The organism is Streptomyces sp. NPDC021562 (assembly GCF_040640875.1).
Taxonomy (GTDB): Bacteria; Actinomycetota; Actinomycetes; order Streptomycetales; family Streptomycetaceae; genus Streptomyces.
On the sequence record NZ_JBFACN010000037.1, the window covers coordinates 1 to 57,671 of the forward strand.

General features: G+C 70.4%; 44 protein-coding genes, 1 tRNA gene and 3 pseudogenes (1 of these 48 running past the window's edge). 23 read left to right on the plus strand and 25 right to left on the minus strand.

Annotated features, from left to right (window positions below; all coding sequences use genetic code 11):
• A partial coding sequence (locus AB0G52_RS36650) for a hypothetical protein (RefSeq protein WP_361342881.1) occupies positions 1-218 on the minus strand: 218 nt, incomplete at its 3' end.
• Between the two features lie 261 nt (positions 219-479).
• Between AB0G52_RS36650 and AB0G52_RS36655 the strand changes: the two genes are divergently transcribed.
• Together AB0G52_RS36655 and AB0G52_RS36660 are read left to right on the plus strand one after the other, a co-directional pair.
• The gene (locus AB0G52_RS36655) at positions 480-1,955 is read left to right on the plus strand and encodes a cellulase family glycosylhydrolase (protein WP_361342883.1); all 1,476 of its coding nucleotides are present in this window, start codon (positions 480-482) and stop codon (positions 1,953-1,955) included.
• Between the two features lie 51 nt (positions 1,956-2,006).
• The gene (locus AB0G52_RS36660) at positions 2,007-3,737 is read left to right on the plus strand and encodes a glycoside hydrolase family 6 protein (protein ID WP_132893706.1); all 1,731 of its coding nucleotides are present in this window, start codon (positions 2,007-2,009) and stop codon (positions 3,735-3,737) included.
• Positions 3,738-3,756: 19 nt separating this feature from the next.
• Here AB0G52_RS36660 and AB0G52_RS36665 read toward each other — a convergent pair whose 3' ends face one another.
• Entirely contained in the window at positions 3,757-4,527 is a 771-nt protein-coding gene (locus tag AB0G52_RS36665; protein ID WP_361342988.1) for a phytanoyl-CoA dioxygenase family protein, read from the minus strand.
• A gap of 138 nt (positions 4,528-4,665) precedes the next feature.
• On the opposite strand from AB0G52_RS36665, the gene AB0G52_RS36670 reads away from it, so the two are divergent.
• A complete protein-coding gene (locus AB0G52_RS36670) occupies positions 4,666-5,559 on the plus strand; it encodes a class I SAM-dependent methyltransferase (RefSeq protein ID WP_361342886.1) in 894 nt (297 codons plus the stop codon).
• A gap of 69 nt (positions 5,560-5,628) precedes the next feature.
• On the opposite strand, the gene AB0G52_RS36675 is transcribed toward AB0G52_RS36670, so the two are convergent.
• On the minus strand, positions 5,629-6,321 hold the full coding sequence (locus AB0G52_RS36675; protein ID WP_132893700.1) for a glycoside hydrolase family 75 protein: 693 nt from the start codon (positions 6,319-6,321) through the stop codon (positions 5,629-5,631).
• A gap of 226 nt (positions 6,322-6,547) precedes the next feature.
• Between AB0G52_RS36675 and AB0G52_RS36680 the strand changes: the two genes are divergently transcribed.
• Entirely contained in the window at positions 6,548-7,159 is a 612-nt protein-coding gene (locus tag AB0G52_RS36680) for a hypothetical protein (RefSeq protein ID WP_132893698.1), read from the plus strand.
• 83 nt (positions 7,160-7,242) lie between these two features.
• On the opposite strand, the gene AB0G52_RS36685 is transcribed toward AB0G52_RS36680, so the two are convergent.
• The gene (locus AB0G52_RS36685) at positions 7,243-8,079 is read right to left on the minus strand and encodes an aldo/keto reductase (RefSeq protein ID WP_132893696.1); all 837 of its coding nucleotides are present in this window, start codon (positions 8,077-8,079) and stop codon (positions 7,243-7,245) included.
• Positions 8,080-8,570: 491 nt separating this feature from the next.
• On the opposite strand from AB0G52_RS36685, the gene AB0G52_RS36690 reads away from it, so the two are divergent.
• Genes AB0G52_RS36690 through AB0G52_RS36710 form a run of 5 tightly spaced genes read left to right on the plus strand, consistent with a single transcriptional unit; the run spans position 8,571 to position 18,101 of the window.
• Positions 8,571-9,782 (plus strand): glycoside hydrolase family 88 protein, encoded by a 1,212-nt coding sequence (locus tag AB0G52_RS36690; protein ID WP_361342890.1) that lies wholly within the window; start codon positions 8,571-8,573, stop codon positions 9,780-9,782.
• Positions 9,779-10,567, plus strand: coding sequence for a heparin lyase I family protein (locus AB0G52_RS36695; RefSeq protein WP_361342892.1), 789 nt, complete (start codon positions 9,779-9,781; stop codon positions 10,565-10,567). Before AB0G52_RS36690 ends, AB0G52_RS36695 begins: the two co-directional genes overlap by 4 nt.
• Before the next feature lie 12 nt (positions 10,568-10,579).
• Positions 10,580-13,813, plus strand: a complete 3,234-nt coding sequence (locus AB0G52_RS36700; RefSeq protein ID WP_361342895.1) for a glycosyl hydrolase family 28 protein — start codon at positions 10,580-10,582, stop codon at positions 13,811-13,813.
• A complete protein-coding gene (locus AB0G52_RS36705) occupies positions 13,810-16,059 on the plus strand; it encodes an alpha-galactosidase (protein WP_361342898.1) in 2,250 nt (749 codons plus the stop codon). The genes AB0G52_RS36700 and AB0G52_RS36705 overlap by 4 nt, the downstream gene beginning before the upstream one ends.
• A gap of 11 nt (positions 16,060-16,070) precedes the next feature.
• Positions 16,071-18,101, plus strand: coding sequence for a PQQ-dependent sugar dehydrogenase (locus tag AB0G52_RS36710; protein ID WP_361342901.1), 2,031 nt, complete (start codon positions 16,071-16,073; stop codon positions 18,099-18,101).
• A gap of 7 nt (positions 18,102-18,108) precedes the next feature.
• Here AB0G52_RS36710 and AB0G52_RS36715 read toward each other — a convergent pair whose 3' ends face one another.
• The gene (locus AB0G52_RS36715) at positions 18,109-19,935 is read right to left on the minus strand and encodes a long-chain fatty acid--CoA ligase (protein WP_361342904.1); all 1,827 of its coding nucleotides are present in this window, start codon (positions 19,933-19,935) and stop codon (positions 18,109-18,111) included.
• A gap of 337 nt (positions 19,936-20,272) precedes the next feature.
• Positions 20,273-21,136: a LysR substrate-binding domain-containing protein gene (locus AB0G52_RS36720; RefSeq protein WP_361342907.1), complete on the minus strand. Its 864-nt coding sequence runs from the start codon at positions 21,134-21,136 to the stop codon at positions 20,273-20,275.
• Positions 21,137-21,321: 185 nt separating this feature from the next.
• Here AB0G52_RS36720 and AB0G52_RS36725 point away from each other — a divergent pair, with 185 nt between their 5' ends.
• Positions 21,322-22,344, plus strand: coding sequence for a bile acid:sodium symporter family protein (locus AB0G52_RS36725; RefSeq protein ID WP_207921912.1), 1,023 nt, complete (start codon positions 21,322-21,324; stop codon positions 22,342-22,344).
• A gap of 110 nt (positions 22,345-22,454) precedes the next feature.
• Complete coding sequence (locus AB0G52_RS36730) at positions 22,455-22,982, plus strand: isochorismatase family protein (RefSeq protein WP_132893680.1); 528 nt, start codon at positions 22,455-22,457, stop codon at positions 22,980-22,982.
• Positions 22,983-23,109: 127 nt separating this feature from the next.
• Here AB0G52_RS36730 and fdhD read toward each other — a convergent pair whose 3' ends face one another.
• The gene (gene fdhD, locus AB0G52_RS36735) at positions 23,110-23,958 is read right to left on the minus strand and encodes a formate dehydrogenase accessory sulfurtransferase FdhD (RefSeq protein WP_361342911.1); all 849 of its coding nucleotides are present in this window, start codon (positions 23,956-23,958) and stop codon (positions 23,110-23,112) included.
• A 182-nt stretch (positions 23,959-24,140) separates the two neighbouring features.
• Between fdhD and AB0G52_RS36740 the strand changes: the two genes are divergently transcribed.
• The 4 genes from AB0G52_RS36740 to AB0G52_RS36755 all read left to right on the plus strand — a co-directional run bounded on the left by AB0G52_RS36740 (position 24,141) and on the right by AB0G52_RS36755 (position 26,969).
• Positions 24,141-25,469 (plus strand): OFA family MFS transporter, encoded by a 1,329-nt coding sequence (locus AB0G52_RS36740; protein WP_361342914.1) that lies wholly within the window; start codon positions 24,141-24,143, stop codon positions 25,467-25,469.
• Positions 25,444-25,578, plus strand: coding sequence for a hypothetical protein (locus AB0G52_RS36745; RefSeq protein ID WP_361342917.1), 135 nt, complete (start codon positions 25,444-25,446; stop codon positions 25,576-25,578). The genes AB0G52_RS36740 and AB0G52_RS36745 overlap by 26 nt, the downstream gene beginning before the upstream one ends.
• Positions 25,579-25,741: 163 nt before the next feature.
• Positions 25,742-26,689 (plus strand): beta-ketoacyl-ACP synthase III, encoded by a 948-nt coding sequence (locus AB0G52_RS36750; protein ID WP_132893675.1) that lies wholly within the window; start codon positions 25,742-25,744, stop codon positions 26,687-26,689.
• A 195-nt stretch (positions 26,690-26,884) separates the two neighbouring features.
• Positions 26,885-26,969: transfer RNA gene (locus tag AB0G52_RS36755), tRNA-Leu, on the plus strand.
• Positions 26,970-27,246: 277 nt separating this feature from the next.
• Here the strand turns inward: AB0G52_RS36755 and AB0G52_RS36760 are convergent.
• The 6 genes and pseudogenes from AB0G52_RS36760 to AB0G52_RS36785 form a co-directional block, all read right to left on the minus strand.
• Complete coding sequence (locus AB0G52_RS36760; protein WP_132893673.1) at positions 27,247-27,906, minus strand: DUF5825 family protein; 660 nt, start codon at positions 27,904-27,906, stop codon at positions 27,247-27,249.
• A gap of 27 nt (positions 27,907-27,933) precedes the next feature.
• Complete coding sequence (locus AB0G52_RS36765) at positions 27,934-29,898, minus strand: RiPP maturation radical SAM C-methyltransferase (RefSeq protein ID WP_361342922.1); 1,965 nt, start codon at positions 29,896-29,898, stop codon at positions 27,934-27,936.
• 82 nt (positions 29,899-29,980) lie between these two features.
• On the minus strand, positions 29,981-30,103 hold the full coding sequence (locus AB0G52_RS36770; protein WP_358981307.1) for a hypothetical protein: 123 nt from the start codon (positions 30,101-30,103) through the stop codon (positions 29,981-29,983).
• A 67-nt stretch (positions 30,104-30,170) separates the two neighbouring features.
• The gene (locus AB0G52_RS36775) at positions 30,171-32,048 is read right to left on the minus strand and encodes an alpha/beta fold hydrolase (protein WP_361342925.1); all 1,878 of its coding nucleotides are present in this window, start codon (positions 32,046-32,048) and stop codon (positions 30,171-30,173) included.
• Positions 32,045-33,292, minus strand: coding sequence for an MFS transporter (locus tag AB0G52_RS36780; RefSeq protein ID WP_361342928.1), 1,248 nt, complete (start codon positions 33,290-33,292; stop codon positions 32,045-32,047). Before AB0G52_RS36780 ends, AB0G52_RS36775 begins: the two co-directional genes overlap by 4 nt.
• 1,260 nt (positions 33,293-34,552) lie before the next feature.
• Positions 34,553-34,654, minus strand: a pseudogene (locus tag AB0G52_RS36785) (NAD(P)-dependent oxidoreductase); the annotation flags it as partial.
• A gap of 5 nt (positions 34,655-34,659) precedes the next feature.
• Between AB0G52_RS36785 and AB0G52_RS36790 the strand changes: the two are divergent.
• Positions 34,660-34,833 (plus strand): annotated as a pseudogene (locus AB0G52_RS36790) (IS5/IS1182 family transposase); the annotation flags it as partial.
• A gap of 165 nt (positions 34,834-34,998) precedes the next feature.
• On the opposite strand, the gene AB0G52_RS36795 reads toward AB0G52_RS36790, so the two are convergent.
• Positions 34,999-35,568 carry a DUF4232 domain-containing protein gene (locus AB0G52_RS36795; protein ID WP_132893668.1) on the minus strand — a complete coding sequence of 190 codons (570 nt, stop codon included), beginning with the start codon at positions 35,566-35,568 and terminating at the stop codon, positions 34,999-35,001.
• Between the two features lie 401 nt (positions 35,569-35,969).
• Positions 35,970-38,141 carry a PIG-L family deacetylase gene (locus AB0G52_RS36800; RefSeq protein WP_361342932.1) on the minus strand — a complete coding sequence of 724 codons (2,172 nt, stop codon included), beginning with the start codon at positions 38,139-38,141 and terminating at the stop codon, positions 35,970-35,972.
• A 418-nt stretch (positions 38,142-38,559) separates the two neighbouring features.
• Between AB0G52_RS36800 and AB0G52_RS36805 the strand changes: the two genes are divergently transcribed.
• A complete protein-coding gene (locus AB0G52_RS36805; protein ID WP_361342935.1) occupies positions 38,560-38,949 on the plus strand; it encodes a hypothetical protein in 390 nt (129 codons plus the stop codon).
• Positions 38,950-39,383: 434 nt separating this feature from the next.
• On the opposite strand, the gene AB0G52_RS36810 is transcribed toward AB0G52_RS36805, so the two are convergent.
• Positions 39,384-39,923: an NAD(P)-dependent oxidoreductase gene (locus AB0G52_RS36810; RefSeq protein ID WP_361342938.1), complete on the minus strand. Its 540-nt coding sequence runs from the start codon at positions 39,921-39,923 to the stop codon at positions 39,384-39,386.
• Between the two features lie 306 nt (positions 39,924-40,229).
• On the minus strand, positions 40,230-41,135 hold the full coding sequence (locus AB0G52_RS36815; protein WP_361342941.1) for a LysR family transcriptional regulator: 906 nt from the start codon (positions 41,133-41,135) through the stop codon (positions 40,230-40,232).
• Positions 41,136-41,316: 181 nt separating this feature from the next.
• On the opposite strand from AB0G52_RS36815, the gene AB0G52_RS36820 reads away from it, so the two are divergent.
• Positions 41,317-41,931: a DUF6817 domain-containing protein gene (locus AB0G52_RS36820; RefSeq protein WP_132887078.1), complete on the plus strand. Its 615-nt coding sequence runs from the start codon at positions 41,317-41,319 to the stop codon at positions 41,929-41,931.
• 648 nt (positions 41,932-42,579) lie between these two features.
• Here AB0G52_RS36820 and AB0G52_RS36825 read toward each other — a convergent pair.
• Positions 42,580-42,900, minus strand: coding sequence for a peptidase inhibitor family I36 protein (locus AB0G52_RS36825; protein WP_361342944.1), 321 nt, complete (start codon positions 42,898-42,900; stop codon positions 42,580-42,582).
• Between the two features lie 598 nt (positions 42,901-43,498).
• Entirely contained in the window at positions 43,499-43,639 is a 141-nt protein-coding gene (locus AB0G52_RS36830) for a hypothetical protein (RefSeq protein WP_165939255.1), read from the minus strand.
• 586 nt (positions 43,640-44,225) lie between these two features.
• Here AB0G52_RS36830 and AB0G52_RS36835 point away from each other — a divergent pair.
• Positions 44,226-48,266, plus strand: a complete 4,041-nt coding sequence (locus AB0G52_RS36835) for an NB-ARC domain-containing protein (RefSeq protein ID WP_361342947.1) — start codon at positions 44,226-44,228, stop codon at positions 48,264-48,266.
• Positions 48,267-48,347: 81 nt separating this feature from the next.
• Here AB0G52_RS36835 and AB0G52_RS36840 read toward each other — a convergent pair whose 3' ends face one another.
• From AB0G52_RS36840 to AB0G52_RS36860, 5 genes and pseudogenes are all read right to left on the minus strand, one after another.
• The gene (locus AB0G52_RS36840) at positions 48,348-48,608 is read right to left on the minus strand and encodes a hypothetical protein (RefSeq protein WP_361342950.1); all 261 of its coding nucleotides are present in this window, start codon (positions 48,606-48,608) and stop codon (positions 48,348-48,350) included.
• A 130-nt stretch (positions 48,609-48,738) separates the two neighbouring features.
• Positions 48,739-48,783, minus strand: a pseudogene (locus tag AB0G52_RS36845) (hypothetical protein); the annotation flags it as partial.
• Positions 48,784-48,930: 147 nt separating this feature from the next.
• Entirely contained in the window at positions 48,931-51,432 is a 2,502-nt protein-coding gene (locus AB0G52_RS36850; protein ID WP_361342991.1) for an FtsX-like permease family protein, read from the minus strand.
• A gap of 60 nt (positions 51,433-51,492) precedes the next feature.
• The gene (locus tag AB0G52_RS36855; RefSeq protein WP_361342952.1) at positions 51,493-52,242 is read right to left on the minus strand and encodes an ABC transporter ATP-binding protein; all 750 of its coding nucleotides are present in this window, start codon (positions 52,240-52,242) and stop codon (positions 51,493-51,495) included.
• A complete protein-coding gene (locus AB0G52_RS36860) occupies positions 52,239-52,472 on the minus strand; it encodes a hypothetical protein (RefSeq protein ID WP_361342955.1) in 234 nt (77 codons plus the stop codon). Before AB0G52_RS36860 ends, AB0G52_RS36855 begins: the two co-directional genes overlap by 4 nt.
• Positions 52,473-52,659: 187 nt before the next feature.
• Between AB0G52_RS36860 and AB0G52_RS36865 the strand changes: the two genes are divergently transcribed.
• The 3 genes from AB0G52_RS36865 (at position 52,660) to AB0G52_RS36875 (ending at position 55,320) form a co-directional block, all read left to right on the plus strand.
• Positions 52,660-53,949, plus strand: a complete 1,290-nt coding sequence (locus tag AB0G52_RS36865) for a sensor histidine kinase (protein WP_132887083.1) — start codon at positions 52,660-52,662, stop codon at positions 53,947-53,949.
• Between the two features lie 65 nt (positions 53,950-54,014).
• On the plus strand, positions 54,015-54,683 hold the full coding sequence (locus tag AB0G52_RS36870) for a response regulator transcription factor (RefSeq protein ID WP_132887084.1): 669 nt from the start codon (positions 54,015-54,017) through the stop codon (positions 54,681-54,683).
• Positions 54,684-54,888: 205 nt separating this feature from the next.
• A complete protein-coding gene (locus AB0G52_RS36875; RefSeq protein ID WP_132887085.1) occupies positions 54,889-55,320 on the plus strand; it encodes a PPOX class F420-dependent oxidoreductase in 432 nt (143 codons plus the stop codon).
• A 226-nt stretch (positions 55,321-55,546) separates the two neighbouring features.
• On the opposite strand, the gene AB0G52_RS36880 is transcribed toward AB0G52_RS36875, so the two are convergent.
• Entirely contained in the window at positions 55,547-57,328 is a 1,782-nt protein-coding gene (locus AB0G52_RS36880) for a hypothetical protein (RefSeq protein ID WP_361342960.1), read from the minus strand.
• A gap of 230 nt (positions 57,329-57,558) precedes the next feature.
• Between AB0G52_RS36880 and AB0G52_RS36885 the strand changes: the two genes are divergently transcribed.
• A protein-coding gene (locus AB0G52_RS36885) for a class I SAM-dependent methyltransferase (protein WP_132887087.1) crosses the window boundary here: on the plus strand, positions 57,559-57,671 show its 5' portion. Its footprint extends 493 nt past the window's final position; 113 of the gene's 606 nt are visible here — the first part of the coding sequence; its start codon is at positions 57,559-57,561; the stop codon falls past the right edge of the window.

Consider the following 57,671-nt stretch of genomic DNA (forward strand, 5'->3'; position numbering starts at 1 on the left):
CCGCGGTTGGTGATCGTGAGGTCCGCGGTGAAGCCGGAACCCCAGTCGTTGGTCTTGTAGTCGACGCTGCACTGGACGGCCGCCGCGTGGGCGGGAACCGTCCCGACGGCCAGCATGGACAGCGGCAGGGCGAGGGCCGCGACGACGGCGGTCCACAACCGCCGTACGGCTCTGCGCCTCCTCCCGGAACCGGGAGTCGGCGGGGATGCGGGATGCATGTGCTGGTTCCTCCTTGCGCTTGCGGCTCGGGGAGAAGTCAAGGCTTGAACCAGTGGGAGCGCTCCCATAGTGGCGACGTGGCATGGTGCGGTCAAGGCCGTCGAAGAGTCGAAAAGATTCGACTGACCCGGCTGGAGAAAAGTCAGGCGACTCCTCTGTTCTTTGCAGTCGCCCGGCGCTACCTTCCTTCGCACCAGTGGGAGCGATTCCGTTCAGTCGGCGCGTCCGTCACGACGTGCCCGAGCTGTGAGGAGTCGCTCATGCGACACCCCCCGCGTTCGGTTCTTTTAGCCGTCACCGGTGCGGTCGCCCTCGTCGGCGCCGCACTGGTGCCGGTGGTGTCGGCGTCCGGCGCCACACCCGCCTGCACGGTGCAGTACACGGTCACGAGTCAGTGGGACACCGGCTTCCAGGGCTCCGTGACCATCACCAACAACATGGCAGCCGTGAGCAGTTGGAGCCTGAGTTTCGACTTCGCGAGCGGCCAGAAGGTCACCCAGGGCTGGAACGGCACGTGGTCCCAGGCCGGTACGACGGTCACCGCCGTGAACGAGAGCTGGAACGGCTCCCTCGGCACCGGCGCGAGCGTCAGCGCCGGGTTCCTCGGGTCCTGGTCGGGGAGCAACGCCGTACCGACGACCTTCAAGCTGAACGGCACGACCTGCAACGTGGATGCGGAACCGACGCCGACTCCGACGCCGACCGGCCCGCCCGCCACCGGGTCGGCCCCGGCCCTGCACGTCTCCGGCACCAAGCTCGTGGATGCCGGCGGCGCGCCCCACCGCCTGCTCGGCGTGAACCGCTCCGGCGGCGAGTTCATGTGCGTGCAGGGCTACGGCATCTGGGACGGTCCGGTCGACGACGCCGCCGTCAAGGCGATCGCCGACTGGAAGGCCAACGCGGTCCGCATCCCGCTCAACGAGGAGTGCTGGCTTGGCCTGTCCAATATCAAGCCCGAGTACGCGGGCGCCAACTACATCAGCGCGGTCAAGGACCTGGTGGCCCGCGTCGAGTCGTACGGCATGACCCCGATCCTTGATCTCCACTGGTCCCACGGTCAGTACACCGGCAACTCGGCGGGCTGCTCCGACGTGCACGCCACCTGCCAGAAGCCGATGCCGGACGCCCAGTACGCCCCGTCCTTCTGGTCCTCGGTGGCCGGCACCTTCAAGGACGACCCGGCGGCCGTGTTCGACCTGTTCAACGAGCCCTACCCGGACCGGGCGACCTCGACGACCACCCAGGCCTGGGAGTGCTGGCGGGACGGCGGCACCTGCCCCGGGATCGGCTACCCGGTCGCCGGCATGCAGGACCTGGTGAACAGCGTCCGCGGCGCCGGTGCCAGGAACGTCATCATGATCGGCGGACTGGCGTACAGCAACGACCTCAGCCAGTGGCTGACGTACGAGCCCACCGATCCGGCGAACAATCTCGTCGCCGCCTACCACGTCTACAACTTCAACACCTGCTCCACCGAGAGCTGCTGGAACTCCACCCTCGCCCCGGTCGCGGCCAAGGTGCCGCTGGTGGCCGGGGAGATCGGTGAGAACACCTGCGCGCACGCGTTCGTGGACCAGGTCATGAAGTGGTTCGACGACCGCGGCCTCTCCTACCTGGGCTGGACCTGGAACACCTGGGACTGCTCCGCCGGCCCGTCCCTGATCTCCGCCTACGACGGCACGCCGACCGCGTACGGCGCCGGCCTGCACGACCACCTCAAGGCCCTCAACCCGTAACACACCCACCCCACCGGAGAAGTCCGACCCGAGAAGAAGGAACCCGCACTCATGAGCCGTACCAGAACAGCGTTACTCGCCGCCCTGGCGCTCGTCGCCGGGGTCTCGGGGCCGGCGGTCGCCGCGGCCCCCGCCGCGCACGCGGCGATCTCCGCCATCCCCTGCACCGTCGACTACAAGATCCAGAACGACTGGGGCTCCGGCTTCACCGCCGCCGTCACCGTCACCAACAACTCCGCCGCCAAATCGAGTTGGGCGGTGAAGTGGTCGTACGCCGGCAACCAGTCGGTGAGCAGCTCCTGGAACGCCAAGGTCAGCCAGAGCGGCACCGCGGTCACCGCGAGCAACGAGACGTACAACGGCACCCTGGCGACCGGCGGTTCGGTCAGCTTCGGGTTCAACGGGACCTACAGCGGCACGAACGCGGTCCCGACCGCCTTCACGCTCGACGGCGTCACCTGCAACGTCGACGACGGCACCGGCAGTGGCGGCGGCGGAGGCGGCGGGGGCAACGGCGGCGGCTCCGGCTCCCGCGTCGACAACCCGTACTCCGGAGCCAAGGTGTACGTGAACCCGGAGTGGTCGGCGAAGGCCGCGGCCGAACCGGGCGGCACCCGTGTCTCCAACCAGCCCACCGGTGTCTGGATCGACCGCATCGCCGCGATCAACGGCGTGAACGGCGGCATGAGCCTGCGCGACCACCTCGACGCGGCCCTGGCCCAGAAGGGCAGCGGCCAGGAGGTCGTCCAGCTGGTCATCTACGACCTGCCCGGACGCGACTGCGCCGCCCTCGCCTCGAACGGCGAACTCGGCCCGACGGAGATCGACAAGTACAAGACGCAGTTCATCGACCCGATCGCGGCGATCCTCTCCGACAGCAAGTACGCCTCGCTGCGGATCGTCACCACGATCGAGCTCGACTCGCTGCCCAACCTGGTCACCAACACCGGCAGCCGGGCCACCGCCACGGCCAACTGCAACACCATGCTCGCCAACGGCAACTACGTGAAGGGCGTCGGCTACGCGCTCGCCAAGCTCGGCGCGATCCCCAACGTCTACAACTACCTGGACGCCGGCCACCACGGCTGGCTCGGCTGGGACGACAACTTCGCCCCGGCGGCCAACGTGTTCAAGCAGGCGGCCACCAGCGAGGGCGCGACCGTCGACGACGTCCAGGGCTTCATCACCAACACGGCCAACTACAGCGCCCTGAAGGAGAACAACTTCACCGTCAACGACTCGGTGAACGGCACCTCCGTCCGCCAGTCCAAGTGGGTCGACTGGAACCGCTACGTCGACGAGCTGTCCTTCGCCCAGGCCTTCCGCACCGAACTGGTCTCGGTCGGCTTCAACTCGAACATCGGCATGCTGATCGACACCTCCCGCAACGGCTGGGGCGGCAGCGCACGGCCGGCCGGCCCCGGCCCGACGACCAGCGTGGACGCGTACGTCGACGGCGGCCGCTACGACCGCCGGATCAACATCGGCAACTGGTGCAACCAGGCCGGAGCGGGCCTCGGCGAGCGCCCGCAGGCCAGCCCGGCGGCCGGGATCGACGCCTACGTCTGGATGAAGCCTCCGGGTGAGTCGGACGGCTCCAGCTCCGCCATCCCGAACGACGAGGGCAAGGGTTTCGACCAGATGTGCGACCCGACGTACACGGGCAACCCCCGCAACAACAACAACATGTCCGGCGCCCTGCCGAACGCGCCGCTGTCCGGGCACTGGTTCTCGGCCGAGTTCCAGCAGCTGATGGCGAACGCCTACCCGCCGCTGTCCTGACGGCGGCCTCCGCCGGGGCTCAGCCCTCCCGGGCCAGACCCCGGCGGATGGCGGTCTCCACCGCCGAGTAGTCACCGTCCGGCCGCTCCAGCTCGTAGGGAGCGGCCGGCATCAGTGGCGGCTGGGCCATGAAACGGGGGCGGGAGCCGTGGTGCGGCTGGGCCGCGTGCACCAGGAAGGGGTGACAGAGGAAGACGTCGCCGGGACGGCCGGTGGCGTGGGCGAGGGGGCGGTGCGCTGAGGCATCGACCAGTCGCGGCGCGATCTCCAGACCGGACACGCCCTCCTCCCCGTACGGTTCGAGCAGCGGCGGCACGTCGAGATGCGAGCCGACCCGGATCCGGGTCGGGGCGTCCTGCCGCGTCACCTCGCTGAACAGGAAGAGCATCAGCAGCGCCCGGTCCCGTGACCGCAGGTTGGTGAAGTGCCAGTCCGCGCCCTCGGGAAGGTAGCTGCCTTCGATGTGCCAGCCCGCGTCGTCCGGTTCCTCGGGGTGCGGGAACCGCAGCGGGAAACTCCCCAGCGAGTACCTGGGCACCCATCGGCCCTCTCCCACCAGCAGGTCGAACGCCCGGTGCAGCGCCGGCGAGTTGGCCGCCGCCGCGAACGGGCCCTGGGCCATGCCCCCCACCCACACCACCGGGTCCCGCCAGGTGCCGGGGTCCTCCGGGTCGTACCCCGTCTCCCGCCACAGCAGGCGGGCGCAGTCCTCGGCGACCCGCGGCGGGAACGCGCCCTCGATCTTCACGAAGCCGTCGGTCAGGAAACGTTCCACGAGCTCGTCGTCCATCGGGTCGTCGTCCACCGGGTCATCGTGCCCCGCCCGGCTTGCCGTCCGCATCGGGTTTTTTGCCGCATCGGCAACAGGACTGGCCCCCGGACGTGGCGTCGGCGCACCCTTGCGCCATCCGGACGAGAGGCTTATCCCATGGCGCACGACCACAACCACGACCACCGGCACACCCACACCCACGCGGGCACCGACATCGACTGGGCCGAGATGGCCGACCACCTGGAATCGCAGGCCGAGCTCTTCAGGCCCCTCTACGAGAACGCGCTGAGCTGGCTCGGCAAGGAGGTCACCGAGCCCGGACTGATCGTGGACGCGGGCAGCGGGCCCGGCGTGGTGTCGTGTCTGTTCGCCGAGACCTTCCCGGGCGCCCGGGTACTGGCCGTGGACGGCAGCGCGCCGCTCCTGGACCGGGCCCTGGCCCGCGCCGAGCGACTGGGCGTCGGCGATCGCTTCGGCGTGCTCGCGGGCGAACTCCCTGGGGTACTTGACGAGTTGGACTACCCGGCGGATCTGCTGTGGGCCGGGAACGCCCTGCACCACCTCGGTGACCAGCGGGCCGCGCTGACCGCCTTCGGCGAGCGGCTGGCCCCCGGAGGCACCCTGGCCGTCCTGGAGGGCGGCCTGCCCAGCCGCTTCCTGCCCCGGGACATCGGCATCGGGCGGCCCGGTCTCCAGGCGCGGCTGGACGCGTTGCAGGAGGAGTGGTTCGAGCAGATGCGCACGGACCTGCCCGGCTCGGTGGCGGAGACCGAGGACTGGCCCACGCTGCTGAACTCGGCCGGCCTCAAGCACACCCGCAGCCGCAGCTTCCTGATCGACCTGCCCGCCCCGGCCTCCGACCGGGCCCGCGCCTACGCGGCCGAGCAGCTCTCCCGCTTCCGGGACACCGTCAACGAGGGTCTCACCACCGACGACCGCGCCACCCTGGACCGCCTCCTCGACCCGGCCGACCCGGCGAGCGTCCACCGCAGGCCGGACGTCTTCGTCCTGGGCGCCCGCACGGTGCACACGGCGGTACGGCCGGCCTAGACCGGACGGCCCGGTACCGCTCGGTACCGGGCCGCTCACCCACCCCGGGTCGATGGTGCACCTACTCGGTCAGTTGTTGGCGAGGAACTGCTTCGCCAGCTGGTCACCGAGGGACACCGCCGCGCTGTGGCTCTCGATGGGGGACACCTTCGAGTTCTTGAAGAGGATGTAGGTCACCCCGGAGTCGGCACCGCCGGTCGCCGGGTCGGGGTCTATGCCGAGCGCCTTGGCGGTGGCGTACGACGCCTCACCGATGATCTTCGTGGGGCCGGTGTCGCCGACCACCGCGTACTCGACCTTGTTGTTGTAGATCACGGCCACCACGCCGCCGCCCTTGATGCCGGCGCTGGAGTAGTTCCAGATGCTGCTGGAGCTGGGAACGACGATGTACGGCAGCGACTCGGCCTTCAGCGGCTTGCCGTCGGACTGGTGGAACGCGGTGTCGTCCTGGTACCAGGGATCGCGGTTCTCGTTGCAGTTGGTGGTGCGCTGGCCGTCGCAGTCGATGTCCATGTCGGCCTTCCAGAAGACCGCGCCGTTCTTGCCGCAGACGGGAATCGTGGCCGAGGTCTCGTCGTCGGTCTTGTACTTGCCGTTGGAGATCTGGGAGCACGAGGTCACCTTGGCGAGCAGGTCCGCCGCGCTGACCGAGCCCTCCTGGGCGGACCGGGGAGTGGCGCCGGAGGCGCTGGCGGGCAGTACACCGGCGGCGAGCAGTGCGGCCCCGGAGGCCGCGGCAAGGGTCAGTGTTCGCATGCGCACTGTGGGGGTGCCCTTCTGTTAGGAAAGTTTCCTGACCGGGTGCCGTACAAGGTGGACCCGGCTGCATGTCCGCGTCAACCCCTGGGCGTGAACTCGGGAAATTGTCGCGCATTGCGGTGATATGACCGTCGGGGAACACTGGTGGGGCGGAACATTCCGAATATTTACGCAGGAGCCGTGCGGGGGTTGAGCGGTGGCTCCGGTGGCTCCTGGGAGGCGAGGGGTCATGTTCGTACGCGCGGTGTACGCCACCGGTGATCCGGCGAGGATCGAGGCCGCGATCAGGGCGCTCAACAGCGAGGGGCGCGATCTGCTGGCGGACCGCCCCGAGTACCGGGGCGCGGGGGTCTTCGTCGACCGGGACCTGGGCAAACTGCTCGCGGTGAGCTGGTGGGGCTCCGAGGCGGCCCGGCGCAACAGCGACCAGGTGATGAGTGAGCGGCGCGGGCCGATGCTGGAGCCCTTCGCGGGTACCGTCGCGGTCCGCAACTACGAGGTGGCGGTCTTCCGTTCGGCGCAGCTGCCGAGGGCGGGCGGCGGTCTGCGGTGCGCCTGGGTCGAGTTCGATCCCGCCGACACGGACCTGTTCGCCGAGACGTTCCGCTCCTCGGCCGTGCCCCGGCTGGAAGCGCTGCCGGGATTCGCCCGGTGCGCCCTGTTCGTCGACCGGCAGCGGGGGCGGGGCATGGCCGGCTCCCTCTTCGTCGACCGGGCCTCGATGACCGCCTCACGCTCGGGCCAGGCCGCCGCCCGGCGTGCCGACTCCGCGAAGGCGCGGGTGACCGTGGTCGGTCTGGAGGAGTTCGAGGTCGTCCACGCCGATGTGCACCCCGGCTGACGGGCCCTGACGGGGAGTCGCGGAACGCGAACGGCCGCCCCGCCGTGCTGTCGGCGGGACGGCCGCTGCGGTACGGGGACCGCTCAGCTCACGTCGAAGGTGGCCGGGTCCGGGCCGATGCGCCGGTCCTCGTTGAGCGCGCTGATCGCCGCGAGGTCCTCGGTGTCCAGGCTGAAGTCGAACACCTGGATGTTCTCCTTGATCCGGGACGGCGTCACGGACTTCGGGATCACGACGTTGCCGAGCTGGATGTGCCAGCGCAGCACGATCTGGGCCGGGGTGCGGCCGTGCTTCTGCGCGATCGCCACGATCGCCGGCACCTCCAGCAGGCCCTTGCCCTGACCGAGCGGCGACCAGGCCTCGGTGGCGATGCCCTGCTCCTCGTGGGCCTCGCGCGAGGCGTGCTGCTGCAGGTGCGGGTGCAGCTCGATCTGGTTGACCGCCGGGATGACCGAGGTCTCGGCGATCAGCCGCTCCAGGTGCTCGGGCAGGAAGTTGGAGACGCCGATCGCCTTGACGCGGCCGTCGGCGTACAGCTTCTCGAACGCCCGGTAGGTGTCCAGGTACTTGTCCTGGGCCGGCAGCGGCCAGTGGATGAGGTACAGGTCCAGGTAGTCGAGACCCAGCTTGTCCAGCGACACGTCGAACGCGCGGAGGGTCGAGTCGTATCCCTGGTCGGCGTTCCAGAGCTTGGTGGTGACGAAGAGGTCCTCGCGCGGAACGCCGGAGGCGGCGATCGCCTTGCCGGTGCCCTCTTCGTTGCCGTAGATCGCCGCTGTGTCGATGCTGCGGTACCCGGCCTCCAGCGCCGTGGCGACGGCCTGCTCGGCCTCGTCGTCCGGAACCTGCCACACGCCGAAGCCCAGCTGGGGCATCTCGACGCCGTTGTTGAGGATTTTCGGGGGGACCTTGCTGCTCACGAGCTCTCGATCCTTAGGTTGTCGACAGGTGGTACTCCCATCGTCAACGATCACGGGCCCCGATGCATTCCTGACCGCGGAATCCGCCGGAACTGACCGCTGAGTCAGTCGCCCGGGCCGAGATTGGCCGGAAATGCATCCGACGTTATCGGTCCGGACCATTGACCGCGGCCCGTCCTGCCGGGACTCTGGTGCGCACCGTCGAACGTATCCCTGAACCCGGTACAGAGATGTGAACCTCTGCGGGTTTTCCCCAGCAGCCCCCTGTGAACTGGGAACTTCTCGAACGACACCGAGACCTCCCCTTCCGGAAAACAGGTACAGAGCCATGAACCAGACCGCCTCGGAGAGCCCGCCGGTGGAGCCAGCCGCCGCACAGACATCGGATGAAAAGAGGCCCTGGTCATCAGGTCGTGGAGACCGTCCGGAAGTGACCGGCCGCGCCGGCCGGACACGCCGGTGCCCGCTGTCCGTCATCGAGAAGGAGGACCATGAACCGCCTGCGAACCGCCGCGCTCACGGCCGTCGCGCTCGCCGCCGCCGGCCTCACCGCCCTGCCCACTGCCGTCGCCCCGCCGGCCGCCGCGGTCCCCGTCGCCCCCGGGCCTGCCGCCGCGTCCCGGCCGGCGGCGGCCACCGACTGGTCCACCGCGGTCGTCGACTCCACCATGGCCCGCTACACCCCCGCCACCATCGGCGGCTGGTCCTACCCCGTCGGCCTCTACCTCTACGGCCAGTACCTCACCTACCGGCGCACCCACGACCCCCGCTGCCTCACCTACATCAAGAACTACGTCGACCGGTTCGTGAAGAGCGACGGCTCGATCGACCAGTCCTTCAACAGCCTGGACAGCATGCAGGCTGGCCGGCTCCTGGTGATCCTGCACCACGAGACGGGCCAGGACCGCTACCGCAAGGCGGCGAAGAAGATCCGCGACCGCCTGAACACCTACCCGCGCACGAGTGACGGCGGCTTCTGGCACGCGGACACCAGCAGCCGTGCCCACCAGCTCTGGGCGGACGGCACCTACATGGTGAACCCGTTCCTCGTCGAGTACGGCAAGGAGTTCGGTGACAGCGCGGCCACCGACGACGAGGCGGCGAAGCAACTCGCCGTCTACGGCGGCCACCTCCAGGTCGCGAACGGCCTCCTCAGGCACGCCTGGGACGAGTCGAAGAGCGCGAGCTGGGCGGATCCGGCGACCGGGCTGGCACCGGAACACTGGTGCCGTGCCGTCGGCTGGTACGCGATGGCGGCCGTCGACGTACTGGACGCCGTCCCGGCGGACCAGCCCCGCCGGCCCCAGATCCTGAGCGTCTTCCGGAAGCTGGCGGCGGCCCTGGAGAAGTACCAGGACCCGGCGACCGGACGCTGGTTCCAGGTCATCGACAAGGGCGGCCGGAGCGACAACTGGACCGAGACGTCCTGTTCCAGCATGTTCACCTACGCCCTCGCGCGCGGCGCCCAACAGCACTACCTTGACCCGCACTTCGCGGACGTCGCCCGCCGCGGCTACCAGGGCGTGCTCGCGAACCTGTCGGTCGGCGCGGACGGCCGCACCGAGCTCGCCGACATCTCCGTCGGCACGAACGTCGGCGACTACGCGTACTACGTCGCCCGCACCCGGGCCGTGAACGACTTCCACGGCCTCGGGGCCTTCCTGATCATGAACGAGCAACTTCGAGGAGATTCAGTGTCATGAGCACGACATCGCGGAGAGCGGTCCTGGGGGCCGCGCTCGCCGGTGCCGCGGGAGCGGCCGTGGGGCTGCCCGCGACCACCGCACACGCCGCGTCCTGGCAGCTCAAGTGGGACCCGTCGGCGAGCCGCGACGGTCTCGGCGCCTTCGAGACCGTCGAGGACGACCGCGCCGACTCCCACCCGGCGGGGCACCCGCACATCTTCGCCACCGGTGACAACTGGCGCTTCAACATGCACATGGTCGACCGCGACACCTCGACCGACCGCCAGCGTCAGGAGGTCACCGGCCTGCGCACCGGTTCCAGCAGCTATCTCACGTGGAACCAGGGCCAGACCTGGCGGGTGACGTACTCGATGTACATCCCCAGCTCGCTGAAGGCGACCACCACCTTCACGCACATCATGCAGATGAAGCAGCCCGGCAACGGCACCTCGCCGATCGTCACGCAGTCGCTGCGCAGGGTGAACGGCAAGCAGACCATCGAGCTGAACCTGGCCACCGACGGCATCGTCGTCGGCCGTACCGGTCTCGACCCGCTGCACGACACATGGACCGACGTCGACTTCCAGATCAAGGTCGGCAACGGCTCGGCGGGTTCCGTCCGCTGGATCCTCAAGTCCGGCGGCGCCACGGTCATCGACGTGTCGAAGAGCGGCGTGGACACCTTCCTGGCGGACCGGGTGCGCCCCAAGTGGGGCATCTACCGCTCCCTCGGCGACACCTCGGGCTCACTCCAGGACACCTACCTTCTGCTCACCGATCTGCGCGGCTACCAACAGGTGTGAGGAACCGTCACCATGAAACCCCCGACCGCTGAGCGGCGCAGTGCTGCCGCGATCGTCCTCTTCGTGCTCGCCGTCGTCCTCGGGCTGTGCCACCCCGCGGCCCTCGCCGCCCCGCACGCCGCCGGCGGCACCGCCGCCGTCTACGACGTGCGCGACTACGGCGCCAAGGGCGACGGCTCCACCAACGACAGCCCGGCCATCGACAAGGCCATCACCGCGGCGAACAGCGCGGGCGGCGGCACCGTCCGCTTCACCGCCGGCACCTACAAGTCCAAGAACACCCTGCACATGAAGAGCCATGTGACGCTCCAGCTGGACAAGGGCGCCACTCTCCAGGGCTCCAGCGCGGACACCTACGACAAGGCCGAGTCCAACCCCTACGACGCCTACCAGGACTACGGCCACAGCCACTTCCACGACGCGATGATCTACGGCGACAGGCTCACCGACATCGGCTTCGTCGGCCAGGGCGTCATCGACGGCGCGGGCAACCTGATCACCGGCAATCCGAAGTCGGGCCAGGCCGACAAGATCATCTCGCTCACCCGGTGCGACGGGCTCAGGATCGGCGACGGTCTCACCCTGCGCCGCGGCGGCCACTTCGCGGCGCTGATCAACGGCTGCACGAACGTGACGTCCGACCACCTCACCATCGACACCGCGAGCGACCGCGACGGCTGGAACGTCATCTCCACCACCAGCGCCACGATCACCAACGCCACCATCCACGCCAACGACGACGCGCTGGTGTTCAAGAGCGACTACGCGCTCGGCGCCAAGCTGCCCAACGGGCACGTCCGGGTGAGCGGCGCCACCCTCGGCGCCAAGTGCTGCAACGCCCTCATGTTCGGCTCCGAGACCTGCGGAGACTTCTCGGACTACCAGTTCGAGAACATCCGCATCGACGGCGCCGACAAGTCCGGGCTCGGCATGGTCTCCATGGACGGCTCGAAGATCTCCGACGTCCACTACCGCGACATCACGATGACGAACGTCCACTCGCCGATCATGGAGAAGATCGGCACCCGGAAACGATGCGGCAACAGTCCCGGCGTCGGATCGATCAGTGACGTCACGTACGACAACATCACCGCGACCGGCAACAGCCCCTCCTTCAGCCCGACCCTGTGGGGCGAGACCGGGCACCGCATCAGCGGGGTCACCTTCACCGACGTCCACATCACCGTCCCCGGCGGCAACGGCACCATGGCCACGGGCGTGCCGAGCAACGACTCGACCGACTACAACCCGAAGAGCATCGGCACCCGGCCCGCCTACGGCTGGTACCTGCACAACGCCGCCGACGTCCAGTTCACCGACAGCTCGGTGAAGTTCGCCTCCGACGACGGCCGGCCCGCGTTCATCGCCAACGCGGCCAGCGGCATCCGGCTCACCCGGTTCACCGCGCAGAAGGGTGGCGGCTCGCCCTTCGACGTGGGCTTCCAGGACGTCAGCGACGGCTGCCTGACGGACAGTCACAACACCACCGGCGGCGCCCTGCGCGTCTCGGGCGGCCAGAACTGCGCAGCGGCGGTGCGGCCGCTCGACCTGGAGAATCCCCGGCAGGACTTCCTGCGCGCCTCCGTCGGCGGCCTCTTCCTGCACTGGGGCCTGCGCACCGCGCCCGCCCACACCAGCTGCACCGCCTGGGAGAACGACGTCACGAGCGGGGGCTGGAGCCCCGACTACTGGGTGAACGAGGCGCAGAAGCTGCACACCCAGTACCTGGTCCTCGCCACCTTCCACAGCCGCCTCGGCTACGCCCGCCCCTGGCCGTCGAAGATCCCCGGCTCCTGCTCCACCAAGCGGGACTTCCTCGGCGAGCTGATCACGGCCGCCAAGGCCAAGGGCATGAAGGTCATCCTCTACATGACCAACGACCCCCAGTGGCACGACGAGGGCGGCCACGAGTGGCTCGACTCGGCCGCGTACTCCGCCTACAAGGGCAAGAACGTCGACCTGACCACCAACGACGGCTTCGGGCAGTTCAGTTACGACAACTTCTTCGAGGTCATGGACCGCTACCCCGACCTCGGCGGCTTCTGGATCGACAACGACAACTCCTACTGGGAGAGCCACAACCTCTACCAGCAGATCTACGACAAGCGGCCGAACTACACGCTCAGCAACAACAACGAGGACACGCCGATCATGGATATGATCAGCAATGAGCAGAAGACGGGGATGACTCCGGCCTACGACTACCCGCAGGCCGTCTACACCGCCCAACCCCGCCTGACCGAGGCCGACTTCAAACTGCCCTCGACCGGTGCCTGGTGGTACGACGGCTCCGACCCGACCGTCGACAAGATGCTCACCCTCGGCCGCCTCGTCACCAACGCCGGTTCCTCGGTGAAGGCCCTGATGGCCGAGACGGCCCAGGTCAACGGCAAGTTCCCGTCGAACCAGGCATCCTTCAACAACTTCGCCAACTCCTACCTCGACCCCATCTGGGAGTCCCTGCACGGCACCGAGGGCGGCGGCTACCTGTACGGCGGCCTCAAACCCGGTGCCTGGAACGACGGCGCCTACGGGGTGACGACCATCGCCAAGGACGACCCGAACCGCCAGTACATCCACGTCCTGACCCCGCCCAGCACCAGCACCCTGCGCGTGCGGGACAACGGCTACCGCGTCGCCTCCGTCACCAACCTCCGCACGGGAGCGGCGGTGTCGTGGTCGCAGTCCGGCGGCGTGCTCACCCTGAGCGGGCTCGGCACCTGGGACCCGTACGACACGGTCTTCAAGGTCACCACGGCCGGCCGCCAGGGCATCCTCACCGGCGTCAAGGTCAGCGCGAGCGCCTCCGCGAGCGGGCACGCCGCGTCGGCGGCCGGCGACGGCGACTACCTCACCTACTGGGACAACAACAAGACCCTCCCCGTGAACCTCACCTTCGACCTCGGCTCGGCCAAGAAGGTGCAGTACATCGGTCTCAACCAGCGCGAGGACTCCGTGGCCTACGCCCGATCGAGCACCGAGCAGTCGGCGCGGATCAAGGACTACAAGGTATTCCTGAGCAACGACGGCTCGACCTGGGGGAGCGCGGTCACGTCCGGCCGGCTGCCGAGCCGCCGCGGCGTCCAGGGCATCGACCTGACCGCGGCCGACGCCCGCTACGTCCGGCTCGAGGTCGACTCCACCTGGGCCGCCTCCACCGACACCACCCGCTACCAGCGACTGCGCGTCGACGAGGCGTGGATCGGCACGTCATACGCCACACCCGTGAACGGGGGACAGTCATGATCCGGGTCAGATCGCTCACCGCCGCGGCGGCGGGCCTGCTCGTCGCCGCGGCGGTGCCGCTCGTGGGCACCGCCCACCCGGCGGCCGCCTCCGACAACGGCCAGTCCGTCCGGCCCGCCATGGGCTGGTCCAGCTGGAGCTTCGTGCGTCGCAACCCGACCGAGGCGAAGATCAAGGCACAGGCCGACGCGCTGGTCTCCAGCGGTCTGAAGGACCACGGCTTCGTCTACGTCAACCTCGACGACTTCTGGCAGAAGTGCGACTCCAACGGCTTCACCGTGGACGGCTACGGCCGCTGGGCCGTCGACACCGCCAAATTCCCGGACGGCATCAAGGCAGTGGCCGACTACGTCCACTCCAGAGGCCTGAAGTTCGGCTTCTACGTCACCCCGGGCATCGCCAAGAACGCCGTCACCAAGAACACGCCGATCGAGGGCACCTCGTACCACGCGAAGGACATCGCGGACACCTCCACGACCGAGAAGAACTACAACTGCAAGAACATGTACGCCATCGACTACTCCAAGCCGGGCGCGCAGGAGTTCGTCGACTCCTGGGCCAAGCAGTTCGCGTCCTGGGGGGTCGACTACCTGAAGATCGACGGAGTGGGCAGCGCCGACATCCCCGACGTCCAGGCCTGGGACAAGGCGCTGCGGGCCAGCGGACGGCCCATCAACTTCGCCCTGTCCAACAACCTGCCGATCGCCGACGCCGCCACCTGGCGCAAACTGGCGAACAGCTGGCGCACCCAGGGCGACGTCGAGTGCTACTGCGGGCCGGGCAGCAACGGCAGCGGCTACCCGCTGACCGACTGGTCCCACGTCTCCAAGCGGTTCGACTCGGCCGCCGCCTGGCAGCCGTACGCCGGCCCCGGCGGCTGGAACGACCTGGACTCGCTGGAGATCGGCAACGGCGACCAGGTGGGCCTGACGGCCGACCAGCGCCGCTCCCACTTCACCCTGTGGTCGATGGCGGCCGCCCCGCTGCTGCTCGGCACCGACCTCACCCGGCTCGACACCGTCGACAAGGCGATGCTGACCAACGACCGGCTGATCGGCGTGGACCAGGACGGGGTCGCGGCGAAGCGGATCGTCAACAGCGGTGTCAACCAGGTCTGGAGCAAGAAGGAGAGCGACGGGCAGTACGTCGTGGCCCTGTTCAACACCGGGACATCGGGCAACGCCACGGTCAGCGTGAACTGGTCGCAGGTCGGCTTCAGCGGCTCGGGTGACGTGACCGACCTGTGGTCCGGATCCCACAAGGGCGTGATCGCCGACACCTACAGCGCGAACCTGCGCCCGGGCGAGACCAGGCTCATCCGGGTCAAGCCCGTCACCTCCCTGAAGGCGGCGGCCGCTTCGCCCGGATTCGCCGTCGCCCCCTACGAGTACCTGGGCTGGGGCAACCCCCCGAAGCCGACCTCCGTGATGTCCGCGACCGGCGTCAAGTGGTTCACCCTCGCCTTCATCCTCTCCGACGGCACCTGCAACCCCAAGTGGGACGGCTCGCGCCCGCTGACCGGCGGCAGCGACCAGTCCACGATCAACGCGATCAGAGCGGCCGGCGGTGACGTCGTCGTCTCCGTCGGCGGCTGGAGCGGGAACAAGCTCGGCGAGAAGTGCTCCAGCGCCTCCGCGCTCGCCGGCGCCTACCAGAAGGTGATCAACGCCTACAAGCTGAAGGCGCTCGACATCGACATCGAGAACACCGAGTGGTCCAACGCGACGGTACGGCAGCGGGTCGTCGACGCGCTGAAGACGGTGAAGGCGAACAACCCGGGCCTGAAGACCGTCATCACCTTCGGCGCCACCTCCGGCGGCCCCGACTCCACCGGCGTCGACATGATCAAGCGGGCCGCGAACTCCGGCCTGGCGAAAGACGTCTGGTGCATCATGCCGTTCGACTTCGGCGGCGGCACGTCCAACATGGGCAGCCTCACCACCCAGGCCATGGAGGGCCTCAAGGCCCAGGTGAAGTCGGCGTACGGCTACAGCGACGCCACCGCCTACGCGCACATCGGGCTGTCGTCGATGAACGGCAGGACCGACGACTCCGGTGAGCTGGTGAGGGTGGCCGACTTCAGGACCATGCTCGCCTACGCCCAGCAGCACCACATCGGGCGGCTCACCTACTGGGCCGTCAACCGCGACCGGGACTGCGGTTCGGGCACCGCCGGCGACTCCTGCGGCGGCGTCACGCAGCAGCCGTACGACTACCTCAAGGTCTTCACCCAGTACACGGGCTGAGGGGAACAACCGTGAACATCAGAAGAGTTCTGCCGTACGGCGTCGCGGCGGCCCTGGCGCTGCCGCTCGCCGGCCTCGGCCAGGGCACCGCGCTGGCGGCCACCGACTACCAGGCCGAGAACGCGACCATCTCCCAGGGCACCGTCGCCACCAACCACACCGGGTACACCGGCACCGGTTTCGTCGACTACACCAACGTCAAGGGCTCCTACGTGGAGTTCACGGTGAGCGCGGCCGCCGCCGGTACCTCCGCCCTCACCCTGCGCTACGCCAACGGGACCTCCTCCGACCGGCCCATGGACATCTCCGTGAACGGCACGGTCGTGGCCTCCGGCGTCTCCTTCCCGGCCACCGCCGACTGGAACACCTGGGCCACCAAGACCGTGAACGTCCCGCTGACCGCGGGCACCGACAAGATCCGGGCCACCGCCACCACCGCCGGCGGCGGCCCCAACCTCGACCGCGTCAGCCTCGACGCGGCCGCCGACACCCAGGCCCCGACCCGCCCCGGACAGCCCAGCTGTTCGGACATCACGGCGGACGCGCTCACCCTGGCCTGGGGCGCGGCCACGGACGACGTGGGCGTGAGCGCGTACGACATCTACGAGCACGGCAACAAGATCAGCGAGGCCCCCGGGAGTTCGACCTCCAAGACCCTGACCGGGCTCACCCCCAACACCGACTACAACCTCACGGTGATCGCCCGGGACGCGGCCGGCAACACCTCGCCCGCCAGCCCGGTCGTCGACTGCACCACCAGGCCCAGCTCCGACACCACCCCGCCGAGCAGGCCGGGCACGCTGTCGGTGAGCAACGTCACCGCGAACAGCGCCGACCTCAAGTGGGGCGCCTCGACCGACGACACGGCGGTCGTCGCCTACGACGTGCGCAGCGACACCACCGTCTACGACACCGTCACCAGCGGGACCTCGACCACGCTCACCGGGCTCGCCTGCAACAGCCCCTACAGCCTGAACGTCGTCGCCCGGGACGCGGCCGGCAACGTCTCCGAGGCCGGCAACACCGTCACCTTCACCACGAAGGCGTGCGCGACCGACGGCGGAGTCCCCTCTTCGATCGCGACGCTCTCCACCGGCTGGACCATCCCCTGGGGCACCTACTGGATGCCCGACGGCAAGACCGCGCTGGTCACCGAGCGGGACGACTTCACGGTCTGGAAGCTCACCAAGGACGGCACCAAGACCCAGGTCGGCACCGTGCCGAACGCCGTCACCACCAACGGCGAGGGCGGCCTGCTCGGCGTCGCCGTCGACCCCAAGTGGGCCACCGACCACTACGTGTACTTCATGCACACCGCCTCCGAGGGCAACCGGGTCGTGCGCATGACCTACGACGGCACCAAGCTCAGCGACTACAAGATCCTGCTCCAGGGCATCAAGAAGAACCGCTACCACAACGGCGGACGGCTCCTCTTCGGCCCCGACGGCTACCTCTACGTCTCGACGGGGGAGGCCCAGACACCCGACCTCGCCCAGGACAAGAACTCCCTCAACGGCAAGATCCTGCGCATGACGACCGACGGCAAACCGGCCCCCGGCAACCCGTTCGGCAACTACGTCTACAGCCTCGGCCACCGCAACCCGCAGGGCCTCGCCTTCGACCGCAACGGGCGCCTGTGGGAAGCCGAGTTCGGCAACAGCTCCAAGGACGAGCTGAACCTGATCAAACCAGGTGCCAACTACGGCTGGCCCACCTGCGAAGGCACCTGCTCGGTCGCCGGGATGACCAATCCCAAGGCCACCTGGGACGTCTCCGAGGCGTCCCCGAGCGGCATCGCCATCGTCCGCAACGTCGTCTACATGGCCTCGCTGCGCGGCGAACGGCTCTGGCGCATCCCGATCAACGGCGACACCGAGAACGTCGGCACTCCGACCGCGTACTACGTGGGCACGTACGGCCGCCTGCGGACCGTGACCAAGGTGCCCGGCGCCGACCAGCTGTGGCTGTCGACCACCAACTGCGACAACAACGGCAACCAGCCGGACGGATCCGACAAGATCTTCCGGATCGACATCAAGTGACGGGCCGTCAGGCCCGGTACAGGGCCTCTACCTCGTTGGCGTAGGCGTTCTCTATCGCCTTGCGCTTCAGCTTCAACGACGGGGTCAGCAAGCCGTGTTCCTCGGTGAACGGCTGCGCGAGGATACGGAACGTACGGATCGACTCGGCCTGCGAGACCAGGGTGTTGGCGGCCACCACCGCGCGCCGCACCTCGGTCTCCAGGTCGGCGTCGCGCACCAGCTGGGCCGCGGACATCTGCGGCTTGCCCCGCATGGTCAGCCAGTGTTCGACCGCCTCGGTGTCGAGGGTCACCAGGGCGGCTATGTAGGGGCGGTCGTTGCCGACCACGATGCACTGGTTGACCAGCGGATGGTCACGGACCCGCTCCTCCAGCACCCCCGGCGAGACGCTCTTGCCGCCGGAGGTCACCAGGATCTCCTTCTTGCGGCCGGTGATGGTGAGATAGCCGTCCTCGTCGAGGGAGCCCAGGTCGCCGGTGGCGAGCCAGCCGTCGTGCAGGGTGGCGTCGGTGGCCTTCTGGTTGTTGAGGTAGCCCTGGAAGACGTTGCCGCCGTGCAGCCAGACCTCCCCGTCGTCCGCGATGTGCACGGTGGCACCGGGAATGGCCTGGCCGACCGTGCCGTACCGGGTGCGCTCGGGGGGATTGATGGTCGCGGCGGCCGTCGACTCGGTCAGGCCGTAGCCCTCGTAGATCTGCACCCCCGCCCCGGCGAAGAACAGGCCGAGCCGGCGGTCCATGGCCGAACCGCCGGACACGGCGTTGCGGATCCGGCCGCCCAGCGCGGCCCGCACCTTGGAGTAGACGAGCTTGTCGAAGAGCTGGTGCTGCATGCGCAGCCCCGCCGACGGGCCGGGCCCGGTGCCCCACGCCTTCGCCTCGACCGCGTCCGCGTACTTCACCGCGAGTTCGACCGCCTTCTCGAACGGTCCGCCCTTGCCCTCCTTCTCCGCCTTCCGCCGCGCCGCGTTGAACACCTTCTCGAAGATGTACGGCACGGCCACCACGAACGTCGGCTTGAACGCGGCCAGGTCGGGCAGCAGCACGGCCGCGCTCAGCTGGGGCTGGTGGCCGAAGCGGACGCCGTGCCGGATCGCGGCCACCTCGACCAGCCGGCCGAGGACGTGCGCCAGCGGCAGGAACAGCAGCGTCGAGACCTCTTCGTTCTTCTTCGAACGGAACACCGGCTCCCAGCGGCCGACGACCGTGTCCGCCTCGTACATGAAGTTCCCGTGCGAGATCACACAGCCCTTGGGGCGGCCCGTGGTACCCGAGGTGTAGATGATCGTGGCGACCGAGTCCGGGGTGACCGCCTGCCGGTGCCGGTGCACGATCTCGTCATCGAGGTGCGCACCCGCGTCGTACAGCTCCTGCACCGCGCCCTCGTCCAGCTGCCACAGCTGGCGCAGCTGCGGCAGCCGGTCGATGACGGTGGCGATCGTCATCGCGTGGTCCTCGTGCTCCACGATCGCGGCCGTGCACTCGGAGTCGTACAGCATCCAGAAGCACTGCTCGGCCGACGAGGTCGGGTAGACCGGCACCACCTGGGCGCCGATCGTCCACAGCGCGAAGTCGAACAGGGTCCACTCGTAGCGGGTGCGGGACATGATCGCGACCCGGTCGCCGAACCGGACGCCACGCGCCAGCAGCCCCTTGGCGAGCGCCAGCACCTCGTCGCGGAACTCGCCGGAGGTCACGTCGCGCCACTGCCCGAGCTCGTCCTTACGGCCCAGGGCGGTGCCCTGGGGGTCCGTCCGGGCATGCTCGAACACACAGTCGGCCAGTCCGCCGACCGGCGGTGCCGACGCCGACGGCGGGTTGGTGAACTCGCGCAAACCCCGCTCCCCGCTTCTCGTGCCACAGTGACGGTAGTGACGCTCCGCACAGCGCCGTGAAAGCTACCCCACCGCAAGACCGCGCGGGAGGGTGTGTGAAAACGAGCATTGCTCTCGTATGGTCGCGTTCCTGTCCGGAAAATACGCTCACATCGGGAGGGGCCGGGCAGAACACCTACGGTGCGGTAGGTTCCGCCTCCGTAATCTCCACCGAATCTGTACGGCCCGGTCACCGCCCCCGTCCGGTTACCGACCGGTCGGCCGCGAGCCCGGAGTCACCCACTCATGACAGCGCCGTCCCACCCGATTCCGTCACCGCGCCGACCGGGCCGGGACCCTAGGGGTGGCGCAGGCGGGCTCCGCTCCTCAGGATCGCGGCCGCCAGCGCGTCGGCCGCGCCCTGGGCGGCCGATCGTCCCTGGCCGTGCACGAGGACGAAGTCGACCCGGCCCAGCTCCGGCAGGCCCGCCCGGTCCGGGACGCGGAACAGGCCCGGTGGGATCAGGCCCCTCGAATGGGCCATCACGCCCAGGCCCGCCCGCGCCGCCGCGATCAGGCCGTTGAGGCTGCCGCTGGTGCAGGCGACGCGCCACTCGCGGCCCTGGCGTTCCAGCGCCTCCAGGGCCAGGGCGCGGGTGATGCCCGGTGGCGGATAGACGATCAGCGGGACCGGGCGGTCGGGGTCCAGGCGCAGCCGTTCCGCGCCGATCCACACCAGGTCGTCGTGCCACACCGGCTCGCCCAGCGGATCCTCCGCCCGCCGCTTGGCCAGCACCAGATCCAGCTTCCCGGCGGCCAGCTGTTCGTGCAGGGTGCCCGAGAGCTCCACCGTCAGTTCCAGGTCGACCTCGGGGTGGTCGTGGCGGAAACCCTCCAGGATCTCCGGCAGCCGGGTCAGCACGAAGTCCTCCGACGCGCCGAAGCGGAGCCGGCCGCGCACCCGGGTGCCGGTGAAGAACGCCGCCGCCTGCTCGTACACCTCCAGGATCCGGCGGGCGAAACCGAGCATCGCCTCACCGTCCTCGGTCAGCTCGACGGAGTGCGTGTCGCGGGAGAACAGCTGCCGGCCGGCCGCGTCCTCCAGCCTGCGCACGTGCTGGCTGACCGTCGACTGGCGCAGTCCCAGGCGACGGGCCGCCTGGGTGAAGCTGAGCGTCCTGGCCACCGCCAGGAAGGTGCGCAGGTGGGAAGGGTCGTACACGCGAACACGTTATCGCAAAACGTGATGGCAGTCAGAGTGGTATGCCGGATTCCCGATCGCCCTCGGGAGGGGGACGATGGAGAGGGCCCTCCCGGCCCGCGGGAGACCCGGCCGCAGCGGCCGCCGTGACCACCTGACCGACCCGTAAGTGGAGCACCGTGAAACGCCTGAGCCGGCCCCTCCGGATGCCGATCGACCCGTACGTCCTGCTGTTGCTCGGGACGGTGTGCCTCGCCGCGCTCCTCCCGGCCCGGGGGACGGCCGCCGACGTGGCCTCCGGCGCCTCCACGGCGGCGATCGCCTTCCTCTTCTTCCTCTACGGCGCCCGCCTGTCCACCCGCGAGGCCCTCGACGGACTGCGGCACTGGCGCCTCCACCTCACGGTGCTGGTCTGCACCTTCGTGCTCTTCCCCGTACTCGGCCTGGCCGCCCGCGGCCTGGTGCCCGTACTCCTCACCCAGCCGCTCTACCAGGGCCTCCTCTTCCTGACCCTGGTGCCCTCCACCATCCAGTCGTCGATCGCGTTCACCTCGATCGCCCGCGGCAACGTGCCCGCCGCGATCTGCGCCGGCTCCTTCTCCTCGCTGGTCGGCATCGTCCTGACCCCGCTGCTCGCCGCCGCCCTGCTCGGCAACAGCGGGGGCGGGTTCTCCGCGGACTCCATCGTCAAGATCGTGCTCCAGTTGCTGGTGCCCTTCGTCGCCGGGCAGGTGCTGCGTCCCTGGATCGGCACGTTCGTCACACGGCACAAGAAGGTCCTCGGCCTGGTCGACCGCGGCTCCATCCTGCTCGTCGTCTACACCGCGTTCAGCGAGGGCATGGTCAAGGGCATCTGGCACCAGGTCAGCGCCGTCCGGCTGGGCGGGCTGCTCGTGGTGGAGGCCGCTCTGCTCGCGGTGATGCTCCTGGTGACCTGGTACGGCGCCAGGGCGCTCGGCTTCGGCCGCGCGGACCGCGTTGCCATCCAGTTCGCCGGGTCCAAGAAGTCCCTCGCCTCCGGGCTGCCCATGGCGAGCGTGCTGTTCGGCGCCCACGCCTCGCTGGCCGTACTGCCCCTGATGCTCTTCCACCAGATGCAGCTCATGGTCTGCGCGGTCATCGCCAAGCGCCGCGCCCGCGACCCGCAGGCCCAGGAGCAGGCCGGGCCCCCGGCCGGCCCGACGGCCCGGTCACGGCCGACGGCGGCCACCGGGACGCCCCGCCCCTGACGGGCGGGACACGGGCGCGCGGGACACGGGCGGGCGCTATCGCGACCGGTTCATGTGCCTGTTGATCCGGATTTCCGGTACGGACGGCTCATGACGGCTAACGTTCCGTCATGACCGCACCCCTGACGCTCGATCCGGCGCGTACGGCCCTCGTCCTCGTCGACCTGATGGACCGTATCGTCGCGTTGCCCCTGGCGCCCCGCAAGGGCACCGAAGTCCTGCACGCCGCCGAGGAGCTGGCCGCGGCCTTCCGCGCCGCCGGAGCCCCCGTCGTGCTCGTCCGGGTGGAGCGCCCCGCGCTCGCCGAGCAGCCGCCGGGCAGCGGGCTGGTGGCGGGCCTGCGCGAGGAAGGGGACGTGGAGATCGTCAAGCACACCGTCGGCGGCTTCCAGGGGACCGACCTCGACGCCCGGCTGCGCGCCCTGGGCGTCTCCCGGCTGGTGTTCGGCGGCATCGCCACCAACCTCGGCGTCGAGTCCACCGCCCGCGCCGCCGCCGACCTCGGCTACGACCTCGTCTTCGTCGAGGACGCCATGGCCGCCCTCACGGCCGCCGAGCACGAGGCCTCCGTCCGGCTCGACTTCCCCCGCCTCGGCACGGTCACGACCGCCGCCGACGTGCACCTCACCCGCCCCTGACCGCTCCCACCGGCGCCCCGCCACCCCGTGCACCGAGGCCGGGCCGGGGCGCGGCCCGGGGGCGCAGAGGGCGTCGGGGGAAGCGTCCCGTCGGTCGGGTCCCGCGGCCGACGGGACGGGGAACCGCTCAGCCCTGGGTGGCCGTGGCGGGCAGGGCGATGCGGTCCTCACCCGCGTACACGTTCATGTTGCTGCCCCGCAGGAAGCCGACCAGGGTCAGACCGGTCTCCGCCGCCAGGTCCACCGCCAGCGACGACGGCGCCGAGACCGCCGCGAGCACCGGGATGCCCGCCATCACGGCCTTCTGCGCCAGCTCGAAGGAGGCCCGCCCGGAGACGAGAAGGACGGCACGGGACAGCGGCAGCTCACCGTTCTGCAGGGCCCGGCCCACCAGCTTGTCCACCGCGTTGTGCCGGCCCACGTCCTCCCGGACGTCCACCAGCTCCCCCTCCTCCGTGAACAGGGCCGCCGCGTGCAGCCCCCCGGTCCGGTCGAAGACCCGCTGCGCCGCGCGGAGCCGGTCGGGGAGGCTCGCCAGCAGCGCGGGCCCCACGCGCACCGGGGGAGTGTCGGCCATCGGCCAGCGGGTGCTCGTACGCACCGCGTCGAGGCTCGCCTTGCCGCACAGCCCGCAGGACGAGGACGTGTACACGTTCCGTTCCAGGGTGAAGTCGGGGAGCTCGACGCCCGGGGTGGTCCGCACGTCGACCACGTTGTAGGTGTTGGACCCGTCGGCCGTGGCGCCCGCGCAGTAGACGATGTTCTGCAGGTCGCCGGCGTCCGCCAGGACCCCCTCGCTCACCAGGAACCCGGCCGCCAGCGCGAAGTCGTCGCCGGGCGTGCGCATCGTGATCGCCAGGGGTTTCCCGTTGAGTCTGATCTCCAGGGGCTCCTCGGCGACCAGCGTGTCCGGCCGGGTGGCGACCGCTCCGTCGCGGATGCGGATGACCTTGCGTCGTTCCGTGACTCGTCCCATGTCCTGATCAGCCCCGGTTCTGTACGTACGTGCTGGTGGCCTCGGCCCTCTCATTGTCCTGCACATGGAGCGTGCGCCGCGGTCCGGCCCCGACCGTTCGGCGCGGTCCGCATACCGCTCACCGCAGACGACCGGCCGGCCGGGTTCTCAACCGCCCCTCGCACCCCTACCGTTGGGGACTCATGAGCAGCCCCCCTGTAGCACCGCCGGGCTGGAGCCGCTGGCTCGTCCCGCCCGCCGCCCTCGCCGTCCACCTCTCCATCGGCCAGGCCTACGCCTGGAGCGTGTTCAAGCCGCCGCTCGAGTCCGCGCTGCACCTGAACGGCACCGAGAGCGCGCTGCCCTTCCAGCTCGCGATCGTCATGCTCGGCCTGTCGGCCGCGTTCGGCGGCACCCTCGTCGAGCGCAACGGACCGCGCTGGGCCATGACGGTGGCCCTGATCTGCTTCTCCTCCGGTTTCCTGATCTCCGCGCTCGGCGCCGAGACCAAGCAGTACTGGCTGATCGTCCTCGGCTACGGCTTCGTCGGCGGGATCGGCCTCGGCATCGGCTACATCTCGCCCGTCTCCACCCTGATCAAGTGGTTCCCGGACCGGCCGGGCATGGCCACCGGCATCGCCATCATGGGCTTCGGCGGTGGCGCGCTGATCGCCTCGCCCTGGTCCGCGCAGATGCTCTCCTCCTTCGGCAGTGACAACGATGGCATCGCGCTGGCCTTCCTGGTGCACGGTCTTTCGTACGCCGTGTTCATGACCCTCGGCGTGCTGCTGATCCGCGTCCCGCGCACCGAGAAGCCGGTCGCCGACGCCCCGAGCGCCTTCGAGGGCGCCCAGGTCTCCGCGAACAGCGCGATCCGCACCCCGCAGTTCTGGTGCCTGTGGGTCGTGCTCTGCATGAACGTGACCGCGGGCATCGGCATCCTGGAGAAGGCCGCCCCGATGATCACGGACTTCTTCGCCGACAGCTCCACCCCGGTGTCCGCGTCCGCGGCGGCCGGGTTCGTCGCCCTGCTGTCCGCCGCCAACATGGCGGGCCGCATCGGCTGGTCGTCGACCTCCGACCTGATCGGCCGCAAGAACATCTACCGCGTCTACCTCGGCGTGGGCGCCCTGATGTACCTGCTCATCGTCCTGTTCGGGGACTCGTCCAAGCCGCTGTTCGTGCTCTGCGCCCTGGTGATCCTCTCCTTCTACGGCGGCGGTTTCGCCACCGTCCCCGCCTACCTGAAGGACCTCTTCGGCACCTACCAGGTCGGCGCCATCCACGGCCGGCTGCTCACCGCCTGGTCCACGGCCGGTGTCCTCGGTCCGCTGATCGTCAACTGGATCGCCGACCACCAGAAGAGCGCCGGCAGACACGGCTCCGACCTGTACACCCTGTCCTTCGGCATCATGATCGGGCTGCTCGTCGTCGGGTTCGTCGCCAACGAGCTGGTCCGGCCCGTCCACATCCGTCACCACATCCCCGCACCGAGGGAGGCCGTCGATGCCGAACGACAGCAGCCGGCCTGAGCCGGACCGCCGCTGGCTGATCGCCGTGGCCTGGCTCTGGGTGGGCGCCCCCTTCGCGTACGGCGTGTACGAACTGGTGCGGAAGGCGACCCAGTTGTTCGGCGGCTGAACTGTTCGACGGCTGATCCGGAAGCATGTCCGGGCGCCCGGGAGTCTGCAAGAAGCCGACAACTCGGGCGCCCGTTTCCTGTGGCCTTGCCTGCCGTCGTACTCGTGAGTCACTGAACAGACTGGTGGGCCCACACCGAGGCAACGAGGGGGACCCACCACCCATGAACGGCTCGCGCATCGCCGCCGTCGGCCACTACCAGCCCGCGAAGGTGCTCACCAACGCGGACCTGGCGAGCATGGTCGACACCAGTGACGAGTGGATCCGCAGCCGGGTGGGCATCGACACCCGGCACATCGCAGGCCCCGACGAACCCGTCGACGAGCTCGCCGCGCACGCCGCGGCCAAGGCCCTCGCCGCGGCCGGCCTCACCCCGGCGGACATCGACCTGGTGCTGGTCGCCACCTCCACCGCGATCGACCGGTCCCCGAACATGGCCGCCCGGGTCGCCGCCCGGCTGGGCGTCCCCGGGCCCGCCGCGATAGACGTCAACGTGGTCTGCGCCGGCTTCACGCACGCGCTCGCCACCGCCGACCACACGGTCCGGGCGGGCGCCGCCACCCGTGCGCTCGTCATCGGCGCCGACAAGATGTCCGAGGTGACGGACTGGACCGACCGCACCACCTGCGTCCTCGTCGGCGACGGGGCGGGCGCGGCCGTGGTCGAGGCCTGTGCACCCGGCGCGGAGCCCGGGATCGGGCCGGTGCTGTGGGGTTCCGTCCCCGAGATGAGCCACGCCGTGCGGATCGAGGGCACTCCGCCGCGGTTCGCCCAGGAGGGGCAGAGCGTCTACCGCTGGGCCACCACCCAGCTGCCGCCCATCGCCCGGCGCGCCTGCGAGAGGGCGGGCGTGGACCCCGTCGACCTCGCCGCGGTCGTCCTGCACCAGGCCAACCTGCGGATCATCGAGCCGCTCGCGCAGAAGATCGGCGCGGTCAACGCGGTCGTCGCGCGGGACGTCACCGAGTCCGGCAACACGTCGGCCGCCAGCATCCCACTGGCCCTGTCCAAGCTGGTCGAACAGGGGCGCGTCAGCAGCGGCGACCCGGTCCTGCTGTTCGGCTTCGGCGGCAACCTCTCGTACGCCGGGCAGGTCGTGCGCTGCCCCTGAGGCGCCGCCCGTCCCCGGGCCGCCGCCCGGCCCCGCGGGCGCCGCCGCCCGCACGGTAGCGGGCCGGGCACGCTCGGTGATACGGCCTCCACCTGCGGGTATGCCGATCCGAACGCAGGTGAAAGGCACTCCGAAAGCTTGGTATTGTTGTCCTGTCGCCGCGGGGAACAACCCCGGTCGGGCGACAGACACCTGGTCCGGGTGGCGGAATGGCAGACGCGCTAGCTTGAGGTGCTAGTGCCCTTTATCGGGCGTGGGGGTTCAAGTCCCCCCTCGGACACTCGCTAACTCCTGGAGCGATACGCGGATGAGGGCCTCGACCTAATGGTCGAGGCCTTATCTGTGTTTTCGTAACCGATCGTGATCCAGAGCGCTTCCTGGAGCGGGTTCGGCTTTTCTGCGTCTCGCTGATCCATACGAGATGATCTCTGAAGACGGACCATGGCGCTACCGCCAGAGAACCGATTCTGAACTGGGGCTGTCTTTCGGACGGCCGGGTCGCCCATGGACACCGACGCCCGGCTCCCGGGAGCCTTGTCGGCCGTGGGAGCCGATGTTCACACGGCCATGCCTTCCTGGAGCCAGCGGGAGACCCGGTAGGGCAGCCACCAGGCCAGCTCACCGACTCGCAGGACGAGGTGTTCGGCCGTGAACTCCTCCAGTATGTCGGCGGGCACGCCGGTGTGGTGAACTCCGGGGTCGAGAAGGCTGATGGCGTCCTGGTAGCGGGGTTCGTCGGCGGTGAAGCGGCGCAGGTCTCCCCAGCGACGGTCGCGGATCTGGACGAAGCCCGGACCTTGGCGCCAGACGAGCTTGCACAGGTAGTGGCGGGTTCGCCAGGCGTGCAGGGCCTCCTGGGCGTCCGCGAGACCGGTGATCGTGCGTGGCGGGTGCAGATGGGACAGCACCTTCCACTGGTGTGCGGAATGCTCCGGTGACAGACAAAGGTCCCAGTCGACGGAGACGGCGTGTGCGGTCAGGTCGCGGACCAGGCGCAGTCGGTCGATCGCCGGGCGGTGGGCCGTGGGATCGGTGGTGGAGAGGTCGACGGTCGTGTCCAGCTCGGCATGGCGGACGCCCCCGGCGAAGAGGCGGTTGACGTTCTCGGCGTCCGGAGTCACCGGGACGGGCCCCAGGAACATGCCCGGCAGACGGCGGGCTTGCGGGTCGTGGTCGCGCCAGGCACGTATCGTCAGGTCCGATGCGGTGGCTGTCATCTGTGGTCCTTCGTCACGGTCAGGAAATCACGACAGGGCCGGCGCCGGCTCGTCCGGAGCGCCGGCCGGGGAGGCGGCGGGCAGGCCGGCCTCGCGGCGGGCGTGGACGTGGCGCATGTAATCCAGGCGTAGCAGGTCCTGGTTCACGGCGGCGGGGGCGATGTGGACGTACTGGCCCGCGTCGGTGAACACCACGCCGAGGGTGACCCACTTCTCCAGAAGAGCCTCGAGATCCCGCGGTGTCGGCTCCTCGCCCGCTGCGGAAGCGGAGGCCGCCACCGTCTTGCGGTGCAGCGCGGCAGCGGTGTGCGGCTGGTCCAGGAGCCGGAACACCGCCGTCTCGAACGGATCGGTGAGCTCCATGGTCCGCCAGTCGAACGAGTGCCGCCTGCTGACCAGCACGATGCGGTCACCGAGGTCGGTGTGGGTGAGGCGGGCATCGGCATGGTGCTTCTGCCAGGTGGCGAGGCCGTCGTTGAGGCGGCCCACCGTCGGCTCCGTGATACCGCGTTGCGGGGCCTGGAAGACGTAGGCCAGGTCGTGCAGTTCCGCCTCGGGCAGGTCGTACGTGAACAGGTAGTGCTGCTCGGGCCGCAGCCCGGTGAAGCCCAGTTCGGGCCGATTGAAGTACGGGCTGAAGCGTTCGATGGCGATCCGGGCGGAGAGGTCGACCGGCGGGTCGAGGTGTTCCAGCGCGGGGAGCTGGCGGATGACGGGGTCGTAGTCGTCCGCCGTCTCACCGGGGAAGCCATGCAGGTAGTTCCATGACACCGCGAGCCCGGTCTCCGCCGCGTCGCGGAGCATGCGCACGTTCTGGCAGCCGCTGACTCCTTTGTCCATGAGGTCGAGGACCCGGCTGTTGAGGCTTTCGATGCCGGGCTGGACGTAGATGAGCCCCGCGTCCGCCAGGACCTGTAGTTGCGGGCGCCGCATGTTGGCCTTGATCTCGATGTGCATGCGCAGGTCGTATCCGCTGTCGATGATGCGGGGCAGGACCGTGGAGAGGTAGCGCATGTCCAGGATGTTGTCCACCACGTACATGTCCAGCACTCGATGGCGCTCCGCGAGGTCCATGATTTCCTGGTAGAAGGTGTCGGGGCTCTTGCTGCGGAACTCCATGAACGAACCGTTCAGACCGCAGAAGGTGCAGTGGTGCTTCTCCCCCCACCAGCAGCCGCGCGCGCCTTCGACGACCAGTTTCGGCTCCACCCATTGGTGTGCGACACAGGCGGCGAGACGCTCGAAGTAGCCGCTGTAGTCGGGGGGCAGGATGGCGGCGGGCGGCAACGGCCCGGTCGGCATCGGGTTGGCCATGTGCGCGGTCTCCGGTGTGCGGTGGCACAGCCCGGGGATCGAGGCCGCGGCGGCCCGGTCGCCGCCCTGCAGCGCGGTCAGCAGCCGGGGGAAGGCGGCTTCGCCCTCGCCGCGGACCACGTAGTCGACGAAGGGGAAGTTGCGGTGGACGGCGGCCCCCTGTTCGCCGTCGCAGTTGGCGCCGCCCATGACGGTCACGACGTGGGGGGCGAGGCGTTTGATCTGCCGTGCGGCGGCCAGTGCCGCGGCGTTCTGCTGGAAGGTGGACGTGAAGCCGACGACGTCGGGCCGGAGCTCCACGACCCGACGGGCCACATCCGCGACGAACTCGGGGACGACGCGGTGCAGTTCCCGGGTCATGCGCATCCGTGACCGGCGCAGCTTGTCCGTCATCACGGCGACGAACTCCGAGTCCTTCCATTCCGGGTCGTCGTAGAGGGCGGAGGAGAAAACCCAGTCACCGCAGCCGAGGAAGTAGGAGGACAGCGCGTAGTAGTCGTAGTCCTCGGCGGTGAACTCCGTGCGGCTGGTGATCCAGTCGGTGAATTCCAGGTTGGCGTGCAGAACCTCACACGTCGCATCCGGGACGTGTTCGTCGACGCTTCGTTTGAGGATGCCGAGGGCCAGTGAGGGCAGATCGATCGGTGACCAGGGCATGTTGACGAGAAGAACGCGCACGGTGGCTCCTTGCGCATGAGCGGGCGGCAGGTGTCGGGGAGGGAGCCCGGCCGGCCCCCGGGGGGACCGGCCGGGCCATGGATCACTCCTCGTCGCTGCCGCCGTCGGCGTTGCGGATCGGGATGGTGATGGTGATGCCGACCTTGGGCTTGCGGTTCTCCTCGTCGTCTTCGAGCGGATCGTTGTGGATGATGTCCTTCTGCATGGTTGTCCTCCTTCTCGGGTTCTCTCGAGTGGGTGGTGCTGTGCACGACCCGGTCCCGCTGTGTGCGTCAGCGGGACCGGGGTCCTCCCGGACGAGCCGGGGGACGTGAGGGGCCGGCGGGTGCCGGGGCGCGCAGGTGGGCGCGCAGGAAGGTCAGGGCGCGGCGCAGGACGGCGACGTGTGTCGCGCCGTCGTAACCGTCGTGTCCGGTGTCGAGCCACAGCTGCTCGTGTTCGACGCCCGCGGCGGTCAGGGCGGTGAGGTAGCTGCGGATCTGCTCCGGCGGGCACTTGACGTCCTTGTGCGCGCCGACGACGAGCAGTGGTGCCGCCACGTCTGCCGCGTAGGTCAAGGGCGAGCTGAAGGCGTAACGTTCCGGCACCTCTTCGGGGGTTCCGCCGAACCATCGGACGTCCAGGGCGCGCAGCGTGGGCGTGGTCATCCGGTGGGCGGTGACCCAGTCGGCGACGGGTTTGACCGCGATGCCTGCCTGCCACAGCTCCGGGCGGGAACCGAGGGCGAGCAGCACCAGGTACGCGCCCCAGGACACCCCCCACAGGGCGATCGCCCTGTCGTCGACGAGTCCCCGACGGACGAGATCGGCTCGTACGGCGGCCAGGTCCGCCACCTGGGTGTGGCCGACGCTCCCTGCACCGGCCCCGAAGGCGCGCCGCCAGCGGGGGCCGTAGCCGGTGGAGCCGCGGTAGTTGACCCGTGCGACGGCGTAGCCGGAGGCCACCAGCGAGTGAACCACGCCGTCGTAGGCGTCCCTGTCGTGGTCGGCGGGCCCGCCGTGGACCAGGAACACGGCCGGCGGCAGAGCCGCGGAACCGGGGGCCGGACGGCCGGGCCGGCTCTCGACGGAGGAAGAGGCAGGAGCCGCAGCGGAGTCGGTGCCGCAAGCGGAGTGCGGCAGACTGAGCAGCGTGTGGACGGGGCCGTCGGGTGTCGGGGTCCACAGGTCGGTGTGCCGGCCGGGTACGTGCGGCAGGAAGCCGGGGTCCGGCAGGGGGATACCGTCGGTCGCCTGGAGGACGGGCGGGTGGGCTGTGTCGGTCCACAGGTAATGCACCCCTCCGCCGGCCCGTGGCGCGGCATCGAGCAGGCTGCCGGCGAGCGTGGGGACCGTGTGGCGCGTCCGGGTACGCAGGGACACCCGGTGCAGCAGCGAGCGGCCGTGGCGGTCCTGGCGTACCAGGACCTCACGGGTGTCGGGGTACCAGCGTGCGCTGATCTCCGTGTCGAAGCCGCACCAGTCGTGTGTGATCAGGCCGGTGCGCGGGCTCCAGGTCGCCAGCTGGTAGCCGTCCTCGCTTTCGTGGACCAGCAGCAGTTCGGGCCGTCCGGGTCTCGGTGAGAAGCCGCGGCACCATAACCTGCCCCGGGGGCCGCCGGGCCGAGGGAGGGTGGCGGTGACCCGGCCCGTGGCGGTCATGACGGTGATGGGCGCGTCACCGTCGGAGACTCCCACCAGGGCCAGCAGGTCGCCTTCGGGGGTGATGCCGCCCAGGCAGCACGGCCCGGGTGTGGTGAGGACCTCGCGCGGAGCCCGCCCGCGCCGCCCCACCAGCACGCTTGTCGTCCCATGCCCGGTCGCGACCGCCGCGGCGACCGTACCGTCGGCCGTCACCGCCAGACCGCGCGGCAGTCCGGCCGGTGCCCCCGGCAGGCCGGGCAGTCGGCAGCCTCCCTCGAACGGCTGGTACCACCAGTGCCCTCGCCCGTCCGTGTCCTCCTCGAACCACCACACGTATGCGTCGGCGTCGATGGCGCAGTGCATCGTGCCCCCGGGCCGGTCGGTGACCTGCCGGGTCCTGCGGGCGTCCGCATCCCACGTGAACACCTCGCAGCGGCCGCCGGCGTCCGCCGTGAGCACCATGCGACGCGGGTCGCGCGCGCACACCTCCGGGAGGGCGCCGAGGAAGACCTTGAAGGAGTCACTCACTGCTGCCTCCCGTCCAGGACGCCGCCATGGGCCGCCACCGCACCCGGGCGGAGCACCCCGTGGGCTCTTGCCTGGGTGTACACGGCCAGGGCGACGAAGAGCACGGTGCACAGCAGCGCGGGCGTCCGGGGGTTCCAGGTGGTGACCAGGACCGCTGCCGCGGCCGGGGCACCGGCCGCGGCCAGCGCGGACACCGAGTCGAACACGCTCGCGGCCCGCGACTGCACGTCCGGCGGTGTGCAGGCCACGGCGGCACTGGACAGTACGACAGTGATCAGCGGCACCAGCACGGACAGCCCGGCGAACGCCACCCCCCAGCTCCACGCGCTGTCGGCCCACAGCAGGGAGCCGCACGGCACGGGCAGCAGCCAGGCGACCGACGTCAGCACGCGTGCCGGACCGAGCCGCCGCACCACCGGGGCCGCCATCAGGGAACCCAGCAACCCGGCCGCCCCGGATGCCGTGAGGACCAGACCGGTTGTGGCGCTGTGCGCACCTCCACCCAACTGGAACAGCGCGGTGTAGAACAGCAGTGTCAGCGTGCAGCCGGCCGTCGACGTCCACACCACGGCCAGGCGCAGCACCGGGGAGCCGGCAACCGTGGCCAGCCCGGCTTTCGCGGCGCCGGGCCACGCACGCCACGCCCCGCGCCGCGGTGGACGAGGGCCGGCTTCCGGAGCGCCCGGGGCGGGGACGGGCAGGTCGAGGGGGGTACGAACGGCCCGTATGCCCAGGGTTGCTGCCGCGTAGGAGAGGGCGTCGGCCAAGAAGGGCAACGGACGGGCGAGTTGGAACAGGGCCCCGCCCAGCGCCGGACCGAGGATGAGCGAGACTTGATCGCCCACCTGCATTCCGGCGGCCGCGCGGGGCAGTTCGTCAACGGTGGCCAGGTGGACCAGGGCCCCGCGCGACGCGGACTCGTAGACTGTGGAGCACAGTCGCTCCAGCAGAGCGAGCGCGATCACCAGCCATAACGCGGGGCGGCCCAGACAGGTCAGCGCCAGCACCCCCGTGCCCAGGGCCGCGAATCCAGCCGCACCTGTCATGATGCGGCGCCGTTGTCCCTGGTCGGCCGGTACGGCGACGAGCGGTCCGAGAACCACTCCGGCGAGCGCGGTAGCGCTGGCGAACGCGCCCGCGGTGCCCGGGGAGTGGCCCAGATCCAGGAGCAACAGCGGAAAAACCAGTCCGGACGCCTGGCTGCCGAGTCCGTCGACCGCGTTGACCCACCACAGGATCCTCAAGTCGCCGCGCCTCGGGGTGGGGCGAGGGGAAGGCGGCTCACAGGGCGTGCCGTTCGCCGCGGCTGCCGGTGGTCCGGCCAAGGGGTGGTCCGTGCGTTCCCCGCGTGGCCGCCGGATGGCGGGGGCGGACTTGTCCTTGGGCGGGACGGGTCCGTCGGGGGGTTGCCGAATCGGAGACACGTCGACGTTCCCCACCCCCCGTACGCTCGGACAGCGGCGCTCGGCCGCCCTTTGTGTCGAATATGTGCGTGAAGCGTGAAAGTGAGCGGGAGCCTAGCCACCGCGGAACACCTGCGACAAGAGCCGGACACCGCGCAGTCGCTGGCCCATACCCCGGGCATATGGCCGACAGCCGACTGTTCAACAAGGGCGGAACCGTGCATACACATCAGGCACCTCGGCCGGCGGGGCAGCGCGCCGGCAGGAAACGATCTGCTTCACGCCCGCACACCAACGGCGCGGTGCACCAGATGTTCCACAACGACCGGGAAAGGGTGTCCATGACACAGGACCATGCCTTGTGCGCCGCTTCCCGTGCCGTGATCACGGGTGCGGGCCTCGGCCGGGGCAGTCGTTGCGCAACCGAACGCAGGTGACGGCAACCGGGGTGACGGGTGCGCTGCGAAGGCCGCCGGCACGCGAAACGCGCCGCACCCCGCTATCCCGATGCGCCGGAGGCCGCTGCACGCATTGGCCGACAACTCACCCCATCCACCGGCAAAGAGCAAGCAAACCACCGACGTCCGCTGAAGGCTGCGGATGCCGTCGCACCTGCCCGCACGAGGCGCCGGCCCGGCTTCTCCAGCCCCCGGCATCGGGCAGTGTGCCGTGGACGAGGCTGGGTCAGCTGCTGCCGAGGCGGCTGAGAGCGGTGGGTCCAGTCGGTGACGATCGCGCGCTGTGCCGCGACGAGGGTGACCTGCCGCCGCAGACCACGATATGCCGCTGGCTCTCGACGGGCCCCTTGGCCCGGGTCGGCCGGTTCTGCCCAAAGGTTCCGCTCGTTGCTGGGACGCCGTCCAGTTCAATACTCAGAAGATGATCAGACAGCATTGCCCAGACGGACGGACGCCCTTGGTACGGCCGCCTTTGCGGCGGATCGTCGACTTCAGGTTCGCCTGCGTGGCAGCCGGGAAAGTCGCGCCGGGGTGCACTCCGGGTCCTCCAGCGGCGGGGCCGAAGTACGATCAGGTGTGCGCGCCGTCTGTCACCGGCAGCCCGCGAAGCTGAAACATGATTGGGCGAATCACAGAGGGCAAGCTCGTGGAGCCCTGCGGACAGCTCGACGCCGTTGAGCTGATAGAGCTCGACCGTCGTGACGGGAGCGTCGTCGGCGATGTTGTAGATCCGGCCGGCGGTGCCCCTGCGACCGGTTGTGGATCGTGGATGGCGCCCTGGTCCCGGTGCGCGACCTGGACATCGGCTCATCGTCACGCACCTACCGGTTCTCGGCGAACGTGCAGGTCGTCGTAGACGCGGACACCCGTCTTGTGATCGCCGCCGCCCGACCGGTGCCGGGCACCACCGCGGACGCGCACGCACGGACGTGAGTTCGTGTCATCGGAGTTTGATCACCGCAGGTCAGCGACTCAGCGCACCGAAGGTACGCTGAGTCGCTGACCTGCACTTATGTGTACTTCCTCGTAAACGTGCAGCTCATAGACTTGCGATCGTCATGCGGGCTGCTCGATTGCGGGGACGGGGGGTCAGGAAGGCTTGACCGCCGAGACCGGGGTGACGGTCACCTTGTTGTCGCACTCGGCCCACACCCCGTCGTTCAGGGCGACCTGGTGCTTCCCGGAGTGCGGCAGCCCGATGACCATCGTCGGATACGTCACCGGGTCCTTGCCCGACAGGCAGTAGCCGTCGGCCTCCCCCTGGACCTGGACGAAGGTCAGCTTCACCCACGCCTTGCCGTGCGGCCGGACCGTCACGGTGGCCGCCCTGCCGGTGCGGGTGACCTTGAGCGGGGTGTTGTGGGCGGGGGAGCCGTTGCCGGCGCCCGCGACCGTCGGATGGCCCTTCAGGACGCACGTCCTGCGGGAGACGTTGGCGAACTGCACGACCGCCGCCCCGGTCCCGGTCCCGACGGGCCGGTGGGCGGCCTGCCAGGCGCTGACCTGGAGGGCGGAGGCCGGGCAGCTGGGCGGCGTGGTGGAGGTGGTGGTGCTCGCCGCCATGGCGGTGCCGGGCAGGATGCCGGTCACCGCCGCCGTGACGGCCGTGACCGCCGTCGTCGCCAGAGCCGCCGTGCGGATGCCGTTGCTGTATCGCATGCTGTCGTCCCCCTGAGTCGTCTCGTCCGCGGGCTTCGGTCGTCGGTTGTTGCCCCGCGGTACGCGTGGTCGTGGTACGTGAGTGCAGACAGGCCGGGAGAGGGGCAGGGTTCCGGGCGGCGACTACTTGTGACAGAGCGGTGACGACAGTGCGGGCGCCGATTCACCACCGGCCTGGTCAAAGCCGCATGTTCGTACTGGCGCGGGGGCGGCGTGAGCGCAAGAAGACGGCCACACGTAAGGCGCTCGCGGACGCGGCCCTGCGGCTCCTCTCGGAGCGCGGATTCGACCTGTCAATCCGTCTGTTGGGGCGGCGTGCCGCAGGCTGGCGGCGCCTGACCGCCTTCGGTCGAGGCGCGGCCGCGTTGCCGGACACGCCTGCCCGGACCGCGTGCCGCGGCCTACCGTCCGGCCGCGGCCGACCAGGGATCAAAGGCCGAGTCGGGTCCCCTCGAATCGGTGCCTGAGGCCTGTCGGGCGGTGTAGAGGCGCGCATCGGTACCGAGGGCCGCGACCACGGCACGCCCGTTCGCGTCCGTGGCCACCGCTGGTGCCGCCGTGTGCAGCATCTTCCCCGTCTGCCAGCGCCCCGGCTCTCTGTCGGCCGTGGCGACACGCACCATGCCTTCGTCGTCGCGCCCGGCGAGCACCGTCCGCCGCCCCTGGGGACCGGCGGTCGCGAGGCTGACCCGACCATAGCCGCCGATCGGCTCGGCCTTCCCGATGACCTGCCAACCGCCACTTTGCCGCTCCCAGTCGGCGAGCAGCACTTGCGCGGTGATCGGCAAGCGGTAGGCGATCCGTATGCCCCCGTCCGCCAGCGGCACCACGCTGACAGGCCCGGCGGGCTGCCGCAGACCGACCGCCGGAACCGGCCGGGGGAGTCCCCCGGGCTCCATGGACACCCAGTGCAGCACGGACTTGGCGTGGGGAGCGACGAGGTGGATCAGCCCGGCGGAGTCGACGCAGGCGTCCAGTCCGTCCACCACCTGCGGGTACTTCCCGGGCAGGCACTCCACCCGCTGCCAGTCCGTCCACTTCCTGCCGCGGACGCTGCTGCGGTGGCTCACACCGCCGTCCCAGTTGCGTGCGAAGACGTGCACCACTCCGTCCTTGTCGGCGACCGCGGCCGGGTAGCCCATCTCCAGTGACTTGACCGGGACGGAGTCCGGCGCGCCCAGCGACTCCCACGGGCCGAAGACGGGTACACCCTTGTCGCCGGTGCCGGACTGGATCGCAGTCATCAGCTCGCGACGGTGGGCACGCTTGCCGCTCGGCAGTACCGCATGGACTGCGAAGAGCTGAATCCGTCCATCGCGGTGGCGCAAGGCGAAGAGCTGCCCTTCGAACATTTTCCCGCCCAGGTCGTGGGGGCCGCCGAATGTGCCGCTGCCCGGAGCAGTCTCCACCCAGCAGCGCGCCGTGCCGTCCAGGACCGCGAAGGCCGCCAACCGGCTGTCCTCGAGGGGGAGCAGCCATGAGTTGGATCCGGGGGCGCGCTGGTAGGTGGAGCGGGTCCAGTTCTTGGAGACGCCGGTGAGGGCTGTGCCGCCGAGTTTGCGGTCACCGCAGCCGGCCTTGTCGCCGCAGTCCTTGAGGTCCGCCCAGCCGTAGACGGACAGCAGATCGCCTTTGCGCTTGGTGGTCTTGCGGTCGATGTTGTGGGGCAGGGCGGCATTCTCGTAGCCGAGGTAGCTTTCGACGGCCACCGGACGGCTGTGCTGGCGCCCCCAGTACTGGGCCAGCGCCGCCTGGGCGAAGTGGGCGGAGGCGGTGTGGTCCTGGTGGTCGTGGTAGTGAAAGCCGCGCAGCCGCTTGTCGCGGGAGTACAGCGGCGGCTTGTCAGCCCTGTGGACGGCGTTGGGATCCAGCGTGCGGACGACTGTGGGCCGGACCCGTTCCATGATCGCTGTCAGCGAGTCGATGAGCTGGCCCCGGGTGTACTCGTAGCGCTTTCGCACGGGAGTACGGGTCGGCGGGAGCGTGGCGAGGGTGTCGGCCGCGCCCAGCCACAGACCCCGCAGGGAGTTCTTCCTGGGCGCGAACAGGGAGCGGGCCTCGACCAGTTCCAGAAACACCAACTGGTTGTCCGGGGCCGCGCGCAGCGTCTGCACCTCCACCTGGAAGCCGGGAATGAGCGATACGGCGTCCACGTCCCACGGGCTTTCGGTGTCGCCGGTGGCCATGAGGGCATGGGCCCGACGCACGCCGTTCATCCGGGCCCGCACGTACTTCTCGCGGTCGTAGGGGACCATGCCGGCGATGGGGTCGTGCAAAAGGACGTTGTGGCCGTCGGACTCGCCGCCGGTCAGGCAGACGGTGACCGAGGGCGCCCCGCTGCGTACGGACTGTTCCAGGTCCGGATTCATGAAGTACAGGTTGTCGTCGGGGTGCGCGATGATGTGAAGGAACGCCTGCTTCGCCCCGGCCGCAGCGGCCGGCTTCACCGACACCGGAGCAGCCGACGCACTCGACGCGCCACCGTCCGTCGTCGGCCAGGTGTACAGTCCGGCACCTGCCCCCACGACGACGGCACCCGCACCGGCCGCCTTGAGCAGTCGCCGCCTGTCCATATGGGTGAGCGAACGCACGGGCACTCCTCGATGGCGTCCGGCACCGCCCCACACACGACAAACACTCACACCGGGATGAGCCACCCGACTAGATGTGCAAATCCCGAGCCTGGTTCCCCTTCTTCATTGCCAGGAGCGCCCTGCCGGACGGGACGCGGCCCGTTCCCGTATGACGGGGCGGCCCCACCGCCGTCGGCGCACGCGGGCGCTGCCCTGCCGGCGGGTCTGCGCGACGGACCACGACGGTCGCAATGGCTCGGACGCTCATACGACGGTCCGGGACAGCCCGTCCCATGAGTGACGCGGTCGGCGCTGACCGCTCCCGCCGACGGCTCCGCCTTGCCGGTGTTCCGGAACACAGCCGGAACACCCTCAGAAGGAAGGGACACCACCTGTGTCTTCGCAGACCTTGAATCGCTTGTTCTCCGTACGGCTCCTGCTCGCCACCCTGCTCGGGATCACCGCCCTGTTCGGCCTGACGGCCGCCCCTGCCCAGGCCGCTCCGGCCACGTCGACGGTCCACATCTGGGCCGGCCAGGTGCACGTGCGCCAGTGTGCGAGCACGACGTGCGACCTGGCCACCTCGGAGCTGCTGACCAACGTCAACGTGCAGGCCTACTGCCAGCGCTGGGGCGACAACGTCTCCGACGGGCCCTACCACAACCACTACTGGGTGGAGATCGTCTCCCCGCAGGGGTGGCTCGGCTGGGTGAGTGCCGTGTACGTCAGCGGCGGTTCCAACGACGGGCCGGTCCCCGGCGTGCCGGTGGAGACGAACAGCAGCCCGGTGTACTGCGAGTACGTCTGACGATGAGGAGGACGGCGGCACCGTCCGAGGGGTCTGACCCACCGTCCGGCCGGGCTGGTTGAGCGGGCGGCAAGCACACGCTTGCCGCCCGCCTCATGCGGCTCGGCGGCCCGGTCTGCCTACCCGGCGCGTCGTTCCCTGCCAGGCTGTTCCTGGACCGGCGAACCCGCTCACGGCTTGTCGGAGCGGAAGGCACAGAGGGGGGCGCATGGCGCAGCAGAGCATCCCGCGTTTTTCGCTCGAGGGCGTGTCGGACGCGGAGATATCGCATCATCCGTTCACCACCGAGGACGGCCTGAGTCTGAGCCTCACCCGTTTCCGCCGTGCCCAGTGCGCCGATCCGGTGCTGCTGGTGCACGGCCTGACGTCCGCAAGTGACATCTTCATCATGCCGGAGCACCGGAACCTCACGAGTTATCTGCTCGATCACGGGTTCAGCGACGTCTGGGAAGGGTGCCGAGGGACTCGGCACGGAGCGCCGCCGCCCCCGCCGGGTGACGGGAGAGGCTCTGGACGGTCATGCCGAGGGCAGCCGCCCGCTCGGCCAGCGCCTGGCCGATCCGCCCGAGCCCGAGAACGCCCAGGGTCAGCTCCGACAGCTCGACCGCGGGGGCAGCCGGTCCGTTCCAGCGCCCGCGGTACGCCGCCTCGTTGTGCTCTGACAGGTTCCGGGTCAGGGCAAGCAGCTGGGCCAAGGCGAACTCCGCGACCGCGGTCGCATTGGAGCCCGGAGTGTGGGTGATGGTGACGCCGTGGCGGGCGGCAGCGGCCAGGTCGACGTGGTCGGTGCCCGCCCCGGCCCGGCCGATCACCCGGAGCCGGTTGGTCAGTGCTGGATCGGTCGCTGCTGCCAGGAACGTAGCGCGCAACGGGACGCCGGCCCGGGACTTCACCGCGCGATAACCGATTCCACCGCGGATGATCTCGGCTATCAGTGCCGACTCCTCGAAAGCATCGAAGTCGGTGAAGTCCACCCGGCCCGTCCACGCAGCCGCGCGCTCGCAGCATCGGCTATGCGCCGGAGGTTCAGCGTGACGGCCAGCCCGTGCCCAAGCAGGCACTCCAGCTCACGATCGAGCAGGTTCCCAGGAGCCGCGTCCAGCAGCAGAACTCGCATTCGGGCCACGAATCCCCTTCCGTGAATGTGAACCTTATGTGATCCAGGAGTCGGCGGTGAAACACCGCGGTGCTCCCCCTCCGACCCCGCGCCTACTGGCGAAGGCCTCAGGAGCGACTGCTGGGTGGTGAACCTTGAGACAGTCCGAGCTCGGTCTTCGTGCTCACGCCGTGATGTGCGTCTTTGTGCAACTTGCAGCCACCGTGTCGGCGAAGCTCCGAGCGAGCGGGGAGAGGGCGTCCCAGCGGCGTACGGCCCAGCCGACCGACAGTGGCGGCAGCGCCGGAATGGGGATGAGACGCAGGGGGCTGGCGTCACCAGGTGTCGGGAGACCCGGTACGGCGGGGACGACGGCGTGGCCCAGGCCGAGTTCGGCAAGGAGCAGGGCTGTGTCCCAGTCGGCGACGCTTGTGTCCGACCCGGTCCGGATCCCCAGTTCGGCGAAGACGGTGTCCAAATGGGCGCCGGAGGTGGAGTTCGACGGCAGTCGGATGAGGCGGATGCCCGTGAGGTCAGGGGCGTCGATGTGCGGCCGGGCCGCGAGCGGATCGTCGGACCGCATGGCGAGCACCCAGGGCAGGTCGGCGACGGGGCGTTGCTCGATGCCGCGCACCGGGGCGCCGACGGTGATCCAGGCAAGGTCGAGGTTGCTGGCCAGGAGGGCGTCGAAGCATCCGCGGCTGGAGGTCTCGGTCTGGAACTCCAGGCTCACCTTCGGGTAGCGCCGGCGGAAGGAGACGATCGCTTCGGCCATGAAGTGCCGGACGGTCGTTCCGCCGGTCGTGATCCGCACGGAACCGCTTTCGCCGTTCACGAGGTCGCCCAGGCGGCGCAGCGCAAGATCGAGCCCGGCGATCCCGTCGGCGGCGGCGTCGCACAGGATGCGCCCCGCCGTTGTGGGAACAACCCCGCGTGGCTGGCGTTCCAACAGGCTCATGCCCGTTTCCCGCTCTAGGCGCTTGACGTGCTGGCTCACTGCCGACTGGGTACACGACAGGTCACGGGCCACGGCGCTGAGGCTTCCTGCCCGACACACGGCTACGAACACGCGCAGGTCATCCAGAGTCATAGCACCCAAGCTATACCTTGGGTAATTGGAGTAATTCCCAGGACTGACTGGGGTGTTGGAGTGTCAGAAGATCGTTGCAGGGCCCAGGCGGCAACCCGTTTGGTGCCTTCGTACGGATCCGGACCGGCGAAGGCGCTGTACGGGTGCCGACCAACCCCATTACCGAAGGGACACGGACACTGTGCCTGCTCTCCCTGCCACGACTGACCGGGCTGTCACCCTGCTGCGTGAGTTCGGCGCAGAAAGCATCGCCCACCCCGGCGGCACTCTCCTTACCCACCTCCAGCGTGTACAGGCGCAGCTGGCGACGTGGAAGGCCCGTCCGGCCCTCCAACTCGCCGGTCTGTGTCACGCGTTCTACGGCACGGACGGCTTCCCCACAGCACTGCTGCCACTGGACCGTCGCAATGACCTTGCGGCGGTGATTGGTGCCGAGGCCGAGGCCATCGTGTACCTGTACGCCTCATGCGACCGGAAGGCAACGTACCCGGCTCTCAATCAGGCCGATGCTGCCTTCCACGACAGGTTCACCGGCCGCTCCCGCGTTCCAGGGCCACAGTTGCGCCGGGACTTCACCGAACTGTCGGCGGCCAACGAACTCGATCTCGCGATCGTCGATTCCGCCTTCCGCGACAAGTGGGGCCCTCAGCTGCTCGCCCTGTTCACCAGACTCCAGGATCTGCTGAGTGCTGACGCCTGGCTTGAGTGCCGCACGGCGCTTGCTACTCCTGCCTCCCAGCCGACGAACCAACACGCCAGTTCTGGCTGGTCAGCGTGGAGCGCTGACCAGCGCTGAGATACTCGTGGATGCCGCCGCGGCCGCGGGCGGCGTAACCGGCACTCATTGTGGTGCGCATGTGCCCGTACTGGATGGCCAGGGCCACCAATCCGCCCGGTCTGCGCGCAATGTGCCAGGCCAGCGACCGGCGGAAGCGCGCCACGCCGAGTGCTCCGAAGGGATCGTCTGGGATTCCGGCCCCGGTAGGCGCACCCGTCGGGCCGGTAGGTCAGAACCACTCCGGTCGAAAGAGTGAACTTCTCCACGTGCGTGACCTCCAGCGCCTTTGTCCAGCCAGCGGAGTGGTGAACGGCCGGCGGAGGACGGTTGCCCGTCCCGCTGAGGATCTCGCCCACCACGCCGTAACGTCCTGGTGCGCCTGCATCTCACGCAGCAGGCCGTACGGATTGGTGGTCACCGTACGCTCGCTCACCGTCGTTCGCTCCGGCACGTACCTGAAGCCGCGACGTGCCATGCAGTGAGCGACGGCGGACTCCTCCTGCTCTCGCAGACGAGCGGTGTCCGCCACGGAAGTGACCAGGACGGCGGACAGCGGTCGCGGGTCGAGCGGCACTTGTCCTCGATCGCCGCCGTCCGAGAACGAACAGCCGGCCGTGAACACCGCGGCGGTGGCGACGATCTCCGCGAGCCGTGCGCAGGCTCGGCTCACACGCACCAGTTGTTCGAGTAGACATGGTGGTACAGAGACGTGCCCCATTCCGGGTTGTCAGCCACGTCGTTGAGCGAGTACATCCCCGTGCCACGGGCCAGTGTCCAGTAGTGGCCTGTGTAGTTGCGCTCGCTGTAGATCCGTACATTGCAGGAGGTGCCGGCATTCCACAGCGACTCGGCCCCGCGGAACTGGGAATACCCGGTGAGATCCGTGTTGTCCTCGTAGACCGCCCCACGTGATCCGGATTCGTACGTCGAGGTGTAGGCGCACAGCGCCCCGGAGGGGCAGTCCGCGGCCTCGGCAGTGTCTGCCATCGCCATGGTGGTCAGGACAAGTGCTGCGGCGCCCAAGGCGGAACCGACAGCGAGCTTGCTGCGTGTGGTACTCGCCGTTCGTGTGCTGAGCACGAGACATCCTCTCGGTGGTTTCGGGTCATCAGATCGGCGTCGCGAGAGTCGGGTCCCGATCCTGTTGCCGTCCGGTCGTCCGAACGGTGATGGTGAGCCGGCGCAGCGAAGTCCGCATCCGCCGGTGCCTTGTTTGTACTGCCATCTCGTTTTCCGGGATCGGGGGTCGGATGCCGGACAACAAGCTCCGGACAATGAGCCGGCTTCGATCTCGGGGAGGTACCGGGTGCCACGAGCCGCGCCGCCGCTTTGTCTTGCTGTGCTGCCTTGGTGTGGGTCATCCCGCGGACCCGGCCCGGTTGACGGGAGTCCCCGGCACAGCTCGCCCGCGTCGGGAGGGTTTCCGAAGCCGCGGGCACCGGGGACGATGTGCGTGACCGCACCGCCGAGCGGTGTCGGAACCTGTGACCCACAGCCGTCCAGGAGGCGATCCCCGGTGGCCGAGATCCCTCGGAAGGAACGCACGCCGTGGCGCGCGTCACCGGCACCGACGTGCGGTCCGGCGTTACCGGTGAGTGATCCACCAGATGGCCAGTGCGACGGGCGCGGAGCCGGCCGCTGTGGCGGCGCTGCGGACGGCGGCCTGCGTCGCGGTGCGGACGAGGCCGCGCAGGTACGGGTGCTTGAGTGATGGACGCTGGAACACGGTGCCCCCTGGGGGTCGGCGGCCTTGGCTGGACGATCGGCCGGTCACCGTCGATGAGGCCCGTCCGGAGGGTTTTCCGGCGATGCCCGGAGCTCGCCGCTGCTCGGAGTGGGCGTCGTGACCCTGGAGTTCGGACGTGGTCGGGTTTTCCGGATCGATTCCGGATCGGAACCGGATGGCGGGGGACATGGGTGTGAGTGAGCCGCTGGACGCGACCGCGCAGTGGGTACAGGGGCTGCAGGAGCTGTGGCATGCCGCCGGTCGGCCGACGGGGAAGGTGGTCGTGCGGCAGGCGGCCGCGCAGAGGCCGCCGGTGAGGGTGGGGCCGTCGGCGTGGTCCGCCTGGCTCAAGGGCGAGAACGTCCCGTCCGGCGCTGAAACGGCGCGTTGGCTGTTGGTCTTCCTGCGGGCCAAAGCCCGTACGGAGACTCCTGGGTTCAGGGCCCCGAGCGACGGTCGGTGGATGCAGACGTGGCAGCGGGCCCGGGATGAGCGCCGGCAGGGCAGCCGAGGGGGTGGGCGGCCCGTCTCGTGGCACGCCCCAGCTCCCTGCGGCACTTTGGCGGGGCTCGCGGAGCCCCCTCCGTTGCCCGGGACGTTCCTGGCTCGGCAGGTCCCGCACGACCAGATCGTGGATGCGCTGCTGGAAGACGCCTGCACCGCAGGACACGCGCCGATCGTGGCGTTGGTCGGCATGGGCGGGTCGGGCAAGACCTTCCTGGCTCAGGCCGCTGCGCGGGATCGGCGTGTCGCCTCTGCGTTCCCGGACGGTGTCGTGTGGCTGTCGGCGGGTGGCCGGTCGGCGGCCGGCTGCCAGGCGGAACTGCTGGCCGTGCTCGGTGTGTCCATCGCGGGCGACGACGTCGAGGCCGGTGTGAACGCGTTGCGGCGTCGGCTGGCGTCGGCCCGGTGCCTGGTGGTCATCGACGACGTGACCGGTAATGACCAGCGTGTGGCGCTGGATGTGTTCGGGCCGGGCAGCGCCTTGCTGGTGACGACGCGAGACCACGAGACCGTGCCGCACGGGCAGCGAAAACTCCTCGTCGCGCCGCTCGACCCGGCGCAGGCTCGGTCGATGCTGGCCGCCTATGCGGGCATCGCGGAAGCGGAGCTGCCTGGACAGGCGGACGAAGTCCTCGCCCGGTGCGGTGGGTTGCCGCTGGCCGTGGCGATCTGCGGCGGTATGGTCGGCGACGGCCAGCCGTGGACCAGTCTGGTGACCCTGCTCCGCAAGCCCCGGCCCGACGCGCTGGCGGTGACGTTCCGGGACTATCGGCACACCTCGTTGCTGGCCGCCGTCGAGGCGAGCACCGGTGGCCTGCCGTCGGCGACCCGGGAGCTGTACGAGGACTTGGCCGTGTTCGCCGGCCGGGGCCCGGTGCCGGTCTCGGTCGCAGCACGTCTTTGGGGACAGCAAGGCCTGGACCCGGACGAATCACGGCTGGCGATCGCGCGCCTGGCCAAGCGGTCACTGCTGACCTACCGACCCGCCGACGGCACGTTTGCCCTGCATGATCTTCTCTACGACTACACGCGGTTCCGGGCGGCCCGGCGGCTGCCCGACCTGCACGGCCGCCTCGCTGCCGCCTTCCTACGGAGGTGGGGCGGCCTGGACGGGGGACTCGCCGAGGCGATCTCCCACTTCGGTCCACCGGCCCGGCCGTCCGACGACGACCTCTACGGGTTACTGCATGTGACCGACCATCTCGTGCAGGCTGGGCGCGACGATCTCCTGTATCGGCTGCTGGCCGCCGAGGCCGGTCCCGGCGGTCGGACCAACACCTGGTTCGCGCTGCACGAGCGGTCCGAACGCACGGCCGAGTACCTCCTGGACCTGGATCTCGCGCGCGGACGAGCGCAGCAGATCACCGACCGGGCCGCATCGCCCGCCGATCAGGCCGAGGGCATAGCGCTGGAATTCCGGTACGCCCTGATCAGGAGTTCGATCGTCAGCCTCGCCGGGACTGTCCCGGCCGGCATTCTGGCCGCCTTGGCCCGGCGTCGAATCTGGACCTTCGACAGGGCACAGGCGTACGCCGAGATGATGCCTGACGCGGAGCAACGGTCAGATGCGCTGCGTCGCCTCGCCCGCTTCCGTGGACTGCCGGAACACCGGAAGACACACCTGGTCGAACTGGCCGGGGAGGCCGCCGAAGGCATCGACTACGCGATGCGCCGGGCGTTCTCGCTGGTCTGGCTGGTCGGCCTTGCCCTGCCCGAGCGGCGGGAGTTCTATCTGGAGCGGGCGTTGGAGGCGGCCGACACCGACCGTCAGCGATCTCAGGAGATCCGTGCCTGGCTGTTCGGACACGTGGCCAGGTGGTTCCCCGAACGGTCGCTGCAGGAGCTGCGCGCCGGAGCCCGTAGACGAGACGGGTCCGCGCATCACTACCTGGGGGCCATGACCGCGGCCCTGCCGGAGCTGCCGGCCCTCTATGAGGACGTGCTGGCCTTCGCCCGGACCGACCGGTACTCCACGGAAGAGAGCAAAGCCCTCCGCGCGGTGTTGCTGGCCTCCGAACCGGACGAACGCGCCCGGCTGGTCGCCGAACGACTCGCCGCCTACGACCCCGCGCAGGAGAAGCGGTTCAACCGCCTCATCGTGGAAGAACTGGCCCCCTATCTGCCTGGTGACGAGCTCCGCGGCCTGCTGGATCAGACGCTCGACGGAGCGAGCCCGGTCACGGCTGCCCGCCTGCTCGCCGCCGCGATTCCTCACCTTCCCGCTGAGGAACGGCCCGAGCTGCTGGACAAAGCCCTGCAGATCCTGCGAACCGAAAAGGTGGATCTCAGACGTGGGGGCATCGCAGCCCTGTTGCCGCTGATGCCCGAGCTCAGGAGGACGCGGCTGCTGGAAGACACCTTCGACGCCCTGTTCCGCGCGCATCGGGCCTCCGCTGTCTGGACGGCGTGCGAGATCGCGAGGTTCCTGCCCGAACATCTACTGCGCCGCGTCATCGACCACGTCGGCGAGGCGAACCCACCCGAAGACGCCCTGAATCAGCTCGCCCCGCACCTGACGCCCGGGCTGCTGCGCCACTTCCTCGGCACCCGGATGCTCGACAAGCAGGGGCCGTCGACGCGAGCTCTCGTACACCTGGCCCCCGGCCAGCCGTCCGCGACCCTCAGCCGCATCCTCGGCTTCGTCTCCACCGAAGACCACGGGGAGCAGCGGGTCAGCCTGCTCACCGAGCTGGCTCCCCACCTGCCCGACTCCCTGATCGCCGACGCGGTGCGGGTCATCCCCGTCGACGTCGGCCCCGAGCCGCGTGCCCGGCTCCTGGTACTGCTGGCGGCCAGGGCGGCACCACCCGACCGTGAGGAACTGCTGCGGCAAGCCCGCGACCTCGCCACCTCGGAAAACCACCCGCACCACCGCTACCGGTCGCTGGTACAGTCCGCCACCGACCCGCAGCAGCTCGGCGCGGCGCTCCACCTCGCATGCGTTCTGGACCGGCCCGCGTTCCACCACCCCCCTCCGCAGGACCCGCAGCCCCTGCCCGACACGCTGATCGACCAGGCCAGTCGGCTCGCCCGGACCGCACACGGCCCCTGCCGGCAGGCCTCCTCACTCGCCGGCCTCATCCCCTACGCCGCACCGGTACGACGCGCCGTCCTGCTGCGGGAAGCGGCCATGGCCGCACTCATTCCGCACGACCACGAAGACGACGTTCCCTGCGACGGGCTCCACGCGCTGGAGCGGGCGGCCGCCGGCGTGCCCGACGAGGACAGACTGCCTCTGCTCCCCGGCCATCCGACCCCGCTGCCAGCCGTGGACGACCAAGGCGACCAAGGCGACGAGGGCGACCACGTCGAGCGCCTGCGACGGCTTTCCTGCCTGCTGGCCTACCTGCCGGCCCGCCGACGCGGCCCCGTCCTGGAAGCAGCGCTGGACTGCCTGACCGCGCTCAGTTTCCGTTGGGACATGGACTGGGCGTCCCGCCACGGCCACGCCGGCCTCAGCACCGTCGCCCCCTACCTGAACCCCGACGCACGGCAGTACGCGGCCCGGCTCGCTCGCACCCTCGGCGCCCGCTATCAGACCGCGGACGTCCTCGCCGACCTGGCCGCGTACGCCGACCCCGCCACCCGCCCCGGACTTCTGGACGAGACGGTCTCCTACCTGCGCACCCTCACCAGTGCGTACGAACTGGACGGGCCCCTTGCCACACTCGCCCCCCACCTGGACCCGAACCGGGCCGCCGAACTCCTGGACCGGCTCCTGCACCTCGTCCACGGCGATCGCGGCTGGCACCACGGCGTCTTCCCGGAAACGATCTCCCGCATCGCACCGCATCTGACGCCCGCGCTCCTCGACCAGGCCGCGAACGCGGTACGACAGCACGCCAGCGCGCCCGAACGCGCCAAAGCCAGTCGAGCACTCGCCCGCGCGGCCGACGCCCTGCACCCCGACCCCTGGCCCGCCTACTGGCGCACCGCCCTCGCCGACGCCACCGCCACCGGCAGGACCGGCCTGTTCTCCCTCGTCGCCGACCTGCCCCTGCACCATCGGCAGGACACCGCGGCACCACTGATCCAGGCCGTACTCGACATCCACCGGTGGTGGCCCAGCAACGGCGACCACGGCAACACCGCCGGGCCGCCCTCGCCGCTCTCGCGGGCATGAGCGGATCAGAGCACCCGGCTTGACCAATCCGTTTCCACGGAAGGGCCGATCACCTGACGCCCCTGTCGTGTGTGCGTTCGTTCACCGGTGCGTGCGGAGTCCGTCGAGGATGAGCGCGAGCATGTGGTGCGCCCCGTCCTCGGGGCTGGACGGGGCGCGCCACAAGGCACCGGTGAGCTGGAGGAAGTCTCCCGGGTCGGCGTCGGGGCGGATGCTTCCGTCTTTCTTGCCGGCGTCGAGAAGGCGGGTGATCGCGGCGATGACCGGGCCGTAGCTCTGTTCGCTGATCGCCTGGTGGGCGCCTGGTCCGAGTGCGTCGCCGAGGCCGTGTTTTCTGCGCATGGCCTCGACGAGGTCGGTCGTCCAGTGGCGGCATCTGGGCCAGCAGGTCCTGCACGGTGCCGGTGATGCGTGCCACTTCGTCCTGGTAGACGGCCAGGATCAGCGACTCGCGGGTGGGGAAGTTGCGGTACAGGGTGCCCGCGCCCACTCCCGCGCGCTGGGCGATCTGGCTCACTCCCCCTCGGCGCCGTCATGGACACCGGCTGGGTGATCTACGGCACCCTCCTGATCGCCGGCACCGGAGTCTCACTCGTCGGCATCTTCCAGGGCTCCCACGCGCCGGGTCTTCGTGATGGGCCGTGTCCGGGCGGCCCTTGGATCCTCACACCGCCCGGATCGCGTCCGCCGGGGGCGTGCGCAGGGCCTGGCGGGTGGGGAGCTCGATCGTGAGGAAGGCCGTCGTCGCGATCGTCGCCGCGATGGCGGGGAGCAGCCAGGCCGGCCCCGCCGGCCAGGGGCGGTCGAGGAAGCCCTGGCCGAGGAGGGCGAGGGGAAGGGCGGAGAGGAGCAGGCCGGAGACGAGCGCGGCAGCGGCGATCACGGTCGCCTCGCGGCGCATCATCGCCCGGATCTGCCGCGGCGTCGTGCCGACCAGCCGCAGCGCGGCGATCTCTGTGCGGCGCTGGGCAGTGGCCGCGACCAGCTTGTTGGCGATGCTGAGAAGGAGGTAGCCGAGGAGTACGACGATCGTCGCGAGGTTGATCCACACCTCGGGCGGGGTGTCCTGCTTGCCGCCGAAGGCCGTTCCGGACGTGGTCTCCAGGACGAGGCCCGGGCGTGACGCCGTCAGACCGGCCAGGGCGCGCCGCGCCGTCGCGGTGCCGTCCGTGCGGACGAGGAGGCTCTGGGCGAGGCCGGAGGTGGTGTGGCCGGCCGCGAGGTCCCCGGAGACGATCAGCGAGCCGAAGCCGAGGCCCCGGTCGTACACGGCCGCCACCCGCGCCTCGACCCGCGTGCCGTCGCCGAGGACCAGCCGGATCCGCCGGCCGAGTCCGGCGTCCCGCGAACCGGCGACCTCGCTGCTCACCGCGACCGTGGCGCCGGTCAGGCCGGCCAGCCCGCCCTCCCGCACGCCGGGGTCGAGGACCCCGGCCGCGTCCGGCGTGGCGATCAGTGCCGGCACCGACTCCACATCGGGTTCTCCGAACATCACGTACGGCCAGATGACAGTCGTCGAGCCGACGGGTGCGGCGGACCGCACTCCGGGCAGCTTCTGTACGGCGTCCCGTGCGCCGGCCCACAGGCCACCGAGGGCCGGTGCGCTCAGCCGGTACTCGGCGCGTGTGCCGGTGCGGGTGTCCTGTGCGGTCGCCGCGAGGACGGTGGTCTGCGTGAGGGTGTAGGTCAGGACGAACACGACCGCCATCGCCAGCGGGCTGACCACTCCGGCGACCCGCAGTGCGTACGCCCGTACGTTGGCCAGGGCGAGCCAGGTGGGAGCGGGCGTCCCGGGCCGCAGCCGTCGTACGGCCCGCTCGCCGAGCGACCGGACCAGGGCCGGGCCGCACAGGGCCAGGCCGATCGCGGCGACGATCCCGGCGATGGAGGCGGCCGACGCGCCGATCACCGTACGGGTCAGCAGCGGGGCGACGGACAGCACGCACGCGGCGGCGATCAGCAGAACTCCGGTGAGGGTACGGGCCTTCGACGGCTTGCGCGGTTCGCTGCGGGACTCGGTGACGGCCTCCGTCGCCGGCATCCGGGACGTGCGCCAGGCCGCGCCCCGGGCGGAGACCTGCACGGTGAGCGCGAGCAGGAGGAGCGTGGCGAGGGCGGGCAAGGGCCCGACGGTCAGGGGGAGTTCGGGGGGCAGGACGCCGCGGTCGGCGAGCATCTCGTGGAAGCGGCCCGCGAGGAGGTAGCCGAGGGCCACTCCGGGGGCCAGGGCCACGGCGGCCACGACGGAGGACTGCGCGGCGGCCAGCCGGCGGATCTGTCGCGGGGTCGCCCCGACCGCCCGCATCAGCGCCAGGTCGCGGCGCTGCCCGGCGATCGACACACCCAGCGCGCCCGCCGTGACGAACCCGGTGATCAGCAGCACGATTCCGCCCAGCGAACCGGCCAGCAGGACCAGCAGCGAGCGGGCCATGCCGACGCCCGGCGCCACGGTCTCGCCGATGTCCGCACCGGTGCGGACGGTCAGCCCGGTGCCGGCCACCCGGCCGCGCACCGCGTCGGCGACCCGCTCGCCGGTTCCGGGTGCGGTGCGCAGGCCGATCAGGTCGTATCGGCGCGCGGCGTCGCGGTCCGCGAGCCGCGCGGCCGTGGCGTCGGCGAAATAGACGCCCGCGCCCGGTGCGTCGACCACCGCGGTGACGCGACAGCGCACGGCGGGGCGACCGCCCACCACGACCTGGACGCGGTCCCCGGGGCGCAGCCCGGCTGCCGCCGGGACGGCGACCTCGTCCCCCCTGGCCGGCGCGCGGCCGCTGACGCGTGGGTGGGCCAGCAGCTTGGTGGAGGACCAGCCGTGTCCGGCCGCCGCTGGGTCGTCGGCGGTCGGTACGACCCTTCCGCGGGCGTCGACCAGCGCGGCAGGGAAGCCGAGGTCGCCCACCACGGCAGTCACCCCGGGCAGGCCCGAGAGCCGGCCGACCAGCGACGACGGGACCCGGGCGCGCTCGGGGAGGGCGAGCGGCAGATCGCCGTCCGGGTGGTACTCCTGGTCGGCCGCGACGACGATGTCCGCGCCGCCGAGCCGTCCCGGCGGCAGCTGCGAGCGCAGCCCGGACTCGGCCAGCACACCGGTGCCGGTGATCAGGGCCGCCCCGCCGAGTACCGCGCACACCACGGCGAGCAGCGCGGTGAGCCGGTGCGCTGCCATACGCAGGGCGATGGGGAGGAGGGGGAGGCGGTAAGGGGTGCGGAAGTGCTCGGACACGGGTCAGCGGTCTCCCAACGCGACAAGTCGCTCGGCCAGTTGGGGCGCGGTGGGGTGGTCGAGGGCCTCGACGACCCGGCCGTCGGCCATCACCAGAGCCTGGTGGGCGCGGGACGCGGCGGCCGGGTCGTGGGTCACCATCATCACCGTCTGGCCCAGGTCGTCGGCCAGGGCGCGCAGCAGCTCCAGCGCCTCGTGCGCGCTGCGCAGATCCAGTGCGCCGGTCGGCTCGTCGGCGAACACGACGGCCGGCCTGGCCGCCAACGCCCTTACTACGGCCGCGCGTTGCTGCTGACCGCCGGAGAGTTCGGCGGGGCGTCGGCCGAGCCGGCCGGCCAGGCCGACGCGCTCCACCAGCGCCGCGATCCACTCCCGGTCCGGGGCCCGGCCGGCGAGCCGCAGCGGCAGCGTGATGTTGTCCTCGAGGGTGAGGGACGGGATCAGGTTGTAGGCCTGGAACACGAACCCGACGCGCTCGCGCCGCAGTTCGGTACGGCGGGTCTCGTCCAGGCCGACGATCTCGTGTCCGTCGATGCGGACGCTGCCCGAGGTCGGCGAGTCCAGCCCCGCCGCGCAGTGCATCAGGGTGCTCTTGCCGGAGCCCGAGGGGCCCATCACGGCGAGGAAGGTGCCGGGCCGGACGGTCAGGGACACCTCGTCGAGGGCCTTCACATCGCCCGGGTAGGTCTTGGTGACGCGCTCCAGCGCGATGGCGGGCGCGGTGACCCGTACGGCGGTCGACGCGAGGTTCACCGGCGGCCGCCCTTCAGACGGCGCAGGACGAGGACGATGGCCGCGAGCCCGGTGACCGTGCCGCAGGCGAGGTTCACGGCGACACCGGCGGCGGCGTAGGAGGCGACCATGTTGGCGGCTGCGCTGATCACCAGGACCAGCCAGAGGAAGACGCGGGTGACTTCGCCGCGGGTGACGGGCGGGGCGGGGGCGTCGTGGGCGCTCGGTCGGTGGGGGTCGATGGTCGCCATCGCGGGCTCCTTCGGCGGGGATTCGGCTGGTGTCTCGGCCGGCGTCCCGGCTGATGTCTCCGACGCTACGGACCGCGCCCCCCTCGGCCGATCCCGCCAACAGCCGGATCGTGAGTACAGCCTGCTGTACTTACGGCGAAGTGGGCCTGCCCTAAGGTCGTTGGCGTACATCAGAAGCGGAGTGAGCATGACGACCACCGAGCCCACCGGCACCGCGGACACCGCGGACGCCGGCCCCGGCGCCGAGCGTCCGCGGGAGATCGCCGTCCGGGCCCTGCGGGCCTCTGGTGCCGCGCTCCGGCAGCTCGTCGGCGGGCTCGGCACGGCGCTGATGGCGCTGGGCGTGCTGGTGCTGGCGGCCGTCGCCGCGGTGACCACGCCGGCCGGCGTGGGCCTGCTGCTGGCGTCGGTCGTCGTCCGTACCCTGCACGCGCTGGCCGAACGGGAGCGGAGGCGGCTGGCCCGCTGGGGGCCAGAGATCGTCGCTCCCAACCCGCCGCCGACGCTGCGGGCCGCCCTCACCGACCCCACCACCCGGCGCGAGCTGCGGTGGGCGCTGCGTCACGGCAGCCTCGGGTTCCTGTTGGGGCTGCTCGGGGTGTGGCTGCCGTTGGCCGCGTTCCGGGACACCCTCTTTCCGCTGGTGTGGCCGTTCGCACCGGCGGACACGAGTAGCACGTCCTTCGGGTTCGGGGCGGCGCGCACCTGGCCGGAGGCGCTGTCGGTGAGCCTGGTCGGCGTCGGCTGGATCGCGGTCATCCTGGGCCTGACGCCCGGCATGGCGCGTCTTCAGGCCCGTGCCGGGCGGATGCTGCTGGGCGCCGGGCCGGACGCCGACCTGTCCCTGCGGGTGGCCGAGCTGACCGCGACCCGGGCCGCCGCGCTCGACGCCCACGCCACCGAACTGCGGCGCATCGAGCGGTCGTTGCACGACGGGACACAGAATCGGATGGTCACGGTGACGGTGCTGCTCGGCGCCGCCCGGCGGATGGCCGCCCGGGATCCGGAGCGCGCCGACGAACTCCTCGAACGTGCCCAGAGCGCCGCCGAGCAGGCGCTGGCCGAACTGCGCGCGGTCTCCCGCTCGATCCTCCCGCCGGTGCTGTCCGACCGGGGGCTGGCCGGGGCGCTGTCGGGTCTCGCCGCCGAGTGCGCGGTGCCGTGCCGGACGGATGTGGAGGCGCCGGAGCGGTGCCCGGCGTCCGTGGAGGCCACGGCGTACTTCGTGGTCGCGGAGGCGCTGACGAACATCGCCAAGCACAGCGGGGCGAGCGCGGCGGCGGTCACCGTGCGGGCGCGGGGCGGTCGGCTGCATCTGCGGATCGAGGACGACGGGCGGGGCGGCGCCGACGAGGCGGGCGGCTCCGGGCTGACCGGCATGCGTCGGAGGGTGGCGGCCCATGACGGTACGCTCCGCGTGACCAGCCCTGCGGGCGGGCCGACGGTGCTCGACGTGGATCTGCCCTGCGGCACCTGACGTTCTGGAAGCCCGCGGGCCGGTCCACCGAAGTGCCCTGTCCTACAGATGAGTTGGTTGCCGACATGCGAATCGTGATGGCCGAGGACGACCCGTTGCTGCGCGAGGGGCTCGCCTTGCTGCTGGGTGCCGAGGGCCTCGACGTGGTGGCGAAGACCGGAACGGCCGAGGAGGTCCTGGACGCCATCGAGGAGCACAAGCCGGACGTCGCGATCCTCGACGTACGGATGCCGCCCACGCACACCGACGAGGGCATCCGCGCGGCGGTGGAGGCCCGGCGCCGCCGCCCCGGCCTCGCCGTTCTCGTCCTGTCCGCGTACGTCGAGCAGAGCTTTGCCACCGAGCTGCTCACGGGCGGGGTGGGCGGAGTCGGTTACCTGCTCAAGGAACGGGTCGGCCGGGTCGAGGAGTTCCTCGACGCGTTGCACCGGGTGGCGTCCGGCGGTACCGCCATCGACCCGGAAGTGGTCGCCCAGCTGTTCACCCGCTCCCGCCAGGACACCCGGCTGGAACGGCTCAGCCCGCGTGAACGGGATGTCCTCGCCCTGATGGCCGAGGGCCTCGGCAACAGCGCGATCGCGGAGCGCCTGGTGGTCACGGACGGCGCGGTCCACAAGCACATCCGCAGCATCTTCGCCAAGCTCGAACTCTCCCCGGCGGACCAGGTGGACCGCCGGGTGGCGGCGGTCCTGCACTACCTGGAGGACGCGAGGCGACGGGGGCAGTGGTACTGACCCGAGAGGCCGAGGACGCGGCTCGGCCGCCGGGCTGAGCCGGCCGGCCCGGACGCCCTGCATCGGCGTCCTGCCCTGCACGGTCGCCGGGAATCGCGATCCCCACAGCGGCCCTGCGAGCGCGCTCGCGGGCGCGTCCTTATGAGAGTGTGGAAAGGATCAGCGGGCGGGGATCCGCTGTCGCGTCGGATCGAGGAGAGACACCATGTCGAAGCCCCCGCTCACCCCCGAAGCGGTCGCCATGATGAAGAAGGCGAACCCGGCCGTCATCGCCACGCTCCGATCGGACGGTCAGCCGGTTTCCACCGCCACCTGGTACCTGTGGGAGGACGACGGCCGCATCCTGGTCAACATGGACGAGGGCCGCAGGCGCCTGGAGCACGTGCGCAACGATCCGCGGGTCACCCTCACGGTGCTGGACGAGGCCGACTGGTACAGCCACATCAGCGTCATCGGCCGAATCGCCGAGATCCGAGAGGACCAGGACCTCACCGGCATCGACCGGCTCAGCAGGCAGTACACCGGTAAGCCCTACCCGCAGCGGGACCGGGTGAGGTTCAGCGCCTGGATCGAGATCGAGCGCTGGCACGGCTGGGGGGCCCACAAGGACAGCAACCAGGCGGCCCCCGCGTCGTAGCGGGCTCACCCATGGGACCGCGGTGGCGTAAGAGAGGTGCCGGTTCCGGTGACTTCGTGACGGGCACCCGAAAGATTCGTCGGTCAGTGCACCCGCCGCCTGCCTGAAGGCCAAGGGCGAGGACGATCCTGCGCCCGGGGAGGCTGACCGACGACCCCGCCACCCGGCCGGCGCCTACGACGCGCTGCTGACCCGCGTGCCGCGCCGGACGCAGTGGGTGGGCGGGCTACTTGACGCCGACCCAGGTGTGCGTGCTCGTCGAGTCGAGGTGGTGGGTGTCGGGGGACTGGTAGGCGACGTACCAGGTGCCGGTGGTGGTGTCCTTGGCGCTGAGGCTGTACTGGCCGTGGGCGTCGGTGGTGGCCGTGGACATGAGGTGCCAGGTCGTGCCGCCGGACGGTCGGAACCACAGGCGCACGGTGGCGTGGCTGTAGGCGTGCCATGCTCCCGCGGGGGACTGCTGGAGGCTCCCGGAGAAGGACAGCTTCTGGTTGTGACGCGCGTGCGTGGTGCTCGGTCTGCCGCCGGTGATCCGGGTAGGGGTGCGCCACAGGTGCACTGCGTTGCCGTTGACGGGCAGCCAGTCGCTGTTGCCGAGGAAGGAGACGCGCCAGTAGCCGTTGGCGCTGCTGCCCTGGCGGACACCGCACAGGAATTCGTCCTTGCCGAGGCCCTGGCGTCCGACCGTGGTGGTAGCCGCGTTGTGCCAGCTCCTGCCGTCGGCGGAGTACTGCACCTGGACCGTGGTGCCGGCGGGCGGGGAGTCGGCCTGTCCCAGGGTGAGACGGCCGGCGATGCGGCCCTGGCCCGTGGCGTCCTGGGAGATGCTGAGGCCGGCGAACTGCGCTCCGGGCTGGGGAATGTGGACGCGGACGCTTTCGACGGGGCTCTGCTGGAGGTAGTCCGTCGCCTCGACACGGACCTGGAAGGTGCCGGGCTGGGAGACGGGGATGGCGAATGCTCCCCGGTCGTCGCTGTAACTGGCGAACCACTCGGAACCGGCCTGCGGGCCTGACAGGTCGACAGCGGTGCGGGGAACGGGGCGCCAGGCGTCGCCGACCTTGCGCTCCACGACGCCGGTCACGGTGGCCGTGCCGCCGGCCGGGACGTTGACGTCCGGTGGCGAGGTGAACCGGATCCGGGTGGGTTCGGACGCCGGAAGGCCGGGTTGGGAGAGGTACGCATACGCATGGGTGTGGGTCCAGCTGTCCTCACGGCCGGGCGCGTATTCGCCGACAGTCTGTACCGAAACGTCGGCGTCGAACGAGGTCGTGAAGGTGCCGTCGGCAGCTGTCGTTGCCTTCAGCGTAGTGCCGCCGGAGTTGCCGGTGACGGACACGGTGGCGCCTGAGAAGGGGCTGACCTGGCCTGTGCCCGGGTCGGTCAGGGTGAGGGCCCCCTGGACGGTAACGGTCCGGTGGTCGAAGTCGAAGTTCGACGGGACGGTCTGCGTGAACGAGCTGAAGTGAACGACCTGCTGGTACTCCACCGTGCCACCTGAAGGCAACGTGACGTCGTAGCCGTGGTCGTCGCGAACGTCCAGCGCGACCCGGTAGGCGCCGAAGGCGGGCAGCACGACCGGGGCCGTCGCCCGCCACACACCCGCGTCCACGTACGCGAAGTCCGTCACGGTGAGTACAGGTGCCGCGTCCGCGGGCGCGTGCAGCGGGTAGAAGCGGGCAGTGAGCGAGGTGACGGTTGCACCGTTGCCGGACGACCGTGCGAAGACGCGGAAGGTGGCATGGTCATCGGTGTAGTCGAAGGGATCGGCGACTGCCCAAGGCAGACCCGACACCGGTTGGGTGAGTGTCACCGGCCCCTGGCCGTCCGGCGGGGTGAGGTCAGCGGCGACTGCAGCCGCTCCCGTGGCGTCGGCCGTCGACGTGTCGCCGGCGGTCACGGGCGCAGTGCTGGGCACCGAGGTCTCGGCCAGGGCCTGGCCCGGCAGGGCCAGACCAGCGAGGAAGCCGGCCGCGACCGAGGTGGAGATGAACAGGCGTGGTCTCACGTTGAGGTCCCCCCGGACAGTGAGCTGCGGATCTGTCATGTGCAGATCGACGGCGCATCCTATCGTTCGCCGATGACAGTCCTTCGACGCCCTGGCCGGACCGAGGACCCGGCAGGGCTGTCCCGTCGCGGTGCGGCCGACGGAACTCGGCTCACACCACTCGGGCAGGTGCTCCGCGGTTCCCGTCCTGGCCGGATGCAAGGGCACACGGCCGACCTATAGTTGCCGTCATGAGCCGTTGGCAGGAGTTGACCGGGGGGACGTCCGGGCAGGGCTACGCTGCACGGTTCGCGGCTCTGGCCCGTAGCGGGATGGATGTGCACGGTGAGGCGCGGTTCTGCGC

Excerpts from the sequence above, each read along its gene's own strand:
- AB0G52_RS36655 (WP_361342883.1), top strand. The coding sequence starts at position 480 with ATGCGACACCCCCCGCGTTCGGTTCTTTTAGCCGTCACCGGTGCGGTC.
- AB0G52_RS36660 (WP_132893706.1), top strand. The coding sequence starts at position 2,007 with ATGAGCCGTACCAGAACAGCGTTACTCGCCGCCCTGGCGCTCGTCGCC.
- AB0G52_RS36665 (WP_361342988.1), bottom strand. The coding sequence starts at position 4,527 with ATGGACGACGAGCTCGTGGAACGTTTCCTGACCGACGGCTTCGTGAAG.
- AB0G52_RS36670 (WP_361342886.1), top strand. The coding sequence starts at position 4,666 with ATGGCGCACGACCACAACCACGACCACCGGCACACCCACACCCACGCG.
- AB0G52_RS36680 (WP_132893698.1), top strand. The coding sequence starts at position 6,548 with ATGTTCGTACGCGCGGTGTACGCCACCGGTGATCCGGCGAGGATCGAG.
- AB0G52_RS36690 (WP_361342890.1), top strand. The coding sequence starts at position 8,571 with ATGAACCGCCTGCGAACCGCCGCGCTCACGGCCGTCGCGCTCGCCGCC.
- AB0G52_RS36695 (WP_361342892.1), top strand. The coding sequence starts at position 9,779 with ATGAGCACGACATCGCGGAGAGCGGTCCTGGGGGCCGCGCTCGCCGGT.
- AB0G52_RS36700 (WP_361342895.1), top strand. The coding sequence starts at position 10,580 with ATGAAACCCCCGACCGCTGAGCGGCGCAGTGCTGCCGCGATCGTCCTC.
- AB0G52_RS36705 (WP_361342898.1), top strand. The coding sequence starts at position 13,810 with ATGATCCGGGTCAGATCGCTCACCGCCGCGGCGGCGGGCCTGCTCGTC.
- AB0G52_RS36725 (WP_207921912.1), top strand. The coding sequence starts at position 21,322 with ATGCCGATCGACCCGTACGTCCTGCTGTTGCTCGGGACGGTGTGCCTC.
- AB0G52_RS36730 (WP_132893680.1), top strand. The coding sequence starts at position 22,455 with ATGACCGCACCCCTGACGCTCGATCCGGCGCGTACGGCCCTCGTCCTC.
- fdhD (WP_361342911.1), bottom strand. The coding sequence starts at position 23,958 with ATGGGACGAGTCACGGAACGACGCAAGGTCATCCGCATCCGCGACGGA.
- AB0G52_RS36740 (WP_361342914.1), top strand. The coding sequence starts at position 24,141 with ATGAGCAGCCCCCCTGTAGCACCGCCGGGCTGGAGCCGCTGGCTCGTC.
- AB0G52_RS36745 (WP_361342917.1), top strand. The coding sequence starts at position 25,444 with ATGCCGAACGACAGCAGCCGGCCTGAGCCGGACCGCCGCTGGCTGATC.
- AB0G52_RS36750 (WP_132893675.1), top strand. The coding sequence starts at position 25,742 with ATGAACGGCTCGCGCATCGCCGCCGTCGGCCACTACCAGCCCGCGAAG.
- AB0G52_RS36760 (WP_132893673.1), bottom strand. The coding sequence starts at position 27,906 with ATGACAGCCACCGCATCGGACCTGACGATACGTGCCTGGCGCGACCAC.
- AB0G52_RS36770 (WP_358981307.1), bottom strand. The coding sequence starts at position 30,103 with ATGCAGAAGGACATCATCCACAACGATCCGCTCGAAGACGACGAGGAG.
- AB0G52_RS36795 (WP_132893668.1), bottom strand. The coding sequence starts at position 35,568 with ATGCGATACAGCAACGGCATCCGCACGGCGGCTCTGGCGACGACGGCG.
- AB0G52_RS36800 (WP_361342932.1), bottom strand. The coding sequence starts at position 38,141 with ATGGACAGGCGGCGACTGCTCAAGGCGGCCGGTGCGGGTGCCGTCGTC.
- AB0G52_RS36815 (WP_361342941.1), bottom strand. The coding sequence starts at position 41,135 with ATGACTCTGGATGACCTGCGCGTGTTCGTAGCCGTGTGTCGGGCAGGA.
- AB0G52_RS36825 (WP_361342944.1), bottom strand. The coding sequence starts at position 42,900 with ATGGCAGACACTGCCGAGGCCGCGGACTGCCCCTCCGGGGCGCTGTGC.
- AB0G52_RS36840 (WP_361342950.1), bottom strand. The coding sequence starts at position 48,608 with ATGCGCAGAAAACACGGCCTCGGCGACGCACTCGGACCAGGCGCCCAC.
- AB0G52_RS36850 (WP_361342991.1), bottom strand. The coding sequence starts at position 51,432 with ATGGCAGCGCACCGGCTCACCGCGCTGCTCGCCGTGGTGTGCGCGGTA.
- AB0G52_RS36860 (WP_361342955.1), bottom strand. The coding sequence starts at position 52,472 with ATGGCGACCATCGACCCCCACCGACCGAGCGCCCACGACGCCCCCGCC.
- AB0G52_RS36865 (WP_132887083.1), top strand. The coding sequence starts at position 52,660 with ATGACGACCACCGAGCCCACCGGCACCGCGGACACCGCGGACGCCGGC.
- AB0G52_RS36870 (WP_132887084.1), top strand. The coding sequence starts at position 54,015 with ATGCGAATCGTGATGGCCGAGGACGACCCGTTGCTGCGCGAGGGGCTC.
- AB0G52_RS36875 (WP_132887085.1), top strand. The coding sequence starts at position 54,889 with ATGTCGAAGCCCCCGCTCACCCCCGAAGCGGTCGCCATGATGAAGAAG.